The following is a 55,475-nucleotide window of genomic DNA, read 5'->3' on the forward strand; positions in this document are numbered from 1 at the left end:
GTGGGGCGGAGTCAAGATCAATATTCTGGACACCCCCGGATACGCCGATTTCGTCGGGGAGTTGAGGGCCGGTCTGCGGGCAGCGGACGCGGCCCTCTTCGTCGTCTCGGCGGCGGACGGCGTGGACGGCTCGACCCGCATGGTGTGGGAGGAGTGCGCCGCGGTGGGCATGCCGCGGGCGATCGTGGTGACCCACCTGGAATCGGCGCGCGCCGACTTCGAGGGGATGACGGCGGTGTGCGGCGAGGCCTTCGGGGGCGACGACCCGGACGCGGTGCTGCCGCTCTACCTCCCGCTGCACGGCGAGGAGGGCCCGGACGGGCACGCGCCGGTGGCCGGGCTGATCGGCCTGCTCTCGCAGCGTGTCTTCGACTACTCCTCGGGGGAACGGACCGAACAGGCACCGGCCCCCGAGCACCTGCCGCTGATCGAGGAGGCCCGCAACCGGCTCATCGAGGGGATCATCGCCGAGAGCGAGGACGAGACCCTGATGGACCGCTACCTCGGCGGCGAGGAGATCGACGTCAAGACGCTGATCCAGGACCTGGAACGGGCCGTCGCCCGCGGGACGTTCCACCCGGTGCTGGCCGCCGCCCCCGCGGCCGAGGGCAGCCGGCAGGGCATCGGGACGGTGGAGCTCCTGGAGCTGATCACCGGCGGGTTCCCGACGCCGCCGGAGCGCGAGGCTCCCGCGGTCACCACCCCGGACGGCGCGCCCCGGCCCGCCCTGGCCTGCGATCCGGACGGGCCGCTGGCCGCGGAGGTGGTCCGGACCACCTCCGACCCGTACGTGGGCCGGATCAGTCTGGTCCGGGTGTTCTCCGGGACGCTGCGCCCCGACGAGACGGTGCATGTGTCCGGCCACGGCCTGGAGGACCGCGGCCACGAGGACCACGACGTGGACGAGCGCATCGGCGCCCTCTCCGCCCCGTTCGGCAAGCAGCAGCGGGTGCTGCCCCAGGCGATCGCGGGCGACCTGGCCTGTGTGGCGAAACTGAGCCGCGCCGAGACCGGCGACACCCTGTCGGCCAAGGACGATCCGCTGCTGATGGAGCCGTGGGTGATGCCCGACCCGCTGCTGCCGGTGGCGATCGAGGCACACAGCAAGCCGGACGAGGACAAGCTCTCCCAGGGGCTGTCCCGGCTGGTCGCCGAGGACCCGACGATGCGGCTGGAGCAGAATCCCGACACCCACCAGGTGGTGCTGTGGTGTCTGGGCGAGGCCCACGTGGACGTGGCGCTGGAACGGCTGCGCAGCCGGTACGGCGTCCGGGTCGACGCCGTACCGCACCGGGTGTCGCTGCGCGAGACGTTCGGCGAACGGTCCGCGGGGCGCGGCCGGCACGTCAAACAGTCCGGCGGGCACGGGCAGTACGCGATCTGCGAGATCGAGGTGGAGCCGCTGCCGGCGGGCTCCGGCATCGAGTTCGTGGACAAGGTCGTCGGCGGTGCCGTGCCGCGGCAATTCATCCCTTCGGTGGAGAAGGGCATCCGGGCCCAGGCCCTCCGCGGGGTCGCCGCCGGGTACGAACTGGTGGACGTCCGGGTCACCCTGCTGGATGGCAAGGCGCACTCGGTCGACTCCTCCGACGCCGCTTTTCAGACGGCGGGCGCACTCGCGCTGCGCGAGGCGGCGGCCGAGGCCCACATCCATCTGCTGGAGCCGTACGCCGAGGTCAAGGTGCTGGTCGCGGACGACTACGTCGGCCCGGTCATGAGCGACCTCTCGGGCCGCCGGGGCCGGGTGGTCGGCACCGATCAGGCCGGGGCGGGGCGCACCCTCGTCCGGGCGGAGATCCCCGAGATCGAGATCGGCCGGTACGCGGTGGACCTGCGGTCCCTGTCGCACGGCACCGGACGGTTCAGCCGTGCGTACTCGCGGCACGAGCCGATGCCGCCGCAGCTCGCCGCCAAGATCCGCGAACAGGCGGGATCCGGCGCATAGTTGACCTGCCGCCCGCCTCAACTGCCGTGCGGCGGGCGGCTCACCGCGGATACGCTGAGATGCAGTTCAGAAGGTGTGCGGGGCGTTGCTGCCGGGAAGAGCCGCAGCAGCGGATACCGAGCGGTGTTGGGGGCGGTAGTGACAGAGGGCAGTTTCGACTTCAGTCCCGGGGCACAGGTCCCGCTGTCCGGCTCCGACGGGCAGACGGCGGCGACCAGTGCCCTGGCCTCCGCCGCGTACCGGGACAGCCCGGTCGCGGACGTGCTGAAGGCGAACAACGAGTGGCACAAGTCCAAGATCACGGCGCCGAAACTGTCCCTGTTCGAGCCGAACCTCGGTGAGGCCTTCTCCCGTGCCGTCCAGGTGCGGATGCTGGGCGGCGCCCGGCCCGCGCTGATCCAGTCCTTCGGCACCGAACCACAGGCCGTCGTCGAGCACTGCCTGGCCGCCAACCGGATCCGCAAGGAGCGCGACGCCCGGCTGACCGTGGTGATGGCGGTCTTCGGGCTGCTGTTCCTGCCGGGCATGCTGGTGTGGCTCGCCGCGTTCCAGCTGCGCCGGACGCTGGCCGGGGGGCAGAAGTCGGGTGCGGGGGCGCTGGGGAGCGTCGTGCTGGTGGCGGTGGGCGGCCTGGCGGTGATGCTGCTGCTGAAGCCGCCGATGACCGGCGCGCTCTCGCTCTACCTGCGGTTCGTCATGCTCGTCCCGGTGGTCGGCTGGCTGGTGGCCAAGCGGATCTGCGAGAGCACCGCGAAGGACCTCCGGGAGCGCTGGGAGGGGCTGCTGTCGGGCGGCGGCATCGGAGCGAAGATCCCCGAGGCGGTGCCGGGCAACCCGAACGAGACCAGCGCCGAACGGCTCCGGCAGGGCCTGGCCATGCTCAGCGCCGAGCAGCGCAGCAATCTGGTCTTCTACGCCGGCCCCAAGGGGATACTCGGCATGGGCACCCGCTGGGGCAGCTGGCACCTGGCGGAGGAGCTGGTCTCCAGCGACCCCGACAAGGAGATCAATCCGTTCCGCAGCTGGGACGTGATCCGCGCGGTCCACGACCAGCTGCGGCTGCTGGAGCGCGGGCCGCTGCACACCGGCGGCTTCCCGCCCCCCTCGGTGACGCACTGGGTGGTGTCGCCGATCGGGGAGAACGCCGGCGAGGTGTCCCGGCCGAACGGCACGGAGACCGACCACTTCCAGATCAAGAGCGCCGAGATGCAGCGCATCTGCAACGAGCAGCAGTTCGGCAGCGGCAACCGGCACTACCTGGGCGTCCAGTTCGTGCTGTGGGACGGCCAGCTGGTGATCACCCTGCTGGTCACCGTCACCGTGCTGCACCACACGCTGCGGATCGAGGTGACGGGCCACGCGCTGGGGCCGGTGCACCCGCTGTTCACCACCAAGCCCGCGGCGAAGACCAAGGAGGTCTCCAAGAGCGTCAAGTTCTGGGAGACCCGGACGGTGAACCTGCCGCTGGTGGATCCCCGGGAGGTGGTGCGGCTGTCCGCGCGCGCCCCGCTCACCTGGTTCCCGTCGGTCCTCGACTACCTCGGCGGGAAGCTGTCGCTGCCGGAGCCGTTCGGCCTGCGGCACGCCTGGGCGGACCAGCCGTGGCGGCACCGCTTCATGGCCGACGACGCGCTGCGGGCGGCCACCCCGGTGCTGCGGGTGGTGCACTCGGCGGCGATCAAGGTGCTGGCGGAGAACGGCGTGGACACCGAGAACTTCGGCACCCGCTCGACCTTCCTCAGCGGCGCGGTGCAGGGCGCGGAGCCGCGGCAGGCCGACGTCTACAACGCGTAGCCGCCCGGCAGCGGCACGAGACGCACGAGGGCCCGTGGGGAGCGCTCCCGCGGGCCCTTCGGCACGGTTGCGGGCCCGTCCGCCGCGCGGTCGGGCCCGTCGCGCGTTTCAGGAGGCCGGCCAGACCTCCGCCAGCATCCGGCGGGTGTCGGCGAGGAGCTGCGGCAGCACCTTGGTGTGGCCGACGACCGGCATGAAGTTGGTGTCCCCGCCCCAGCGCGGCACCACGTGCTGGTGCAGATGCGCGGCGATCCCGGCGCCGGCGACGGTGCCCTGGTTCATCCCGATGTTGAAGCCGTGGGCCCCGGACGCGGTGCGCAGCGCCCGCATGGCCGCCTTGGTGAACTCGCCCAGCTCGGCGGTCTCCGCGGCGTCGAGGTCGGTGTAGTCGGCGACGTGCCGGAACGGGACGACCATGAGGTGCCCGCCGTTGTACGGGTACAGGTTCAGCACCGCGTAGACGTGCTCGCCCCGGGCGAGGACGAGGCCGTCCTCGTCGGACTTCTCCGGGATGGTGCAGAACGGGCAGCCGTCCCCGGCGCCCGGCCCCGTCGGCTTGTTCTCCCCCTGGATGTAAGCCATCCGGTGGGGCGTCCAGAGGCGCTGGAACGCGTCCTGCGTCCCCACTCCGATCTGCTGTTCCGGCTCACTCGTCATGGTGTGCAGCATATGACTTCGCCCGTTCGCGGCGTGTCGCCGGGGCGGATGCCGCGGCCCGGGCCGGGATGCTGAACCGATGGACGACAACAGCCGGGTGCAGCAGTGGGAGCGGCGCGTGCAGCTCCCGCTGCTCCTGGCATCCCTGCTGTACCTCACGGCGTACTCGGTGCGTGTGCTGGTCCCCGGCCTGTCACCGGGCTGGCACGACTTCTGGCTCTCGGTGACCGTCGGGACGTGGACGGTCTTCGGCATCGACTACTTCGGCCGGCTGGCGCTCAGCCGGCCCCGGGGCGAGTTCGTCCGGCGCCACTGGCTGGATCTGCTGGTGCTGCTGCTGCCACTGCTGCGCCCGCTGCGGATGGTGCACGCCTACGCGGCGGCGCAGTCACGCCGCCGGGAACCGCGCATGAGCCTGGAGGGCCAGGTCATGTCGCTGACGCTGCTGACCGCCCTGCTGCTGGGCTACTCCGCCGCCCTGGCCGTCTATCAGGCGGAGCGCCACGCCCCCGGGGCCACGATCACCACGTTCGGTGACGCGGCGTGGTGGGCGTGCGTGACGCTCTCCACCACCGGTTACGGGGACGTGGTGCCCGTGACGCCGCTCGGCAGGGTCGTGGCAACCGTCCTGATGGCCGTCGGCGTCGGGCTGATCGGCGCGGTGGTCGGGGTGTTCTCCTCCTGGCTGGTGCAGAGCTACCGGCAGCAGGTGGAGGAGACACACCGGCCCCCGGAGAGCCGTACGCCCCCGGAGAGCGGCGGAACGGGTCCGGACTCCGGGGGCGGGCGCGGCTGATCAGACCTGGACGCGGTCCTCGACGGCCTGCAGGATCTCGGCGACGGCCTCGTCGACCGGCACGCCGTTCTTCTGCTCGCCGTTGCGGTAACGGAAGGAGACCGCGCCCTTGGAGACGTCGTCGTCGCCCGCGATCAGCATGAACGGGACCTTCGACTTCTGGGCGTTGCGGATCTTCTTCTGCATCCGGTCGGAGGAGCCGTCCACCTCGATGCGGATGCCCTTGGCCCGGAGCTTGGCGGCGACCTCCTTCAGGTACGGGACGTGGTCGTCGCCGATCGGGATGCCGACGGCCTGGACCGGGGCGAGCCAGGCCGGGAAGGCGCCCGCGTAGTGCTCCAGCAGCACGGCGAAGAACCGCTCGATGGAGCCGAACAGCGCGCGGTGGATCATCACCGGACGCTGCCGGGAGCCGTCGGCGGCGGTGTACTCGAGGTCGAACCGGTCGGGCAGGTTGAAGTCGACCTGGATGGTGGACATCTGCCAGGTGCGCCCGATGGCGTCCTTCGCCTGAACGGAGATCTTCGGGCCGTAGAACGCGGCGCCGCCCGGGTCCATGACCAGGTCCAGGCCCTGCTTCTCGGCGGCCTCGCGGAGCGCCTGGGTGGCCTGCTCCCAGTTCTCGTCCGAGCCGATGAACTTCTCCGGGTCCTTGGTGGACAGCTCCAGGTAGAAGTCCTCCAGGCCGTAGTCGCGCAGCAGGTTCAGCACGAAGGTGAGCAGCGAGTCCAGCTCGTCCGCCATCTGCTCACGGGTGCAGTAGATGTGCGCGTCGTCCTGGGTGAAGCCGCGGGCCCGGGTCAGGCCGTGCACGACGCCCGACTTCTCGTAGCGGTAGACCGTGCCGAACTCGAAGAGCCGCAGCGGAAGTTCACGGTACGAGCGGCCCCGCGCGTCGAAGATCAGGTTGTGCATGGGGCAGTTCATGGGCTTGAGGTAGTAGTCCACGCCCTCGTCGAGCTGCATGGGCGGGTACATGCCGTCGGCGTACCAGTCCAGGTGGCCCGACTTCTCGAACAGCTTCCCCTTGGTGGCGTGCGGGGTGTAGACGAACTCGTAGTCCGCCTCCTCGTGCCGCTTGCGGGAGTAGTCCTCCATGACCCGGCGGATGATGCCGCCCTTGGGGTGGAAGACCGCGAGGCCGGAGCCGATGTCCTCGGGGATGGAGAAGAGGTCCAGCTCGGAGCCGAGCTTGCGGTGGTCGCGCTTCTCGGCTTCGGCGAGGAACTCCAGGTGCGCCTTCAGCTCGTCCTTGGACGGCCAGGCGGTGCCGTAGATCCGCTGGAGCTGCTTGTTCTTCTCGCTGCCGCGCCAGTAGGCGGCGGCGGAGCGCATCAGCTTGAACGCCGGGACGACGCGGGTGGTCGGCAGGTGCGGACCGCGGCAGAGGTCCTTCCAGCACAGGTCGCCGGTCTTCGGGTCGAGGTTGTCGTACATGGTGAGCTCACCGGCGCCGACCTCGGCGGACGCGCCCTCGGCGGCCTCGGCGGCGGAGCCCTTGAGGCCGATCAGCTCCAGCTTGTACGGCTCCTCGGCCAGCTCCTCGCGGGCGGCGTCGTCGGAGACGGCACGCCGCGCGAAGCGCTGCCCGCGCTTGACGATCTCCTGCATCTTCTTCTCGATGCGCTTGAGGTCGTCCGGCTGGAACGGCTGCTCGACGTCGAAGTCGTAGTAGAAGCCGTCCTTGATGGGCGGGCCGATGCCCAGCTTGGCCTCGGGGAAGAGCTCCTGCACGGCCTGCGCCATGACGTGGGCGGTGGAGTGCCGCAGGATGTTCAGGCCGTCCGGGGAGCCGATCAGCACCGGCTCGACCTCGTCGCCCTCGGCGACCTCGTACGCGAGGTCCATGAGCCGGCCGCCCACGCGCGCGGCGACGATGCTGCGGTCGCCGCCCAGGAGTTCCGCCGCCGTGGTGCCCGTGGTCACCACGCGCTCTTCCCGCTCGGAATCGCGTTGGATGATCACACGGACGTCTGACACCGGTCTCTCCTGACTCATGGGGGGCGACAGCGGACGCTGCGCGCCCTGAATCGTACCGAGCCGGACCGGCCGACCGCTAAAGGGTGGCGCACCACCGGGCCGGGCCCCGGCCCGGTGCGCCGGGGACGCGCCGTCGCAGGCCGTAGCGTGGCGGGCATGGCAATCGACTGGAACGAGCAACTGGTCGAGCAGCTCGACCTGCACTGGCGGAACCAGCTGCGCCCGCGCCTGGACGGGCTTTCCGACGACGAGTACTTCTGGGAGCCGGTCCCCGGCTGCTGGAGCCTGCGGCCCCGGGGCGAGAGCACGGCTCCGATCACCGCCGGCGCGGGCGACCTCACGATCGACTACGCCGTCCCCGAGCCCGATCCGCCACGGGTGACGACGGTCGCCTGGCGGCTGGCCCATCTGATCGTCGGGGTGTTCGGGGCGCGGGTCGGCTCGCACTTCGGCGGTCCGCCCGTCGACTACCGGAGCTTCACCTACGCGGGCACGGCCGAGGAGGCCCTGGCGCAGCTCGACACGGCGTACGCGGCGTGGACGGCGGGGGCGCGCGGCCTCGGCGAGGAGGAGCTGGCCCGGCCCTGCGGCCCGGCGGAGGGGCCGTACGCCGAGGTGCCGATGGCCACGCTGGTGCTGCACATCAACCGCGAGGCCATCCATCACGGCGCGGAGATCGCGCTGCTCCGGGACCTCTACCGGCACCGGAAGTCGCAGATCTTCTGAGCGGCACGGCCTCGCCGGGGGCGGAGCTGCCGCGGCGGCTCCCGCCACGGCCGGGCCCGCAACGTCCGCCTCCCCGGCGGGCGCGGCTCGGCGCCTCGGCTGCGGCGGAGGCCCCGGGCTTCCGGGCTCCGGATCCCGCGTACCGACGGCCGCCGGGGCACGGCCGGGGAGCGGGGTTGACTCCCCGGCCGGGCCTCAGCCGCACGGCGGCGGTCCCGGGGCGGACCTGTCGGGCGGCTCCCCGCCCGGGCCCGATTCGTCAGTCGTCGCAGTCGTCAGTCGTCGCCCCCGCAGGCCTCCTCGAAGAAGCCGAGGTTCTCCTGCAGGGACTTCATCAGCCGGTCCCGCTCGGCCTCGTCCACCGGGACCGGCACCACCCCGGAGGCCCCGGTGAGCCGGCGGAAGCCGCCGCGGCTCTCCAGCCGGCCGCTCACCCGGATGGGCAGGCCGATCAGGTGGGCCTGCCCGGCGATCCGGTACGCGTCCTCGTCGAGCGCCACCCGGACCTGGGCCACATCGGCCCCGGCGAGCACCCGCAGCCGTACCGTGCCCGGCCCCGAGGGCGCCGAGCGGCGCATCCGCACCACCGCGCCGGTGACCCGCACCGGGACGGAGGGTTCGTCGCGGGCGTACCGCGCTCCGGCCTCGCGGAGCGCCGGCAGGTCCCCGGGGGAGAACTCCACCGGCTCGGGCCGGCGGGCGAAGCCCTCCGGCACACCGGCCGCGGGTGACCAGTCCAGCGTCACCCGCAGCCCCTCGGAGCCCCGGACGAGAGCCACGACCGACTCGGCCAGCTCGTGGCACATGCCCATCCCGACGGCCGCGTCGAAGGCCTCCATTCCGCCCGTGGCGCGCTGGTAGTCGGTTGCGTCGCGGGCGGCCTGCAGGGCGCGCAGCAGGGTGGTGACGGTGGCCCGCCCGCTGCTCACCGGTACGAACACCGTCAGCCGGCGCCCGTCACCCGGCCCGGCCCCGACCAGCACCGGCTCCAGGGCCGCTTCGGCCTGCACCCGGTGGCGCGCCCCGTGGTAGCCGGCCCGGCCGCGGGCGGCGAGCGCACCGGCGAGGAGCATCGCCCGGGCCCCGGCCCGCAGCCGCTCGTGAGCGGGCCACGGCGCGGCGCCGCCCCCGTCCTCCGGCACCTGGCGCCACCAGCGGATCTCGTCGCTGGGCACGGAGAGGCCGACGAGAACGTCACGGGCGGAGGGGGCGGGGCTGCGGGACAGCGCGGTGAGGGCTTCGGCCAGCAGGTCGGCGCTGTCGGGGAAGGCACGGTGCTCCGGTACCAGCAGGCTGGTGCCGGCACCGGGCCCGGGCGGCGTCCAGCGGCTGTAGCGGCCGGCCGCGCCGCCCCGCCGCCGCCAGCCGTGCCGGGCCAGCAGTGCGGAGAGGACGGCGGGGTCCAGCTGTTCGGGGTCGGGTGAGGCGCCGCGGGGCGGCGGTCCCCCGGCGTCCCGCGGCTGCGGTCGTACGGGCTCGTCGGACGGCCGGTGCATCAAGGTCTCCCTCCCACCCCGACGCGGGTCATGATCTCGCAGAGCGCGCGGTCGTCGAAGATCCGTGCGGTCGGGATCCGGACAGTGGTCCTGCGCCGGCCCGTCACGGGGTGGCCGGCGAGGTTGATCCAGTAGCAGCAGTGCCGCAGTTCGAGGCAGTCGTGGGAGGCGCGCAGCCACTCCTCGGGCCGTCGTGGCGCCAGCATCACGACGAGGATCTTGTGCACCGCCACCGGGGTGCGGGCCAGCTTCACCAGGTGGTCGTTGTCCAGGGTGAAGGAGAAGGCGGGCCCGGCCGGGCGCGGGGCCGTCTGGTAGGTGCACTTGAGCTGCACCTTGATCGTCACTTCGTCGTCGACGGCGTGGCCGGGGGCGCCGTGGCTGACGTGCCAGTCGATCCCGTTGTCCGGGAACGGCTGGGCGAGCGAGCACCCGGCCGCCGCCGCGACCGCGTGGAGGTATCCCACCTGCAGGGTCTCCATGCAGGCGGTCGTGGCGAGTGAGCCGCGCAGCGGTGCGATCCGCTCCGGCAGCGGCCCCGTCCCGTGACCGGCACGGGATATGCCCCCAGGTTCGGGCTGGGCGAGCGCCATGTCCGAAGAGCCTTCCGGGCCTTGCCGGTCCCTTGAGCAGTGGACCGAGCAGTGGACCGATATTTCCGAACGATCCGTCATATGTGTTGTCTCCGCCCGGCGTACGGAACAAACGGCCCGGGTATCACCCGGTCGGGCGGGGACCATTGCTCATCTGCCGGTGCTCATCGGCCGGGTTCGCGAGAGGAGTTGTGACATGCCGTGCTGGTTCGACGGACCACTCGCCGCGTTCGACACCGAGACCACCGGGGTCGACGTCGAGCAGGACCGGATCGTCTCCGCGGCGCTGGTGCTGCAGAGCGCGCCCGGCTCCATGCCGCTGGTGACCCGTTGGCTCGTCAATCCGGGCGTGCCGGTGCCCGAGGGGGCCACCGCGGTGCACGGGCTGACCGACGACCATCTCCAGCGGCACGGCCGGTGGCCGGCGCCGGTGATGGAGGAGGTGGCGCGCGCCCTGGCGACCCAGTGCGCGGCCGGGACACCGCTGGTGGTGATGAACGCCCCCTTCGATCTGACCCTGCTGGACCGGGAGTTGAAGCGGCACCGCGCCTCGTCGCTGGCCGGCTACCTGGGGGGTGCCTCGCTGTGCGTCCTGGACCCGCGGGTGCTCGACAAGCACCTGGACCGCTACCGCAAGGGCCGCCGGACGCTCACCGACCTGTGCGAGCAGTACGGCGTGACCCTGACCGGTGCCCATGACGCGGCGGCCGACGCCGTGGCTGCGCTGGAGGTCGTACGGACGGTGGGGCGCCGCTTCGCCGCACGGCTGGAACGGCTGAGCGCGGCCGAGATGCACGCCCGGCAGGCCGTGTGGCACGCGGCGCAGGCACGGGGTCTGCAGGAGTGGTTCGCGCACAACGGCACACCCGAGGCGGTGGACCCGGCGTGGCCGCTGCGCCCCGCGATGCCCGCCGCCGCCTGAGCCGCCGCGCCCGCCGGGGGCCCGCACTCGACCGTTCGGCCACCCGTCCGGCGTGCGGAGCATGAGCAGCCCATGGTTCGACGGGCCTTCGGCACATCTCCCGTCGAACCGAATCAACCAGACATTTCCGGGCCCCGGGGCCCCGGCCCGGGAACCACGGCAGACGCACGAGCGCGTCAACGGCGAAGGCCGGGCCGCCTGTTGGCGTCCCGGCCTGCTGAGGGTGGGCGATACTGGGTTCGAACCAGTGACCTCTTCGGTGTGAACGAAGCGCTCTCCCACTGAGCTAATCGCCCCTCGTGCCGTGAGCTGCGCTCCGGCACGGCCTGAACAATACAGTGCTCGGGAGAGTTCGTTCAAACGGCATCCGCGGGCAGCGGTGCAGGCCGGGGCGGTCCTCTGCCTCCCGGCGCTCCGGCACGCGCGGGAGTACGAATCGGACGCCCCTCCTCCACTGAATCGGCCGCCGGTGCGGCGCGGTACTCAGCCGGGGTGAGTACGGATACCCATGTCCCGGCCGCGGCCGCGGCACCACACTCGCCTGTCATGGACAACCCGTCACCCGCTGCCGCCCCGGACCCGCAGGGGAGCCCGCCCGCGCCCGTCGGCCCGGCGGAGTCCGAGCGAGCGGGCCTGGAGAACGAACTGCGCCAACTCGACCTCGCCCTGGCCCGGGTGGAGGGGGAACGCTCCCGGCTGCTCGCGCTCCGCGGCCAACTGCTGGAGCGGCTGCACCGGATGGGCCCGGTTCCGGCCTGGGGCGTTCCGGCCGCCGCCCCGGCCCGTACGCGCGGCGAGACGCAGCCGCCCACGGTGCAGAACCTGCTGCTGGGGCTGGGAGGTGTGCTGCTCGCCATCGCGGTGACCGCCTTCACGGTCGTCAGCTGGGGACACTTGGGCATCGGCGGCCGGTCGGCGGTCCTGGCCGCCCTGACACTGGCGGCGCTGGCCGCACCGGCGCTGCTGCTGCGCCGGTCCCTCACCTCGACCGCGGAGTCGGTCGCCTGCCTGGCACTGGTACTGCTGGCCCTGGACGCGTACGCGCTCCACCGGGTGGCGCTGCCGGGAACCGACGGGACCGGCTACACGGCCGTGGTGAGCGGGGTGCTGGCGGCGGGCTGGGCGGCCTACGGCCGGTGGCTCGGCAATCCCGCGCCCGGCCCCGCCACCGGGCTCCGGCTGCCGTCACCGGTCGCGGTCGCGCTGGCCCAGCTGCCGCTGCCGCTGTGGGCGGTGGCGGAGGCCGGTCCGTTCGGCCTCGGTGCCGCCCTGCTGGGCACGGCGGCCCTCGACCTGGTGCTCGCGCGGCGCTTCCACGCCCCCGGGGTGCGGCCGGTGGCGGCCGTGTCCGGCGCGGTGACGGGCGGCGTGGGCGCGCTCCTGGCCGGCGCCCTGTCGGTCACCGCCCCCACGGCCGGTACGGCGGTGCGGGCCGCCGGGCTGCTGCTGGTGGGTGCGGCCCTGGGCCTGGGCGCGGCCTGGCGGCGCCCGTCCTCCGGTGCCGGGTCCCGTGCAGCGGTGTGCCCGGCGGCGGCGGGCGGCCTGTGCACGGTGGTGGCCACCGGCGGGGTGCTGCGGTTCGTGCTGCCGGGGCAGTGGGCGGTCCTGGGCCCTGTGCTCACCGCGGCCCTGCTGCTGCCGGCGGCCCGCGCACTGCTGCGGCAGCGAGCGGTGGCGGTGGGGCTCGCCGGTACCGCCGCCGCGGTGCACGCGGCGGCGGTGCTCTGGACGCTGCCCGTGGTGGCCGCTGTCGCCCTCGGGCCGCTGGGCGGGCTCGACCGGGTGTGGGCGGGCGCGCCGGAGGGGGCCCGGGCGGCGCTCGGCAGCGGATCCCCGTGGGCGGCCACGCTCGCCGTCCCGGCCGTGCTCGCGGCGGTCGCGGCCGTGGCCCTCGGAGTGCGCCGCGCGGTGCCGGCGGAGCCCCGGCGGGCGGCGTTGTCCGGCGCGGCGGTGGCGCTGCTCGGTGCGGCGGGGACGGTCCTGCCGGTCGCCCTCGACCTGCCCTATCCGGTCGCGGTGGCGCTGCTCGTGGCCCAGGCCGCGGTGCTGCTGATCGCCTCGGCGACGCTCGGCTGCGCCACCTCCGCGCCGGCCGCACTGGTCTGCGCGGTCGTCACCGCCCTGATCGCCGTGGGCTGGGGCCTGGCTGACGAGTCGGTGACGCTCGGCCTGCTCGGCGCGCTGCTGGTGGCCCTCACGGCCGCCGCGGCACCGCCGGGGCGGCCGCGGCAGCCGGTGACGGCGACCGCCGCGGTGGTGTGCGCGGCGGGGCTCGCCGTCGCCCTGGGCGCCGCGACGGGGCTGCCGGCCCCTCGGACGGCGTTCGCCGTGCTGGGGGTGGCGGGCGTGGCCGCGTCCGTCGCGGCGCGGCTGCGCGCCCTCCCGGCGGGGCTGCCCGTGGAGTGCGCGGCCTACGGCACCGCGCTCCTGGCCGTCGGTCTCGCGGTGGGTGACGCGCCGGCCCTCGCCTCGGTCCTCGCGCTGGCCGGCCTGCTGGCCGCCGGGACCGCGCTGCGGCCGGACCGCCGCGCCGCCGCCCACGCGGCCGCCGCGCTGCTGGTGTGCGCGACGTGGGTGCGGCTGGCGGCGTACGGCGTCGCGACCCCGGAGGCGTACACGCTCCCGGTCACCGTCCCCGCGCTCGCCCTGGGGCTCCTGCGGCGCCGCCGGGACCCGTCGGTGCCCTCCTGGGCGGCGTACGGCCCCGGGCTGGCGGCGACGCTGCTGCCGAGCCTCGCCGCCGCCTGGAGCGACCCGCACTGGCTGCGTCCGCTGCTGCTGGGGCCGGCCGCGCTGGGCGTCACCCTCGCCGGCGCACGGTGGCGGCTCCGGGCTCCGCTGCTGCTCGGCGGGACGGTGCTGGGCCTGGTCGCGCTGCACGAGCTCGCCCCGTACATCGTCCAGGTGGTCGACGCGCTCCCCCGCTGGCTGCCGCCCGCGGTCGCGGGCCTGCTGCTGCTCGCCGTCGGCGCGACGTACGAGCAGCGGCTGCGGGACGCCCGGCGGGTGCGGGACACCCTGGGGCGGATGCGCTGACCGGGCCGGCCGGGCTGCGCCGTCCGGGTGGAGCCGACGGCCCGCCCGGGGGCGCCCCGGCAGCGAAAAGACCGAGGGTCCGGAGGCTTGAAGCCTCCGGACCCTCGGCCGGTGGTGGGCGATACTGGGTTCGAACCAGTGACCTCTTCGGTGTGAACGAAGCGCTCTCCCGCTGAGCTAATCGCCCGGGCGCAGAGGAAACATTACCGCATGTCAACGGATGCTCCTGACCACCCCGAGGTCAGCCGGCACTCACTGGCCGACCTTCCACGGCATCTCGAAACCGAATTTCGAGACGTAGATCGCCACGCCGGCCGCAATGATCGCCAGACCGATGGCAGTGAGTGCCATATTGCGCCGCCGCACCCGCGGATCGAGCGCCTTGTGCGCCGCCTCGGTCACTTTCCGTTTCGTCCAGCGCAGCACGAGCTGGGCCCAGACGAACTCCGTCGCCCAGATCGCCATGCCGCCGAAGATCACCAGCCAGCCCGGGCCGGGCAGCGGCAGCATGATCACGCCGCCCGCGACCACCGCGAGGCCGACCAGGAAAACACCCACCTGCCAGCTCAGATGCAGCGGCTTGGAGGCCTTGATGAACTGCGGCGCCCGCGAGCCGAGCGCCGGCTCCTCGTGCGCGCCGTCCACCTTCTCGACGTCCCCCTGCGTACCGTCCCCCGCAGCGCCGGCGTCCGCCGGGCCGGCGACCTTCCGTCGCTCGTCACTCTCCGCATTCATGCGGCCCAACTTACCCGACCGGAAAGCGTCACCGGAATGGGCGCTGAGGATGACACGCGACTCCGCCGTACGGGGTACCTGAACGGTCTCAAAACGGTCAGAGGGGTTTACAACGACACCGTAGGTGGCATGTCGATTTCGCCGACGTGCGAATCCCCGAGCGCACACTGAGCGAAAGGCCTTGGCGCTTATGAACACCACGGTCAGCTGCGAGCTGCACCTGCGCCTCGTTGTGTCGAGCGAATCCTCCCTGCCCGTTCCGGCGGGCCTGCGGTATGACACGGCCGATCCCTACGCCGTGCACGCCACCTTCCACACCGGAGCCGAGGAGACCGTCGAGTGGGTGTTCGCCCGCGACCTCCTTGCCGAGGGCCTGCACCGGCCCACCGGTACCGGCGACGTCCGGGTGTGGCCGTCCCGCAGTCACGGCCAGGGCGTGGTGTGCATCGCCCTGAGCTCCCCGGAGGGCGAAGCCTTGCTCGAGGCCCCGGCGCGGGCCCTGGAATCGTTCCTCAAGCGGACGGACGCAGCGGTGCCACCGGGCACCGAACACCGTCACTTCGATCTCGACACCGAGCTCTCCCACATCCTGGCCGAAAGCTGAGCCGGCCTCCGTCCGAAAGGTGACGCAGGGAACCACCACCCGACACGCTCACCGCTCGTAGCCGTCCGACTCGGGGCGACGGCACGGGCCCGGAACACCGCAGGGCGCAGACACCGGCGCCTTCGCCGCGCGGCACACCGCGGCGAAGGCGCCGGTGCGCTGCGGGCGATAGGGTCGGCCGATGTCCGGGGCCGCCGACCCAGCCGCCCGACCACCGGCCAGGGAGCGAACCGTGCTGATCAACCACGACACCCGGTGCGCCCTGGACGCCGTCGTCGACCTGGTGAACACCGCGCCGGAGGACGGCGGGCCCGACACCCTCGCCGACACCGCCGCGCTGCGCCGGTTCGTCGACGAGCACGACATCAGCGACGCGGGCGCCCTCGGGGAAGAGGATCTGGCGGCCGTGCGCGAGGTCCGCGCGCGCCTCGCCGAGGTCTTCGCGGCCACCGACACCCACGGCACGGTGAAGCTGCTGAACGCGATGGTCGCCGCTGCGGGCACCACGCCCCGGCTCACCGACCACGACGGCTACGACTGGCATGTGCACTACTTCGCTCCCGGGGCCTCCCTGGCCGAGCACCTCGCGGCGGACGGCGGCATGGCGCTGGCCTTCCTGGTGGTCGACGGCGAGCGGGAACGGCTGCGGCGCTGCGAGGCGCCGGACTGCCGGCGCGCGTTCGTGGACCTGTCGCGGAACCGGTCCCGCCGCTACTGCGACAGCCGCACCTGCGGCAACCGGCTGCATGTCGCCGCCTACCGGGCGCGGCGCCGGGAGGCCGGGGAATGACCCGGGTCAGTTGAGGTCGTAGAGCGCCCCGAACAGCAGCAGCGTGCCGATCACTGCCAGGAACAGCATCAGGGGCGGCTGGGAGAGGGCGAAGAGGCAGCCGCGTGTCTCGGCGGCGGGGCTCCCGGCGGGCGGGGCCAGCGGGTCGGTGCCCGCGGAGGCGAGGTCGTCGTTCATCTCGCGCAGATGATGGCGCAGCCGCCCGACCCCGTGAGCGCCAACACGCTCGTACGGGTGGGGAGTTCGTCAAATGCCGTGCTTTTTGAGGATGGCTTCGATATCGGCGAAGTCGTCCTCGCCCTTCTTCGGCGCGGCCTTGCCGCCGGAGCGTGCCGCGGGGCGCCCGGAGCCCGGTGACGGGGCGGGTTCGACCGCTCCGGCGGACCGGGGGCGCGCGACGGCGTCGGGCTCCGCGGAACCCTTGCGGCGCCGGCCGACGACGCGGACGGTCACGAAGAGCACGGCCGACAGGGCCAGGACCGCGAAGCCCGCCCACACCTGGGGCTTGAAGACCAGGCCCGCGGCCCAGTCGCCGATGGCGGTGCCGATGTCGGCCAGCAGATCCGCCAGCCCGGCCATGGCCAGGCCCACCGGGATCAGCGCGAAGGCGGCGATCCGCGTCGCGCGGAGGAACCGGCGGCGGTACGCGGTGAGGATCGCGACGGCGAGACCCGCCGCGGACAGCGCCACACACACGGTCGTGGTCAGCATCGCGCGCTCCCGCCGGACGTGACGATCATGTCCACTCCTCCCCGTGGCACGGCACCCCGCCTCCCTCCATCGTGCACCGCCTGCCGAGGCCCGTGCCATGCCCCGGGGCCGGTCTCCGGGAGATCTCAGGGGTGCCGTCCGGCTTCCGGGGGACGCCTGCCCCTCAGGCCGCGGGCCGGGGGCGCCCGGTTCCCGGTCCTGGTGCGGGTGCCGCGCCGGTTCCGGGCCCGTCCCCGCCCTCGCCCGACCCGCGGCGCCCCGAGGGCGCGGCGGCGGGCAGGGCCCGGTGACCCGGGTCCGGGGGGTCCGTCGCGGCTGGGAGACTGGCGTCATGAGCCTCACCACCCCCGCCCGCGCGACCCTCGACATCTGGTGCGAGCTGCAGTGCCCCGACTGCCGCACCGCCCTGGAGGACCTGAGGGCCCTCCGCGCCCGCTACGGCGACGCCCTGGAGGTGCGGCTGCGGCACTTCCCGCTGGAGCGGCACAAGCACGCCTACGCCGCCGCGCAGGCGGCCGAGGAGGCCGCCGACCAGGGCAGCGGCTGGGCGTACATCGAGGCCGTGCTGGAGCGCACGGAGGAGCTGGCGCGGCGGGGCGAGCCGCTGCTCGTCGAGATCGCCGGCGAACTCGGCCTGGACGCCGAGGAGATGGACACCGCCCTGATCGACGGCCGCCACATGCTGATCGTGGACGCCGACCAGGCGGAGGGCAAGGCGATCGGCGTCACCGGCACTCCGACATATGTGATCGACGGTGAGCGGCTGGACGGCGGGAAGAGCCAGGACGGCCTGCGGGAGCGGATCGCGGAGATCGCCGACCGGCTGCTGGCCCGGCAGGGCTGACCGGGCCGGCAGGACTGACCGGGCAGGCCGGGCCACCGGGCCGCCGCGCTGCGCCGACGGCCGGGTTCAGAGCAGCGTCTTGGTCAGGTGATGGCCGGTCGGCGCGTAGCCGAGGGACTCGTAGAGCCGGAGCGCGGGGGTGTTGTCCACGAAGACGTTGAGCCCCAGCCGGGCGGCCCCCGCGGCCCGGCACTCCCGCTCGGCCAGCAGCATCAGGGAACGCCCGTGCCCCTGCCCGCGGTGCTCGGCGGCGACCTCGACGTCGAAGACGAAGGCATCCGTGCCGTCGGGCAGGCGCTCGCCGAGCGAGATCCAGAGGGTGCCCACATCGGTGCCGCGGTGGGACAGGACGCGGACGACCGCGCCGGCGGTGTCCAGGCCGTCCGGGAGCAGGGCGGTCTCGTCCGCCTCGGACTTGGCCCACGCCTGCTCCGCGGGAACGCCCCGCGCGATCCACTCCTCCGCGTAGCCGCGCTTCCCGGCCTCCCGCCAGGCCGGGTACTCCGCGGCGGACATCGGCCGGGCCGCGCTCCCGTCGGGGAGCGACGGCGGCTGCTCGGGCAGCTGCTTCACCATGCCGCGGTTGCGCTCGGTGTAGCCCAGGGCGGCGGCCAGCGCGACGGCGGCTCCGGCGTCGGCGGGAACGCTCACCTCGGCCCGGCGGCAGCCCCAGCCGCGCAGCACCTCCTCGGCGGCGAGCGCGGCGACGGTGGCCCGGCCGCGCCGCCAGTCCGGCTCGTCGACCCGCAGCTCCCGGATCCGTCCGACGGACGGACCGAAGCGCTCGTCGGTGGAGAGGCGGACCGTGCCGACGGGACGCCCGTTGACGCACACCTCGTAGCCGCGGGCCCGCAGGCCGTCCGGACCGTGCTGTTCCGGCCCCGTGGGCCGCAGAGTGGTGGTCATGCGTGGGTTGTACCGGCTCGGCGCCGCGCCGTCATCCGATTTCCCCGAAGCGGCAGGCGGGCGCGGACCGGGACCGGCGCGGGCGGCGCGTCAGCGCGGGTCGAAGTCCGCGGCCGACCGCTCGTCGAAGATCCGCATGGCCTTGGCCGTCACCGGCCCCGGCGCGCCGGGCAGTTCGCGGTCGTCCACCCGGTGCACGGCCTGGACATCGCGGAGCGAGGACGTCAGGAAGACCTCGTCGGCCCGTTCCAGCACGTCCTGCGGCAGGTCCTTCTCGGTGGCGCCCGCCCAGTCCACGACGAGTGCCCGGGTGATGCCCGCGAGCGGGCCGGCGGACAGCGGCGGGGTGTACAGCTCGCCGTCGAGCACGACGAAGACATTGGCGCCGGTGCCCTCGCAGAGCCGGCCCGCCGTGTTGGGCAGCAGCGCCTCGGAGGCGCCGTGCTCCCGGGCGCGGGCCAGGGCCACCACGTTCTCTCCGTACGAGGTGGTCTTCAGGCCGGTCAGCGCGCCGCGCTCGTTGCGGGTCCAGGGCACCGTCACGACCGCGGTGGTGTCGGGCCGGCGGGTCGTCTCCCCCAGCGCGACGACCAGCGTCGGTCCGCCGGTTCCCCGGTCCGAGCCGAGCGGCGACAGCCCGCCGGTGTAGGTGATCCGCAGCCGGCCGAGCGCCATCGGGTTGGCCGCCAGCACCGCCTCGCAGCCCCGGCGCACCTCGTCCCGGTCGGGCTCGGGGAGCCCGAGGCCGTGCGCGGAGCGGGCCAGCCGGTCGAGGTGGCGGGTGAGCGCGAAGGGGCGGCCCTCGACCGCCTTGATCGTCTCGAAGACGCCGTCCCCGACGGTCAGGCCGTGGTCGAAAACGGAGACCCGCGCCGAACCGGCGTCCTGCAGCATTCCGTCGAGCCAGATCTTCACCGTACGATTCCTCCCGTTTCACGGTAAGCCCCCGACGCTACCGCGAGCAGCCGGGCGGCCTTCAGTTCGGTCTCCTCCCACTCTCTCTCCGGGTCGGAGCCCCAGGTGATCCCGGCTCCGGCACCGAACCGCAGCAGTGGGCCGCCGGGGGCCTCGCGGTCCACCCAGAACGTCCGGATGCCCACGGCCAGCTCGGCGGTGCCGCGGTCGGCGTCCACCCAGCCGATGCCGCCGCAGTACGGGCCGCGCGGCACGTTCTCCAGCGCGTCGATGATCCGCAGCGCGCTGCTCTTGGGGGCTCCGGTGACCGAGCCGGGCGGAAAGGCGGCCGCCAGCAGCTCCGGCCAGCCCGCGCCCTCGGCCAGCTCGCCCCGGACGGTGGAGACCAGGTGCACCAGGCCGGGGTGTTCCTCGACGGCGCAGAGTGCCGGGACGGTCACCGTGCCGGTGGCGCAGACGCGGCCGAGGTCGTTGCGGACCAGGTCCACGATCATCACGTTCTCGGCGCGGTCCTTCTCCAGCAGTTCCTCGGCGCTCCGCGCGGTGCCCTTGATGGGCCCGGACTCCACGGTCCGGCCGGAGCGGCGCAGGAACAGCTCGGGCGAGGCGGTGGCGACCTCCACGCCGTGCGCGGGCAGCCGGACCGTGCCCGCGTAGGGCGCCGGGTTGCCCCGGGCCAGCAGCGCGGTCAGCGCGTCGACATCGGCCCCCGCCGGATCGGGCAGCGGCGCGGACAGCACCCGGCAGAGGTTCGCCTGGTAGACCTCGCCGGCCGCTATGCACTCCCGTATCCGGTGGACCCCGGCCCGGTACGCGGCGCGGTCCAGGGAGGACGTCCAGTCGCCGGGCGCCGGACCGCGCCAGGCCCCGGGCACCGCGTCGGGTACCGGTTCACGGCGTACGTCCGCGAACCGGGCGCAGACCAGCCGGCCCTCGAAGTCCGCGGTCACCGCCCAGAAACCGGCCGAGTCCAGGGCTGCGGGGTCGCTGGTGACGTCGCGCAGATCAGTGGCGACGAGAGGGCCGAAGCGAGCCAGAGGTGCGAGGTCGTACACGGCTGCGAGTCTATGGCGGGCGCCCCCGGCGTGCCCCGGGCGCGGTCCGTTGCGCGGTCCGGGTGGAGAGCAGCGCAGCACGCTGGGGAAACGGAATTTGAGCTGGCCCAGGAATCCGCTAGAGTTCAACACGTCGCCGGGACGCGGAAGCGCACCGGGGACAGCACCTCCCGGACTCGTTCCGGGGGAGGCATCTGCGGACGTGGCTCAGTTGGTAGAGCATCACCTTGCCAAGGTGAGGGTCGCGAGTTCGAATCTCGTCGTCCGCTCGATGGGGGTTCTTGGACCCCCACGCTGGTGGAGTGGCCGAGAGGCGAGGCAACGGCCTGCAAAGCCGTCTACACGGGTTCAAATCCCGTCTCCACCTCGGACGATTAGCTCAGCGGGAGAGCGCTTCCCTGACACGGAAGAGGTCACTGGTTCAATCCCAGTATCGTCCACTGGGCCCGTAAGGGCCGCCTGCACCACCCGCGGTATCGTTCGATGCCGCACCCACCCGCGCGATTAGCTCAGCGGGAGAGCGCTTCCCTGACACGGAAGAGGTCACTGGTTCAATCCCAGTATCGCGCACGCAGTACCTGCAGTACCGAGGACGATTAGCTCAGCGGGAGAGCGCTTCCCTGACACGGAAGAGGTCACTGGTTCAATCCCAGTATCGTCCACGCATCACGCACAGAGGCCGAGGGCCGGAGCTTCGAGCTCCGGCCCTCGGCTGTTTTGTCATCCCCGCCGCGCTGCATCCGGGATGCATCGGGCTGTCCCGGGCGCATCCCGGATGCATCGGGCCCGCCGGGACGCAGTGCTCAGGAGGAGAAAAGCATCCGGCCGAAGCTCTTGTGGCCGTGATGACCATGGTGCCCGTGGTGGCCGTGATGCCCGTGGTGCGGAGCGCCCCATGCCGGAGCGGCCGGGGCCGGGTACGCCTGCGGCGGCGCCGGCGGGGGCGGGGCCTGCTGCGCCCACTGCGACTCCAGCCGGGTCAGCGACTCCAGCTCGCCGTAGTCGAGGAATATCCCCCGGCAGCCGCTGCACTGCTCGATCTGGACACCGTTGCGGTTGTACGTGTGCATCGGCGCACGGCACTTGGGACACTGCATCGTCGATCAGCTCCTCGCCACTCCATCGGACGTCGCCGGACGTCTGCCCGGCGACGGCGACTTCACCCTACGGCGCACGGTCGCACTCTCCACCGGGGAGTGCGAGGATCCGGGCGCAGGCGTCGACCAGGGCCTGCTCCACCTCGTCCGGGGCACGGTGCTCCGCGGCTGCCCTGACCAGCGCCAGCGCGGCGGACTGGACGGTCAGCGCGCGGGCGGGCAGGTCGAGTTCCGGCCAGGGATCGCCCTCGGGGCGCACCGCGGGCCCACCACCGGCGCGGTAGGCGGTGAGGAACCGCTGCCAGACGTCGGGGGCGAGCAGTCCGGTGGCGTACCAGGCCGCGGGGCGGGCGAGGTCCCAGGCGGGGTCGCCGAACCCGAGGTCGTCGACGTCGATCAGCAGCCACGGGCCGTCCGGCGCGGGGTGCCTGACGAGCTGCCCGAGGTGCAGATCACCGTGGCAGAGGAGCCCGGTCCGGTGTGGGGCAGCCCGGGGTGGGGCGGCTTCGGCTCGGAGCGGGGCTTCCTGAGGGCGGGGCTGTGGGGCACCGGCTGGGATCCGGGCGTCCTCGGGCCGGGGCTGTGGGGCCTCGGCCCGAAGCGGGGCTGTCCGGGGCCGGGGCGGTTCGGCCTCGCCGCGGGCCCACGGGGGCAGTCCGGACCAGGCCCGCAGCACGGTGGCGGCGGCCGTTCCGGGGGCGTCGGCCGCGCGCAGCCTGCGCAGGGCCCTGGCCACCTTCGCCGGGCCGCGCATCGGCGGTACCGGGCCGGGCAGTTCGGCCACCGGTACGGAGTGCAGCCGCGCGAGGAGGGCCGCGGCGTCCTCCCAGGGCGCTGCGTCCGGGTCGTCCGGCGCCACGGGCGCACCGAGCGGCCACAGGCTGGCCGGGCGGCCGTCCGCGTCCAGCAGCCGGCCGTCGCCGAGGGGCGCCAGGAGGATCCCGGCGAGCAGCGGGTGGCGGGCGACAGCGATCCTGGCGGCGAGGTCATCCCGGTCGCTGTCGGGAGCGTGGGCCTTGGACACCACGGGTCCGACACGGACGACGGTGCCGTCGGGCCGGTCCGCGAGCACGACCGCCCGCCCGTCGGGCGAGACCCTCCGCCCGAGCGCGGCCAGGCGGTCGGTCAGCAGCGTGCCCATGGTGTCCCCACTCCTTGTGGCCGGCGGACCCGTATGCACGGTGCAGATCCCCCAGTGGTCCCGGGGCGCATCGTACGGGCCGGACGCGCGCGCTGGACGGGCTACCGGCGGTCCTGGTCGGTCTCAGCTGCCGGTGGGCGTTCGCCACACGCAGGGGACGCAAAGCGCCCTGCCACCGAATCCCTGCCGACAGTGGGACGCCTCGTCATTCCGCCTTCATCAGGCGTCGAATTCGCCGTCGGCAACCCCCGAGACGATCGCCTGCCGCTCGTGGAAAACGTCAGCGCGGGCCCACTGCTCCGCCATGGCCGACCGCCCTCCCACCGATCGCAGAAGCACTGCCTCATTGAGCACCAAGCGCAACAACGGTGGCGATGTTCGGCGAGTGAGCAGCGTCTGCCGCTCGATCCGCAGGCGGACCATTCGCTCGATCTCTTCGTCAGTGTCCTGCTCGTCCGCATGAGCGCGGATGATCCCGGGCGTACCCGTCGGTTTGGAGCAGGCCAGGCACAAGTTCACTCTCATATGAGGCGAGGCTCGCCGCCGCTTCTTCCAAGCCGATGTACAGGTCGAATCGCTCCGGGATCACATCACCACAGGCGTGCCACCAGCCCTTCGATTTCGTCTCCTTGGCGAGCCCCATCAGCGCCTCGGTGAGGTCCGTCGATGCCCCGTACGCCGCGCACATGGCCTTCACGTCCAGACTTCGCAAGGACGTTTGGCCGGTCTCGATGCGCCACATCTTCGCCTCGGACCACTCGAGTTGACGGGCAGCGGCCCGCACCGTGAGACGGATCTTGGTGCGTAGATCGCGTCAACGCCGGCCCACCCCGGCTCAGCCCACGCCGAGCCGATCGCGCGGACGGCCGATGAACCCGGGGCCCCCACGTTCTCGTCCCGCGGCGGCAGGCCGGACTCCGGCGTCTTGCCCCGCCCCGCACCTGTGACCCGTTTGCGCTGGTCACAGGCCGGACAGCGCGATGCCCGGACGGCTCCCCAGCCGTCCGGGCATTCGTGCCGTCCGTCGCACCCCCGTCCCCACGGGGTTGTGGACCGGATGCCTTACCGGGCCGCTCTCCCGGGAAGACGGAGCGCCGTTCAGCGCCCCAGGGCTCCGGCCACGGACGACGCCTGAGTGACGACGGCCTCCCAGCCGCCGAAGGTCACTGCCAGGAGCATCGCGAGGGGCAGCACCATGGCCGCGGCGACCAGGGGGTGTCGCGTGCCGGACCTGCGGACGCCGATGGTGGCGACTGCCTTGAGCCCCCGCGACCGGCCGATGGTCCGTCCTGCCATGTCCGCCATTGCCCCCGCCTCCTGTGGTCTGTAGGGCGGCGGACGTCTGACCTCGGGGGACGAGTGCTTCGTCCGCCGCTTGTGATCAACGTTAGGGCCGCATCGGCTCGAGGTCGTCATGCCCTCGTACTGATTGCCGGACATCCCGGAGTATGACAGTCAACCCGCCGGGATACTCCGCAGGGTGGAGATCCGCCCTCGCATGCAGGGGTTGTCCCGGCCGGATCCGGCGTGCGTGCGGGTACCGCACCGGGCGTTCGGCGTGCTATCCGCCGGGCGCTCCCCGGCCGGGCACCGGCCCCTCTCCCGACCGTACCGGGACGGCCGCCCGGGCGGGCGAGAGGCGATGCGGGCCCGATGGCGGGCAGCCGTCCGCCTCTGTCGGGATCAGGCGGCCGTTCGGGTAGAGGGCCGGGCCCGGTGTCTCCCGGACGGGTGGACGGGAGGTGACATCGCTCACGCGCCTCCTCCCCCGGCTGCGGCGCGCCCCGGCTGCCGCAGGCGCGTCGGTGGAGCCGTCCGCCACCCCTCCGGCGGCGGACTCGGGCCCCGGGACGCCGCCCGGCATGGGATCTTCACCGTCTCAACTGGCGTGCCACAAAAGGAAGTTGATCTTCCATGCGTTCCTGGCGGGGCCGCGCCGGGCCGTGTCCCGACCGGTCGTTCCGGGTTCCCGTCCGGTACTGACACTCCGTCTGACGACGCCTGCGCGGCCTATGAGCACACCGGGCCGTCAATCCGTAAGCTGTGCCACGTCAGACGGATGGGCAGCGGAGTGGGGCCTCCCCACCGGAGGTAGAGGTGGGGCCTCCCCACCGGAGGTAGGGGTGGGGCCTCCCCACCGGAGGTAGGGGACGGACATGGCGATGATGCGGCTCCGGCGCGAGGACCCGCGTGTCGTCGGCTCGTTCAGGCTGCACCGGCGGCTGGGTGCCGGCGGGATGGGCGTGGTGTACCTCGGCTCCGACCGGCGCGGTCAGCGGGTGGCGCTGAAGGTGATCCGGCCGGACCTGGCGGAGGATCAGGAGTTCCGGTCGCGGTTCGCCCGTGAGGTGTCGGCGGCCCGGCGCATCCGGGGCGGCTGCACCGCCCGGCTCGTGGCGGCCGACCTGGACGCCGACCGGCCCTGGTTCGCGACCCAGTACGTACCGGGCCCGTCGCTGCACGACAAGGTCGGCGAGGACGGTCCGCTCTCCGCCGCCCGGACCGCGTCCATCGGCGCCGCGCTGTCCGAGGGGCTGGTGGCGGTGCACGAGGCGGGAGTTGTCCACCGCGACCTCAAGCCGTCGAACATCCTGCTCTCCCCCAAGGGCCCCCGCATCATCGACTTCGGGATCGCCTGGGCGACCGGAGCCAGCACGCTCACCCATGTGGGCACCGCCGTCGGCTCCCCCGGCTTCCTCGCCCCGGAGCAGGTGCGGGGCGCGGCCGTCACCCCGGCCACCGATGTCTTCGCGCTGGGCGCGACGCTCGCGTACTGCGCGACCGCGGATTCGCCGTTCGGACAGGGCAGTTCGGAAGTGATGCTCTACCGGGTGGTGCACGAGGAGCCGCAGCTGCACGGTGTGCCGGACGCGCTCGCGCCGCTGATCCAGGCGTGCCTGGCGAAGAACCCGGAGGAGCGGCCGACCACGCTGCAGCTGTCGATGCGGCTCAAGGAGATCGCGACGCGCGAGGCCCACGGCCGGGATCCGGACCGGTCGCCGGTGGCCCTCGCCGACGACTACCCGCGGCAGCGCGCGGAGCGGCGCCCGGCGGTCGGGCAGGCCTCCCGTGACCGCTCCACGCGCCCCCTGCCGCCACGGACCGGGCCGAGCTCCGGGCCGCACTCGGGACCGCACTCCGGGCGGCGTACGCCGCCGCCGCGCAACGGGAGGCGCCCCAACGGCCGGAGGCCTGCGCGCCCCACCGGTCCGGGCCGCCGTCCCGGCCCGGACCGGCGGCTGCTGCGGCAGCGGCTCATCGTGTTCGTCACGGTGACCCTGCTGGTGGCGCTGGGCATCGCGGCGGCGCAGGGGTGCCAGGGTCCGGCGCGGAGCCTGGGGCTGATCGACCGGCCGGGGCAGAGCACCCTGCGCTGATCCGGGTGCGGTTGCGCGGCGCCTGCCGCCACGGGCGCCGATGCTGCCGACGCGTGCCGTCGGCCCGGCTCGGCGGTCCCCTCCGGGAGGGCGCCGCCACCGAGGTGACCACGGCGTCCGGCCGACAGGGGACACCGGGGGTGTCCCTGAGCCGTCTCAGTCCCGCGGCCGGCCGGTGGCGACGGCGTAGAACGCGACGGCCGCCGCGGCGCCCACATTGAGCGAGTCGACGCCGTGGGCCATCGGGATCCGGACCCATTCGTCCGCGGCGACCAGCGCCTGGGTGGACAGCCCGTCGCCCTCCGCGCCCAGCATCAGGGCCACCCGGTCCAGCCGGTGCGGAGCGGTCTCGTCGATGGCGGAGGCCTTCGGGTCCGGGGTCAGGGCGAGCAGGGAGTACCCGGCTTCGCGCACCGACTCCAGGCCGCGCGGCCAGTTCTCCAGCCGGGCGTAGGGGACGGAGAAGACGGCGCCCATCGAGACCTTGACCGACCGCCGGTAGAGCGGATCGGCGCAGTCCGGGGAGAGGAGCACCGCGTCCATCCCCAGTGCGGCGGCGCTGCGGAATATGGCCCCGATGTTGGTGTGGTCGTTGACGGATTCCAGCACGACGACCCGGCGGGCCCCGGCCAGCAGTTCGTCGGCGGTGGGCAGCGGCTTGCGCTGCATGGAGGCCAGCGCGCCGCGGTGCACGTGGTAGCCCGTGACCTGTTCGGCGAGTTCGGGGCTGACCGCGTAGACGGGCGCCGGGACCTCGTCGATCACATCCCGCATCACGTCGACCCACTTGGCCGACAGCAGCATGGAGCGCATCTCGTACCCGGCGTGGCGTGCGCGCCGGATCACCTTCTCGCCCTCCGCGATGAACAGGCCTTCCGCGGGCTCCCGCTTCCGCCGGAGTTCGACGTCCGTCAGGCCCGTGTAGTCGCGCAGCCGGGGATCGCCCGGGTCGTCGACCGTGATGAGATCAGCCACAGGGTGATCCTGCCTTGTCCCGACCGCGGTGCCAACGGTGGGGGGTCACCCGCGCCCGGCCGGGCCGACGCCGACGACATCGCCCACGACCACGACGGCCGGCGGCCGGATGCCCTCGGCCCGCACCTTCGCGGCGACGTCGGCCAGGGTGCCGTCCACCCGCCGCTGGGCGGCCGTGGTGCCCTCCTGGATGACGGCGACCGGGGTGTCCGCCGGCCGGCCGTGCTCGACGAGCGCGGCGGCGATGGACTCGATGCGTTCGACGGCCATCAGCAGCACCAGGGTGCCCCGCAGCCGGGCGAGGGCCTGCCAGTCGACGAGCGAGCGCGGGTCGTCCGGGGCGACGTGTCCGCTGGCCACGGTGAACTCGTGGGCCACACCCCGGTGCGTGACCGGGATCCCGGCGGCGGCGGGCACGCTGATGGAGCTGGAGATGCCCGGCACGACGGTGCACGGAATCCCGGCTTCCGCCAACGCCTCGGCCTCCTCCATGCCACGGCCGAAGACGAACGGGTCCCCGCCCTTCAGCCGGACGACGGCCTTCCCGGCCTTGGCGTGCTCGATGAGCGCGTTGTTGATGGCCTCCTGGGCCATGAACCGGCCGTACGGGATCTTCGCCGCGTCGATCACCTCGACGTGCGGCGGGAGTTCGTCGAGCAGGTCCCGCGGGCCCAGCCGGTCGGCGATCACCACGTCCGCCTCGGCGAGCAGCCGCCGTCCGCGCACGGTGATCAGGTCCGGGTCGCCGGGGCCGCCGCCGACGAGGGCGACGCCGGAGCTGTGCGCCCGGTGGTGCGGGGCGGCGAGCGTGCCGTCGCGCAGGCCCTCGACCACGGCGTCGCGCACCGCGGCCGACCGGCGCGGGTCGCGGCCGGTGAGCACCGCGACGGTCACGCCCTCGCTGCGGCCGGTGGCCGGGGTCCACGCCGTGGCGGCCTCGGCGTCGTCGCTGCGGACGCACCAGATGCGGCGGGCCTCCGCCTCGGCGGACGCCGTCGCGTTGGCCTCGGGGTCGTCGGTGGTGATCACCACGTACCAGGCCTCCGCGAGGTCGCCCTCCTGGTAGCGCCGCCGCTCCCAGCGCAGCTCACCGGCCTCGGCCATCGCCTCCACCGACGGGGTGGCGGACGGCGAGACCAGCAGCACGTCCGCTCCCGCGGCGAGCAGTCCCGGCAGCCGCCGCTGGGCCACCTCGCCGGCGCCGAGCACGACGACGCGGCGTCCGGCGAGACGCAGTCCGACTGGGTAGGCGGTGGCGGCGTTCTCGGTCATGGCGGTGGGGCTCCTCATGCGGGGAGAAGGGAGTGGTGCCGCTGCGACCCTGGAGCGGCGGAAAGGGGTGCCCTGCTGCGGACACCCTACGGGGCGACTCCGCCCGCGGCACAGGAGATCATCGCAGGCCCGGGGCCCGCGACGGCGGCGGGGGCGGCCCGGTGGCCGCTCCCCCGCCGCCGGTGCGGCTACGCCTTCTCCGTGACGCCGGCCGCGTCGAAGGTCGCCACCTCGTGCATCGCCCGTGCGGCGCTCTGCACCAGGGGCAGCGCCAGCAGCGCGCCCGTGCCCTCGCCCAGCCGCAGGTCGAGATCGACCAGCGGCCGCAGCCCGAGCTTGTTCAGCGCCGCGACATGGCCCGGCTCGGCGCTCCGGTGGCCGGCGATGCAGGCAGCCAGCACCTCCGGCGCGATCGCCCGGGCCAGCAGGGCCGCGGCCCCGGCGCTGACGCCGTCCAGGATGACGGGCGTACGCAGGGAGGCGGCGCCCAGCAGCAGGCCGACGAGCGCCGCGTGCTCCAGGCCACCGACCGCGGCCAGCACCCCGACCGGGTCGGACGGGTCCGGCTGGTGCAGTTCCAGGGCCCGCCGGACGACCTCGACCTTCCGGGCGTGCGTCTCGTCGTTGATGCCGGTGCCCCGGCCGGTGACCTCACCGGCATCCACACCGGTGTAGACGGAGATGAGCGCGGCGGAGACGGTGGTGTTCGCGATGCCCATCTCGCCGGTCAGCAGAGCCTTGTTGCCGGCCGCGACCAGGTCACGGGCGGTCTCGATGCCGACCTCCATGGCGCGCAGCACGTCCTCGCGGGACAGCGCCGGCCCGGCGGTGAAGTCGTCCGTACCGGCCCGCACCTTGCGCGGCAGCAGCCCCGGGGTCTTCGGCAGCTCGCCGGCGACGCCGACGTCCACCACGCACACCTCGGCCCCCACCTGGTTCGCGAAGGCGTTGCAGACGGCGCCTCCGCCCAGGAAGTTGGCGACCATCTGCGCGGTGACCTCCTGCGGCCACGGGGTGACGCCCTGGGCGTGCACGCCGTGGTCGCCCGCGAAGATCGCCACGGCCGCGGGCTCCGGGATCGGCGGCGGGCACTGCCGGGACAGGCCGCTGAGCTGCGCGGAGATGATCTCCAGCATGCCGAGGGCGCCCGCGGGCTTGGTCATCCGCTTCTGCCGCTCCCACGCCTCGCCCAGGGCCTTGGCGTCCAGCGGGCGGATGCCCTGCAGTGTCTCGGCAAGCAGGTCGTGCGGGTCCTCGCCGGGGAGGGCACGGCGGCCGTACGTCTCCTCGTGGACGACCCAGGACAGCGGGCGGCGCTTGGACCAGCCCGCCTGGAGCAGTTCGGGCTCGTCCGGGAACTCGTCGACGTAGCCGACGCACAGGTAGGCGACGACCTCCAGGTGCTCCGGGAGGCCGAGCGTCCGGACCATCTCCCGCTCGTCGAAGAAGCTCACCCAGCCCACGCCCAGGCCCTCGGCGCGTGCCGCGAGCCAGAGGTTCTCCACGGCCAGCGCGGAGGAGTACGGGGCCATCTGGGGCTGCGTGTGGCGGCCCAGGGTGTGGCGGCCGCCGCGGGTCGGGTCCGCGGTGACGACGATGTTGACCGGGGTCTCGAGGATCGCCTCGATCTTCAGTTCCTTGAACTGCTTCGCCCGCCCCTTGGGAAGGGACTTCGCATAGGCCTCCCGCTGGCGGACGGCCAGTTCGTGCATCGCCTGGCGGGTCTCGGCGGACCGGATGACCACGAAGTCCCAGGGCTGGGAGTGTCCGACGCTGGGCGCGGTGTGCGCGGCTTCGAGGACGCGCAGCAGGACGTCGTGCGGGACCGGGTCGGTGCGGAATCCGTTGCGGATGTCGCGGCGCTCGCGCATGACCCGGAGCACGGCCTCGCGCTCGGCCTCGTCGTATCCGGCCGCGGCGGTTCCGGGCATGACGGGGAGGTCGTCGGCGGCCTCCGGGTCGTCGCCGGGGCCTTCGGTCGCGCTCTCCGCCTCCGGTTCCGCGGCATCCGGCGCCGGTTCCGCGGAGTTCGCATCCGCTGCGCCGGAATCCGCCGCCGGGGCCGCGCCGTTCACGGGTGTTCCGGCGTCGTCGGCAGGTGTTCCGGCGTCGTCGGCCGCTGCGGCGTCGGTCGTGGCCGGGGCGCCGGCGGGCTGGTCGGCGGCCGGTTCGGCTGCCTGGGCCGGGTCCGCCGGGATCTGCTCCGTGGGCTGCTCCTCCTGGGCCGCGGCAGCGTCCGGTGCCTCGTCGGGATCCTGCTCCGCGGCGGCGTCCGGCACCGCCTCGGCGGCGGCCTGCTCGGTCTCGGCCTCGGGGGCGGGGGCCTGCTCGGTCTCGGCCTCGGAGGCAGGGGCCTGCTCGGTCTCGGCCTCGGGGGCAGGAGGCTGCTCAGTCTCGGCGCCCGCTTCGGTCCCGCCGACACCCTCCGGGCCGGCCTCGGCGCCCGGCGCTTCGGTCCCGCCAGCGCCCTCCGCGGCCTCCGGCGAGGTGCCCGCCGTGGCGTCCGCACCGGCCTCGGCCGTCTCCGGCTCCACCGCGGCTGCGGCGTCGGCGCCCGTGGCGGCGTCCGCCTCGGCCCCGGCATCCGCCTCGGGTGCGGGGTCCGCCGTGGGTGCGGGGTCCGTCCCGGGGCCGGACTGCGGCCGGACGAGCGCGTCGGCCAGCACGAATCCCTGTCCGACCGTTCCTTGTCCGGCCGTTCCCTGTCCGGCCGTGGCCAGGGCGTCGGCGGCGGCCTCGGGCGTCGCGTCCACCGGAGCCGGAGCGCCGTCGGGCTGCGCCTCGGCGTCGCCCTCGCCCACCGGTGCCTCCGGGGTCGCTTCGGCGTCCGGGGCCGTCGCCCCGGTGTCACCGCCGGAGGTCTCACCCTCCGGAACGGTCTCCTCCGCGCCGTCGGAGGACACGGCTGCTCCGGCACCGGCCGCCGCGGACTGCGGGTCGTCGGAGACCTCCGGGCCTGCCGGGTCCGCGGACTCCGCGCCGGGCAGCCCCACCTCCGGGGCCTCGGCCGCCGGGCTCTCCGCGGAGGGCTCGGCCGCGCCCGGAGCGGGCTGCTCACCGGACGGCGCGGGGCCCGCGGCGGGCTCGGCGGCGGGAGCCGCCGACGCGTCGGGCGCCGGGACGATACCGGGCGCCGCAAGGGCCTCGGCCGCTGTCGGGAGCTGCGCCCCGGTGCCGGGCTCCCCGGCCGCGGGGGCCGGACCGGCCGCGTCCACCGGGGTCCCGGCGGGCGGGGTGGCCGTGCCCGGCTGCGCCTCCGCCGTCACGGCGGCCTGTGCCGCACCGGCCTGCGGGGAGTCCGCTGCGGGGCCCTCCCACGGCGTGTGCTGCGAGGGGATCTCGCCCAGCTGCGGGCCGGGCAGTGATGCCGCGGGCTGCTCCGCGTAGAGCGGTACGGAGGGAGCGTCCTCGCGCGGGACGTCCAGGTACTCCGGCCCGACCGTGGCGGGCCCGGCCGTACGCGGCGCCGGCGCACCGGCCGGTCCGCGGTCGGCGAGGGAGCGGACGACCCCGCCGGAGGTCTCGGAGACCGGAGGCCCCATGTGGAGCGGCCGCCGGGAGGGCGTGGCCGGCGCCGTCGGGGCGGCGGAGGAGGCGGCGGAAGGGGCGGACTGCGGGGTGGTGGGGTGCGGGATCCGCACCGAGCCGTAGTCGACCGAGCCGGTGTCGCGGCCGCCGGTCTCGTGCGTGCCGGACCGGTCGGGAGCGGCCTCCGAGGGCTGCCCCGGCAGGCCGTGCGCCCCGGGCTGCGGGGGGATTCCGGACGCATGTATCGCGGGGTCGTACCCGCCCTGGTCCGGCATCCCGGCGCCGTGGTGGGGCTGCTGCGGCTGTGCCTGGTGCGGCAGGTGGACCTGCGGCGGCACCGGTCCGCCGAAGGACGGGTCGCCGTGCTGCGCCGGGTCCGCGTAGACCGAGTGCTCGGTCTGCACGGAGTGTTCGGCCTGCATGGAATGCCCGGTCTGCCCGGGATGAGGGGTGTGCGCGCTGTAGTCCGGCGCGCCCGGGTACGGGACCTGCGGCGGCTGGTCGCTCCAGGCGCCCTGCGCCCCGGGCATCAGCAGTTCGTCGTCCGCGCCGGTGCGGCCGGGGTAGGCGTACGCGCCGGAGCCCGGCATGGGGCCCGGCTGTTCCGACGGGCCGGCGCCCGCGGGGGCTGAGGGAGTCGCGTACTGCGGCATCTCCTGCTGTCCGCCTGCGTTCTCCGGCAGTCCCTCGCCCGGGACCTGGCCGGTGTCAGTCATGCGTACCCCTCGCCCATTGGTAGTGATCCTTCCCACCGCTCGTCCGGCGCGCCCGACCACGGCGCGGCGACCGCCCGTAGGGACAACGAGCGTATGCGCAGCGCGGCACGTCGCGCGTCCCCCGATCGTCGTACCCGCTCACCTCAAACCGGGGGTGTTTTCGGGACATTGGCGAACGAAGCACCGAACGCCGTGCGGCAGTACAACGGTCCGCCAGCCTACCTCGCGCGGGCAGGTCCACAGGTCAGGGGGCGGATGCCGGACGACCGGCTCAGAGCCGGGGAATGCGGTGGCCGCACAGCAGGAAGGCGACCGCGCGCTCCCGTTCGGACCACCCCGAGGGGCCCGACGTGTCCAACTCCACAGACTGGATCAGGGCGCATTCCACCGCGTATCCCGCATCGGAGAGCGCGCGGCCGATGGCCTCCGCGGCGTCCCGGGTCGGGGCGTGGGCGACGATCCGTTCCGGCCGCCGCGCGGCGCAGGCCGCGACGACGGGCGCTCCCCCGCCGCCGACCCGGACGACGTCCGGCTCGGGGAGGTCCTCCAGGATCTGCGGTGCCACGCCGTGCACGAGCTCGAGTTGGACGCCGAAGCGGCGGGCCACGGCGGCGGTGCGGCCGCAGGCGTCCGGGTCCCGGTCGACGGCGATGACGGCGGCGCCGAGGCGGGCGGCCTCGACGGCGGCCGCGCCGCTGCCCGACCCGATGTCCCAGACCAGATCGCCGACGCGGGGCCCGAGCCGCGCCAGTTGAGCGGCTCTGAGCTGCGGGGACTCCCCTTCGCCCAGCTCGACGGAGCCGTAGTCGTAGGAGGGCAGGGCCCAGCCGCGCACCGCGGGCGGGGGCACCGGGTCCCGCCCGGCTATCCAGCCGCCGCCCTGGGTGGCCGCGCCGGGCACGAGCCGGGAGCCGCCGATGGAGATGACGACGTTGGGGTCGCGCCAGGTGTGGTCGGGGACCTTGTCGGAGGTGAGGACGGTGACCTGTTCCCGGTCGGTGCCGAGTTCCTCGCAGATGACGAAGGTGCGGTGCACCCGGCCGAGCAGCAGGGCGAGTTCGGCGGGGCCGGCACCGGGTGAGGTGAGGACGGCGACCTTGGTGTGGGCCCGGCAGACGTTGACCGCGCGGCGCAGGTCCCGGCCGTGGGCGACGACCACCTGGGCGTCGTCCCAGGGCATGCCGGCCCGCGCGAAGGCGGCGGCCACGGAGGAGACGGCGGGGACGACCTCGACCTCGAGCCCGTACTCGGGGGCGCGCAGGGTGCGGACGACGCCGAAGAAGCCGGGGTCCCCGTCGGCGAGGACGACCGCGCTGCCCCGGTGGGCGGCGATCCGGCGGGCCGCGAGGCCGACACTGCCCAGCCGGATGCGTTCGGCCGTGGGCGGGACTTCCGGCAGCGCCAAGTGGTGGGCGGCGCCGGCCACCAGCGTGGCCGCGCCGAGCGCGGAGCGGGCAGCGGTGGTCAGCGGCGAGCCGTCCCATCCGATCACCGTGACCCGGTCGGACATCGTCGTCAGTCTCCTGGGAGGTCTCGGGGCGGTGCCCGCGGGGGTGCGAGCGGGGCGCCCGGGGTGTGGGGGTTCGCCCCGGGGCTGCACAGTACCGGGCAGGTCCGGGCCTGTGCGCTGCGGGTCTGCGGCCCGGCGCACGGGGCGGGCCCGCCGGCGGAGCCGCCGTGCGGGTCCGGGCGCTCAGTTCCAGTCGGGGTACGCGGGGTAGCCGCCGGTGTCCGCCAGGGTGCCCGAGAGGTCTTCCAGGTCCTCCGGCAGGAGGCTCCACACGATCAGGTCGGTGCGCATGTCCGTCCAGCTGCCGTCCGTGCCGTTCTCCACCTTGCTGCGGCATATACCCGCATTGCGCAGCACGCCCTCGCTGATGCAGCCGATCTTCTGGGCGACCTGCTGGGAGGCGGTGTTGTCGGCGGCGGTGCGCAGTTCCATCCGCTCGAACTTCTGGTCCCGGAACAGCCAGAGCGCGACGGCCTGCATCGACTCGCAGGCGTAGCCCTCGCCGCGCGCCCAGGGGGCGGTGATGTAGCCGGCCTCGGTGGACAGGCAGTGCCAGTCGGTGTTCCGCAGGTTCACGGTGCCGACGAGCCGCTGGGTGAGGAACTCGGTGACGGCGAAGACGACACCGCGGCCCTCGGTGCGCTGGGCGGGGGCGAGGCGGGTGGCCCAGTCGCGGGCGTCGGCGGCGGTGTACGGCTGGGGAACGGGCGTCCAGGCGGTCACCAGTTCGTCGTTCATCATGTCCGTGAGCGCGGGCACGTCCGCTTCCTCGAACGGGCGCAGCACCAGCCGTTCGGTGCTGATGGTGATGTCCGGGAAGGTGGATGTCATGCGCCGCTCCGTAGCCAGGGACCTGCCAGAAAGCCCAGCATGCAGCATCGGCCTGCGAAAACGCAGCCTGGGGGGTCATCTCGCAGGGTGGGAACGGGAGATGACGGAGCGCCGGGAGTGACCGAAAGCGATGGTTCCGCACCCCGCCCGGGGGTGCGGAACCATCGCCTCACCGTTCGAACGCCCGCCGTGTCCGGGGACCGGGGCGCGGTGTCCGTATCCGGTCCGATGCCCTGGCGTCACCTCGGTGTTCGGCAACGACCGGACGTTCCGGTTCGGCCGGGTGCCGGCCGGCGCCGACCAGCCCGGGGCGCCGGGCCGGGCCTGCGGCTTCCGGTACCGGCGGTCCCCCGGGGCCCGTACGGAGAACCGGCGGGGCCGGGTGCGGAATCCCTCGGGGACGCCGGCACCCGGCCCCGGCGGGGTCCGGTCGGACGGGGAATCAGAACGACGCGGTGACGGAGCCGTCGTACTTGTCCTCGATGAACTTCTTGACCTCGGGGCTGGTGAGGAGCTTGGCGAGCTTCTTCACCCGCGGGTCCTTCTCGTTGCCCTTCTTCACGGCCAGGAAGTTGCCGTAGGGGTTGTTCTTGGGCGACTCCAGGACCAACGCGTCCTTCGCCGGCTTGAGCTTCGCGTCGATGGCGTAGTTGCCGTTGATCACCGAGGCGTCGACATCGTCGAGGGAACGGGGCAGCTGGGCGGCCTCCAGCTCCTTGAACTTCAGCTTCTTGGGGTTCTTCGCGATGTCCTGCGGGGTGGCCTCGTTGCCGGCGCCCTTCTTGAGCTGGATGATGCCGTTGGCGTCCAGCAGCTTCAGCGCGCGGGCCTCGTTGACGGTGTCGTTGGGTATCGCGACGGTGGCGCCGCTCCGCAGGCCGTCGGCCTTCTTCACCTTGTGCGAGTAGAGGCCCAGGGGCTCCAGGTGCACGGTGACGACGGGCACGATGGTGGTGCCCTTCTTCTTGTTGAAGTCGTCGAGGTAGGGCTGGTTCTGGAAGTAGTTGGCGTCGACCGAGCCGTCCTGGGTGGCGGTGTTCGGCGTCACGTAGTCGGTGAAGGGCTGCACCTCGAGTTCGAGGTTCGCCTTCTTCGCCAGGTGGGTCTTCACGTAGTCCAGGATCTCCGCGTGCGGGACCTGGCTCGCGGCGACCTTGAGCGGGGCGTTCGCGTCGGCCTTGGCGGAGCCGGATCCGGTTCCGCAGGCGGAGAGCCCCAGGGTGAGGGCTCCCGCGGCGAGGACGGACGTTGCGATCTTGGCAGTGTTACGCACGAAAAGTGCCTTTCTCCATGGGTGGTACGCCCTGCTGGGGGTGGTGCAGGGAGATCAGGGGTTGATGGTCGTCGCGCCCGGCGCGGGGCGGCTGAGGATCCGCCACCGGGCGGCAGCCGACACGGAACGGCCGCGCTTGGACAGGCGGCGGGCGGCCAGGTCACCGGTCAGCTGGACCGCGGTCACGATCACGACCAGCACGCCGACGGTGATGAGCATCAGGTCCGTCTCGAACCGCTGGTAGCCGTAGCGGATGGCCACGTCGCCCAGGCCGCCGGCGCCGACGGCCCCGGCCATCGCCGAGTAACCGATGAGGGCGATGACGGTGGTGGTGAGCCCGGCGACGACGGAGGGCAGCGACTCCGGCAGCAGGACCTTGCGGACGACGGTCCAGGTGCTGCCGCCCATCGCCTGGACGGCCTCGACCAGCCCGTGGTCGACCTCGCGCACGGAGGTCTCGACGAGCCGCGCGAAGAACGGGATCGCCCCCACGGCGAGGGAGACGATCGCCGCCTCCGGGCCGATGGTGGTGCCGACGATCGAGCGGGTGAAGGGGATCAGCGCGACCATGAGGATGATGAACGGCAGCGAGCGGCCGATGTTCACGACCACGCCGACGACCTTGTTCACCACGATGTTCTGCAGCAGTCCGCCGCGGTCGGTCAGGACCAGCAGCACGCCGAGCGGCAGCCCGCCGACGACCGCGAGCAGGGTGGACCAGCCGACCATGTAGAGGGTGTCCCAACAGGCCTGCGACAGCAGGGGCTGCATCTCCGACCAGGTCACTTGGCGCCCTCCTTGGCGAGCTCGACGGCGGCCTCGGGGCCCGCGACGTCCACTTGCAGTCCGTGTTCGCGCAGGAAGCCGATCGGGACGACGTTCTCCTCGAAGCGCCCGGGCAGTTCGATGCGCATCCGGCCGATCTGCCGGCCGCCGACGGTGTCCATGGCGGCACCGAGGATGGAGATGTCGACGTTGTAGGTGCGCGAGAGCTGGGAGATCACCGGCTGGGTGGCGGCCTCGCCGTGGAAGGTGAGGTCGACGACCGTGCGGTCCGGGCCGGAGGCCTCACCGCCGACGGGGAACAGCTCGTCCGCCAGCTCGGAGCCGGGGGTGGCGAGGATGTCGGAAACGGTGCCGGACTCCACGATCCGGCCGCCCTTCATCAGCGCGGCGGAGTCGCAGACCGACTTGATGACGTCCATCTCGTGCGTGATGAGCAGCACGGTGAGGCCGAGCTGCCGGTTGAGGTCGCGCAGCAGCTGGAGGATGGAGCGGGTGGTCTCGGGGTCGAGCGCCGAGGTGGCCTCGTCGGAGAGCAGCACCTTCGGGTCGCCGGCCAGGGCGCGGGCGATGCCGACGCGCTGCTTCTGGCCGCCGGAGAGCTGCGCCGGGTAGGCCTTGGCCTTCTCGGCGAGGCCGACCAGGTCGAGCAGTTCCAGGGCCTTGCGGACACGCTCCCGCCCGGAGACGCCGAGGATCTCCAGCGGCAGTTCCACGTTGTCCTGCACGGTGCGCGAGGACAGCAGGTTGAAGTGCTGGAAGACCATGCCGATGTGGCTGCGCGCCTGGCGCAGTGCGGCGCCCGCGCGGCGGCCGCCGGGGAGGATCCCGGGGCCGCGGCCGGTGAGTGCGGTGAGGTCCTGGCCGTCCACGGTGACCGTGCCGGAGCTGGGGCGCTCCAGCAGGTTCACGCAGCGGATGAGGGTCGACTTGCCGGCGCCGCTCCGGCCCACGACGCCGTACACCTCGCCCTCGCGGACGTGCAGGTCGACGCCGTCCAGGGCGGTGACCTCACGGCCTCGTGAGCGGTAGACCTTGGTCAGGCCCGTTGTGGTGATCACAGGGGATTTCCATTGCTTCGAGTGCACGGCGGGATCGCCGCCGGGCACGGGGGCATTCGTCTCGGGGCGCGCCACGGTGCGGGGGGTGGTCCGGACGGGCCGGACGGAACGTGACGCGGGAGGACCCGGTCCGCAGCGTCAGTGCGTGCGGAGCAGCGGGGCTTTCTCCTGCCGGATCGGGCAGGGGGAAGCGGTCTCGCTTCGGGGCGCGAGGCTCAGGCGGGGGCCCTCAGCGGTCACACATTCGACACAGGCAACGAGCACCGGGCGTCGTCATCGCCTCGGTCGCAGGGGTGCGGCAGCTCGTCGTGGTCATGCGGGCCAGTAAAGCAGACACGTGTGCGGGCCGATCAAATGCGTCCACATGGCGGACGTATTTGATCACCATTTGAAAAGCCGCAGCTCAGAGGCGTACGGAGAGCTCGATTCCGGAGTCCGCGGGACGTGCGGTCACCGCGGAGAGGTCGGTGACGAGCGTGTCCGCGCGCAGTTCCGCGGGCTCGTGGGTGGTGGCCAGCGCCACGGTGTGCATCCCGGCGGCGCGGCCCGCGGCCAGCCCGGCCGGAGCGTCCTCGAAGACGACGCAGCGCTCCGGCGCGGCACCCAGCTTCCCCGCGGCGAGCAGGAACGGCTCCGGGTCCGGCTTCCCGCGGGTGATGTCGTCGGCGGCGACGAGCAGCGGCGGACGGATCCCGGCCTCGGACAGCCGCGCCTCGGCGAGCCGACGGGTGGCGGAGGTCACGACGGCCCAGCCGCCGTCGGGCAGCGAGGAGAGCAGGTCCCGGGTGCCGGGGAGGATCACGACGCCGCCGCGCGCGTCCTCGACCTCCAGCTGCTCGATCCGGGCCAGGGCCCCGGGGATCCGCTCCGCGGGCAGCAGATCGGCGATGATCTCGGCCGCGGGGCGGCCGTGCAGCGGAATCCGGGCGAACTCCTCGGCGGATATGCCGTGCTCCCCCGCCCAGCGGGTCCAGCACCGCAGCACCGACTCCATCGAGGAGATCAGGGTTCCGTCCATGTCGAACAGCAGCGCGTCAGCGGAGATCTTCATGGGGCGGGAGCCTACGTTCCGGTCCCGGGGGCGCGCGCAGCCGGGCGTTTCGGGCGCATTAGAGTCGTCCCATGCTTGTCAACCGCTTGACCGCGCGCGCCCGGGGGCCGCGCCCCTCCACGGTGAGGTCCCGGTGATCGACGCGCTGACGATCGTGGTCGGTGCGACCGCGCTCGCCCTCGCCGCGTGGTGCGGATTCGCCTTCCACCGTGACCAGCCGACCAAGGACTGGCACTTCATCGGCATGGCCGTGGTGACCCTGCTCGTCGTCGTCCAGCTCGCCGTCGGTCTCGTGCGGTTGGCCGGCGGGGAGAAGCCGCACGAGGGCACGGCCATCTTCGTCGCGTATCTGCTGGGCGCGGCCGCCGCCGTGCCCGCGGCCGGATTCCTCTCGCTGTCCGAACGGACCCGGTGGGGGTCGGCGACCGTGTCGGCCGGTGCCGTGGTCCTGGCCGTGCTCGAGGTGCGGCTGTTCGACATCTGGGGAGGCTCCGGTGCCTGAGTCCGCCGCATCACACGAGTCCACCGCCGCACCGGAGTCCACCACCGCACGCGAGTCCGCCGCTTCCCGGGAACCCGCCGCTTCCCGGGAGCCCACTGCGGCGCCGGAGTCCGCGACCGCGCCGGAGTCCGTCGCCGGCCCCCGCGGCCCGGCGGACAGCACGCCGGAGCCGGCCTCCGGTGCCCGCGCCGGGCGCCTCGGTGAGGGACCCGGCCGGCTGCTGGTGCTGCTCTACGGCGTCTTCACGGTGGGAGCCACGTCCCGTTCCGTGGTCCAGATGCTCATGAAGTTCGACGAGGCGCCGCTGGCGTACGTGCTCTCGGCCGTCGCCGCGCTCGTCTACGCGTTCATCCTGATCTCACTGGTCCGGGGCGGTGAGCGGGCCCGCCGGCTGGCGATGGTGTGCTGTGCCGCCGAGCTGATCGGCGTCCTCACCGTGGGCACCTGGACCCTGGCCGAGCCGTCCGCCTTCCCGGACGCCACCGTCTGGTCCGACTACGGCATGGGCTATCTCTTCCTGCCGCTCGTGCTGCCGGTGACCGGACTGCTCTGGCTGCGCCGGGCCCGCCGGGCGTGACCGCCCGACGGGCCCGGGCCGCAGGAACGCTCAGGCGCTGGCGACGAAGTCCGGCACCACGTCCTTCTCCGGGGTGACCGTCTTCTCCAGGGTGACCATGCTCAGCTTCCGGGAGATCTGCTCGGTGGAGACGGGCGCGTAGCCGCAGCGGCGGTAGAGCCGCAGATTCCCCTCGCTGCGGTGGCCGGTGAGGAGCCGGTACCGCTTGGCCTCCAGCTCCCCGGACAGCCGCTGCTCGATCGCCCGGAGCAGCCGCCCGCCCAGACCGTGGCGCTGCATCCGCGGATGCACGATCAGATGGGCGATGCCCGCCGTGCCGTCCCCGTCGACGGTGCCGCGCACCGAGCCGACGACCTCCTCGCCGAGCCGGGCCACGAGCACGCAGCCCCGGCCCAGTTCGGCGCGCAGGGCGTCCAGGGACTGGGTCAGGGGTTCGAGGGTGTAATCGCCGTAGAGTGCCGCCTCGCTCTGGTAGCAGAGGTACTGGAGCTTGAGAATCTGCTCGGCGTCGTGCTCGGTCGCCGCAGAGATGGTCACGCTCATGCCCATGTGCGCATGCCTCCCCTAGTCGGTCCGTCCGGGCGCGATGAGGGTGGTTGGCCGCGCCCGGGCCGTGGGCCCTTCCGTGGAGCCGCCGTGGGGTGCACGCCGCCTCCGTGGCGCCGGTCGGCTAACGCTCCTTTCCCCGAAGTTCGGGAGCCGCAACCTCCGCCAGGAGCATTCTGCGCAAACATCCAAGGCAACGGGAACGCGCCGGCCCCAAACTCCCTTGTGAGATACCCAACTCACCTGCGACTTCGCGGTACGTGGGGTCTTTCGGCGACAACATCGCAGTCAGCAACCCTGGGCAGCGCCCGGGCAGCCGGGCCACGGCCGTCCGCACCGCCCGGCATGTCTCGGCCACCAGCACCCGGTCCTCGACCCCGGGGGACGGGTCCGCCGCCCGGTCCACGGCGGGCCCGCCGGTGCCGGCGGGCCGGTGTCCGGCGGGGGCGGCCGGCCCGTACGGCACCTCGTACAGCGCCCCTCGCCGGGCGCGCCGCACCTCGGTGCGCACGGCGGCCCGCAGCCAGGCCGCCGGAGCGGCGGGCGGACCGGCCTCGCGGCTGCGCTCCAGCAGCCGCAGCCAGACGCTCTGTTCGAGATCCGCCGGCTCGACTCCGGTGCCGTACGCCTCGGCCGCGGCCTCGGCGGCGAGCAGCGGGCGCAGGGCGGTGAGCAGATCGCTGGATGTCATACCGGGCGGGACATCCGGGGCGTGCGCGCCGGTTTCACCGCGCGGCCCGGCTCACCCGTCCGTGTCAGGGCCGGCGTCGTACGCGGGGGCTTCCGGGCACGGTCGCGTTCCGGCGGGGGCGGGCCGTTCCGGGAGAAGCCGGAGGAGGCACACCGCCACCGGGCACCCGGGACCGTGCGGTCCGCGGGCGCCCGGTGGCGGTGGTGTCCGGCGTCGAGCGATGGGTGTCCGGCGTCGGCCGGTGACGTCCGGCGCGGGCGGGTGACACCCGGCAGCGTGCCGGGAGCCGGGAGCCGGGGGCGCCGCCGGCCCGGTGTCCGACAGCGCCCCGCGGTGCCCTGCCCTGCCCTTAGGCGTGCCCCTCCGCCGGTACCGCCCTCGGGTCAGTTCTTGCCGAGGAAGGCCTCCCGGGCGAGCAGCGCCGTGTCGCAGTTGTCGGAGAAGATGCCGTCGATACCGGTCTCGAAGTACCGCTTGAACGCCCCGAACGCGTCACCGTAGGCGTTCGGGTCCGTGCCGCGCCGGAAGTCGGCGGGCAGGAAGCTGTTCTCGTTGCGCATGGTGTACGGGTGCAGCAGCAGCCCGGCCGCGTGCGCGTCCTTGACCAGCGTCGTCTCCGTGCCGAGGTTGCCCTTGGCGTCCTGAGGAATGATCAGGTTCAGCCAGGGGCCGATGCCGTCGGTGAAGCCGGCCATCCACTTCAGGCCCTCGGGCTTGACCAGGTCGGCGACGGTGCGGGGGTCGCCCGCCTCGACGAAGTCGTACGGCCGGGTGTCCGCGGCGTCCAGCAGCACGATGCTCGGGGTGGACACCAGCTTGCGCAGCCGCTGGATGCTGCTCGGCTCGAAGGACTGCAGGAAGGTCGGCGAGTCCTTGCGGTGCCGCCCGTGCGCCCGGAGCAGCTTGGCGAGCCGCTCCTCCAGGCCGAGGCCCAGCTTCCGGAAGTAGGTGGGGTGCTTGGTCTCGACGTAGAGCCACACCGGCCGGCCGCGGCGCCGCCCCTGCTCGTCGGCCCAGCGGAGGACCTCCTGGAAGGTCGGCACGGCCCAGCGCCCGTCGTAGAGGGTGTTGTGCTGGCGCGTCTTGGGGATGCGCTCCTTGGCGCGCAGGGTCTTCAGCTCGGCGAGGGTGAAGTCCTCGGTGAACCACCCGGTGAGGCTCTTGCCGTCGACCTTCTTGGTCGTCTTGCGCGAGGCGAACTCGGGGTGGTCGGCGACATCCGTGGTGGCGGTGATGTCGTTCTCGTGCCGGCAGACGAGGTGCCCGTCCTTGGTGGGCACCAGGTCCTGCTCGATGATGTCCGCCCCCAGGTCCAGCGCGAGCTGGTACGAGCCGAGGGTGTGCTCCGGACGGTAGCCGCTGGCGCCCCGGTGGCCGATGACCGTGGGCACCGGGAGACCGCGGACGCCGCGGTCCGACGTCCGTCCGTCGGCCGCGGCGGTCCCGGCTCCGCCGAGAACGGCCGCTCCCGCGCCGAGGGCCGCGACCCCCAGGAGGGCGCGGCGCCCCGGCTGCATCTCCTGCTGCATGAGCACTCCTCGATGTGATCGGCTGCGATCAAGTCCTTACGAAAAAACTTCGGATGATCGTATGCGGCACCGCACTTCGCAGGGGAGTCACCCCGCAGAACGCAGGAGTAACAGACGTCAACAACACGTATCAGTCGGGTGAACCCGACGTGCGATCGTGGTTGACCCGCGAGTATCGTCCTCACCTGCGCACTCGTACGGTGGACTGGTTCCCCGTGGGTGCACCAGCCGACCACCACGACCGGAGGGCCCGTTGTCCCGCATCATGCTCAAGGCGTTTCTCGGATTGCTCATGCGCGTCCTGTTCCGCCCGAAGGTCGAGGGCATGGAGCACATCCCGGAGTCGGGTCCGGTGATCCTCGCCGGCAACCACGTCACCTTCATCGACTCCATGTTCCTGGCCCTCACCGTGAAGCGGCAGGTCTTCTTCATCGGCAAGGACGAGTACGTCACGGGCAAGGGCATCAAGGGCCGGCTGATGGCGTGGTTCTTCACCACCTCCGGCATGATCCCGGTCGACCGGGACGGCGGGCACGGCGGTGTCGCGGCACTGATGACCGGCCGCCGGGTGCTGGAGGAGGGCAAGGTCTTCGGCATCTACCCGGAGGGCACCCGCTCCCCCGACGGCCGCCTGTACCGCGGCCGGACGGGCGTCTCCCGGCTGGCGCTGATGACCGGTGCCCCGGTGGTCCCGTTCGCGATGATCGGCATGGACAAGGTGCAGCCCGGCGGCAAGGGCCTGCCCCGGATCAGCCCGGTGACCGTCCGCTTCGGCGAGCCGCTGGACTTCTCCCGCTACGACGGCATGGACCGCGACCGCTATGTGCTGCGGGCGGTGACCGACGAGGTGATGAGCGAGGTCATGCGGCTGTCGGGCCAGGAGTACGTGGACATCTACGCCACCAAGGCGAAGGCGGCGTAGCTTCCGCGCGGCGGCCGGAGCGCCGACGGCCCGTCAGGGCCCGCCCCGTGCTCCCCGCCACGGTCCTGCTGATACCTCACGAGGCCCCCGCCCGAGGCGGGGGCCTCGTCGTATACCGGCCCGCTCGTGTACCCGCCCGCTCGTGTACCGGCCCGCTCGTGTACCGGCCCTCGTCGCACACCGGACCGGGCCCGCACCTCGCCGCCCGGCGCACCGGGGGAACGCGGTGTCCCGCAGACGGCCGGGCCCCTGGCCGGTCGCTACTCCTCGGCGCCCTTGCGGGTGCCGGCGATGCGCTGCGCGTAGTGCTGCACGATCTGGGTCTCCGCGTCCTGCAGATACGCGGCCAGCAGCTGCTCCGCCTTGACCGGGTTGCCGGTGCGGAGGGCACCGAGGATCTGCCGGTTGCGTGCCAGGTACGGCTCGTGGAAGCTGCGCTGGTTGTCCATCATGTGGAAGACCAGGCGCAGTTCGGCCAGGATGCCCTGCATCAGCTCGTCGGTGCGCGGGCTGTTGGCGAGGGCCACCAGGTCGCGGTGGAAGTGGATGTTGGCGGTGCCCAGGTCGAGCCAGGAACCCGCCTCGGCGGCGCGCTCCCCCTCGTGGACGGCGGCCTCGGCCGGCTTGAGCTGGTACGGCGGGGCGCCCAGGTTCCGGATCACCGCGCACTCCACGAGCGTGCGCACCCGGAAGATGTCGACGACTTCCTTGACCGCCGGGATCCGGACGAAGACACCCCGGTTGAGTTCATGGGTGAGCAGCCGCTCGTGGGTGAGCAGCCGGAACGCCTCGCGGAGGGTGTTGCGGGAGATGCCGAGGGCTCCGCCGATGGCCTCCTCGGAGAGCTTGCTGCCCGGTGGCAGAAAACCTTCGGCGATCCGCGTCCGCAGGATGTCCGCCACGCGTTCGGCGGTGCTGGTGCGGCCCAGCAGGGCACGGTCACCGGCGAGCGCCGCCGGATCGACCTCGGTTCCCACGGTCTGTTCCTCTCGGAGAGGGCCCATTCGTCACCGGTGCGGTCCATACCGCTCCGCTGCGCATTCTAGGTGGCCCGAGTGAGAACAAGGCAACAGACTTCTTGTCGGATCGTTCAACGATAACTAGCATGAGAAGCGGCTGCCGGCCCCGGCGGCATCCCCACGTCGCGCCCGGCCCGGGCCGGTGCCCCGCGAGCCGGTGCGGCCCGGCGGACGGGCCGGACCGGGCCCACCTCGGACCGCACCGCTGGCCGGCGGCGGTACCCCGGGCAGCAGCCGTGTCCTTCCGAGAGGACGTGCCCTTCCGAGAGGAGAGGAACGCGATGACCGCCACCGCCGCCCCCGGAGCACTCACGCCGGAACGGGCCCGCGCCCTCTTCCGGGACGGCACGGCCGCGCCCACCACGGGCTGGTCGGCCGGGTACACGCAGGTCAACCTGGTCTCCCTCCCCCAGGACTGGGCGTACGAGTTCCTGCTGTTCTGCCAGCGCAACCCCACCGCCTGCCCGGTCCTCGACGTCACGGACCCGGGAGGCCACTCCACGCCGCTCGCGCCCGGGGCCGACCTCCGCACCGATCTGCCGCGCTACCGCGTCTGGGAGCACGGCGAACTCGTCGACGAGCCGGACCGGGTCGTGGGCCGGTGGCGGCCGGACCTGGTCACCTTCCTCATCGGGTGCAGCTTCACCTTCGAGTCGGCGCTGGCCGAGGCAGGGGTGCCGCTACGCCATGTGGAGCAGGGGCGGAACGTCCCGATGTTCCGGACCACGGTGGAGTGCCGTCCGGCGGGGCGGCTGCGCGGGCCGATGGTGGTCAGCATGCGGCCGGTGCCCGCGGACCTGGTGGACACCGCGGTCCGCGCGACCGCGCTGATGCCGGGGGTGCACGGCGCCCCGGTGCACACCGGCGACCCGGCGGCCCTGGGCATCGACGCCCTGGACCGGCCGCACTTCGGCGACCCGGTCGCCCCCGCGCCGGGCGACGTCCCGGTCTTCTGGGGCTGCGGGGTCACTCCGCAGGCCGTACTGATGGCCTCCCGCCCGCCGTTCGCCATCACCCACGCACCCGGGTACATGTTCATCACCGACGCACGGGACACGGACTACCGCATAGCGTGACCGGTCGTGAGGACCGGTCCGAGACCATCGGGAGAACGAAAAGCGATGCCAGGCACAGTCGTCGACCTCAATGCCGACCTGGGTGAGAACTTCGGACGGTGGACCCTCACCGACGACGCGGCCCTGTTGTCGATCGTCAGCAGCGCCAATGTCGCCACCGGATTCCACGCGGGCGACCCCAGCACCATCCGACGGGTCTGCGATCTCGCCGCGGAGCGCGGCGTACGCATCGGGGCCCAGGTCTCCTACCGGGACCTGGCCGGGTTCGGACGGCGGGCGATGGACGTGCCGCCGGACGAACTCGCCGACGAGATCACCTACCAGATCGGCGCCCTCCAGGTGTTCGCCCGGGCCGCCGGTGCGGACGTCGCCTACGTCAAGCCGCACGGCGCGCTGTACAACCGGGTCGTCACCGACCGGGAGCAGGCAGCCGCGGTCGTCGCGGGGATGCGGCACGCCGATCCGACGCTGCCGGTGCTGGGCCTTCCCGGCTCCGCCCTGCACGCCGCCGCGGAGGAGGCGGGCCTGCGGACCTTCGCCGAGGCGTTCGTCGACCGGGCCTACACCGCCGAGGGCACCCTGGTGCACCGGCGGCAGCCGGGGGCCGTCGTCACCGATCCGGACCGGATCACCGCGACGGCTCTCTCCCTGGCCCTCGACGGGAGGACGAGCACCCTCGACGGGGCCCATGTCGCGGTCCGGGCCCGGTCCCTGTGCCTGCACGGGGACACGCCCGGAGCCGTCGCCCTCGCCCGCCGGGTGCGGCAGGCGCTGGAGGAGGCCCAGGTCAGGGTGGAGGCCTTCGTATGAGGGTGATCCCGATCGGGGAGGACTCGCTGCTGGTCGACCTCGACGGCGCGGAACAGGCGCAGGCGCTGTACGCGGAGCTCCGGCGGCGCGGCGCGGAGGGAGAGCTGACCGGCGTCCGGGAGATCGTGCCCGCCGCGCAGACGGTGCTGCTCCGCGGCGTCGACGCCCCGGACGGGCTCGCGGCCGAGCTCCCGAGGTGGCACGTACCGCCGCTGACCCTGGACGACGGCCCGCTGGTGGAGATCCCCGTGCGCTACGACGGCGCGGACCTCGCCATCGTCGCCGCGCTGTGGGGGGTGGCGCCGGAGGAGGTGCCGGAGGTGCACGCGCGCCATGAACACCGGGTCGCCTTCTGCGGGTTCGCGCCGGGCTTCGGCTACATGACCGGGCTGCCCGAGGAGTACCACGTACCCCGGCGGGACACCCCGCGCACCTCCGTCCCCGCCGGGTCCGTCGCCCTCGCCGGGCCGTACACCAGCGTCTATCCCAGCTCCTCCCCCGGCGGCTGGCAGTTGATCGGCACCACCCGGCTCCGGCTGTGGGACGTGAACCGTGATCCGGCGGCGCTGCTGACACCCGGTACCCGGGTACGGTTCGTCCCGGAGGACCCGGCCCGGCCGGGTGCGGGGTCGGCGGCTGCGCGGCAGCCCGCGCGGAATGCGGGGCCGTCATGACGGGGGCCGGACTCGAAGTCCTCCGGGCGGGTGCCCTCACCACCGTCCAGGACCTGGGGCGCTTCGGCCACGCGGCCCTCGGGGTCCCGCGGTCCGGCGCCCTGGACCAGCCCGCGCACCGGCTCGCCAACCGGCTGGTCGGCAACGCCGCCGGGGCGGCGACCCTGGAGACGACCATGACCGGGGTCGCCCTGCGCACCAGCCGTCCCGTCATGGCCGCCGTGACCGGGGCTCCGGCCCCGGTACGGGTCGACGGCCGGCCGGTGCCCTGGGCGGCTCCGGTGCGGCTGCCCGCCGGAGCGGTGCTGGAGGTCGGCGCCGCGTCGGCGGGACTGCGCAGCTATGTGGCGGTCAGCGGCGGCATCGCGGTGGAACCGGTGCTGGGCAGCAGGTCCACCGATCTGCTCTCCGGTGTCGGTCCGCAGCCGCTCGCGGACGGGGACACCCTGCCCCTGGGCGGGCCGTTCGGGCATCCCGCCCCCGCCGACATCGCCCTGTGGCAGGCGCCGCCGCGGGAACTGGTGCTGCCGGTCCTGCCGGGGCCGCGCGACGACTGGTTCACCCCGGCCGCGTGGCGCACCTTCACCTCGGCGCGCTTCGCCGTCTCCTCGCGCAGCAACCGGATCGGGCTGCGCACCGAGGGGCCCGCGCTGGAAAGGGCGCGGCCCGGCGAACTCCCCAGCGAGGGCATGGTGCTGGGGGCCGTACAGGTGCCGCCCGACGGCAAGCCCGTGGTCTTTCTGGCCGATTGCCCGACGACCGGCGGCTATCCGGTCATCGGGGTGGTTCCCGAGGCGCATCTCGCCGCGGCAGCCCAGGCCGTACCGGGGCTGCCGGTGCGCTTCGTGACGGCGGCACGGCGCCCGCTGTCGGCCGCGGCCCGTCCGGCGCCCGCGGCAGCGGGGCGGGGCTGAGGGTCTGGGCCGACGGGACCGAAACGAGGCGAACAGACATCATGAGGCCCGGTGGGCCGCGGCGGGGACCGCGGCCCACCGGGCCGTCGGCCTTCTCCGGTGCCGCACCGGCTCCCCGGCTCGGCACGGGATTTCGGCTCACGCCGTCACGGGCCGTGGCACACGCGTCGCGGGCCTTCCGTGACGGAAGGCCCGCGACGTGCCGGCGGGGGAGGCGCCGGCCTTGGTGAGGAGTCCGAGCGGCCGCTCCGGCTCCTATGCCTCGAGTTCCTGGCCCCGGGTCTCGGGGAGGCCCAACAGGGCCACCAGCGCGATCACATAGCCGATCGCTCCGTAGACCAGGGCACTGCCCACCCCCGCGCTGCCCGCGGAGAATCCGACGGCCGTGGGGAAGAACGCGCCGACCGCGCGGCCCACGTTGTAGGTGAAGCTCTGCCCGGTGCCGCGGACCGTGCCGGGGTACAGCTCGGCGAGGAAGGAGCCGAAACCGGAGAAGATGGCCGACGAGCAGAAGCCGAGCGGGAACCCGAGGAACAGCAGCAGGGTGTTGGAGCCCGCGGGGATGTTGATGTAGGCCATCAGCAGACCCGCGCTGAGGACCGCGAAGAGCGCGAAGGACTTCTTGCGCCCCAGGAAGTCGGTGACGTACCCGCCGGTCAGATAGCCGCAGAACGCGCCGGTGATGAGCAGGAAGAGATAGCCGCCGGTGCCGACGACGGTGAGGCCCCGCTCGGCCTTGAGGTAGGTCGGCAGCCAGGTGGCGATGGTGTAGTACCCGCCCTGGACGCCGGTGGCGAGGAGCGACGCGAAGAACGTCTTGCGGGCCAGGTCGCCCTGGAAGATCGCCGACAGCGGGAGCCGGGTCTCCTCCTTGGCCAGGCGCTCGGCCACCGCGGGGGCGTCCTTGACGTTGCGGCGCAGGTAGAGCAGCAGCAGGGCCGGCAGCGCACCGGTGAAGAACATGACCCGCCAGGCGAGATCGGGCGCGACGGTGTCCATCACCACCGTCGACACGACGACGGCGAGACCCCAGCCGACCGCCCAGGAGCTCTGGATGAAGGCCAGTACCCTGCCCCGGTAGCGCGCTCGGGCGTACTCGGCCACCAGGACCGCGCCGGCCGCCCACTCACCGCCGAAGCCGAGGCCCTGGAAGGCCCGGCAGGCCAGCAGCATCGGGTAGTTGACCGCGAAGCCGCACAGCACGGTGAAGACCGCGTAGGTGCCCACCGTGATCATCAGCGTCCGGACCCGGCCGACCCGGTCGATCAGGACCCCGGCGAGGATGCCGCCGAACGCGGACACCAGCAGGGTGACCGTGGTCAGCAGGCCCGTCTGCGCCTGGGTGAGGCCGAAGTAGGCCGCGATGGCGACCATGCTCAGCGGCAGCACCTGGAAGTCGTAGGAGTCCAGGGCGAATCCGCCGAAGGCCCCCTTGAAGGCGCGTCGGCCCTGGGGCGTGAAGGACCGGTACCACCCGAGGCGGCCGGTCACCTCGTCGGCGACGGGCGGGGAGCTGGTGGGTGTGGCTGTCACAGGGCACCTCACAGGGGAAGGACGGCAGTCCAGGACGGATGCCGCGCCGCGCCGGCGAACGGACGGAGCGGACGCCGTGGCCCCGGCGACGCGAGGCACCGACGGCGGGCCGTCGACATGCATCCTGGCATGAGAGACAACGTAGGTATCGTTGAACGATCCCTCAAGAGTTCGGGAGAGATTTCCTCAGCATCGGTTGTGTCACGACCGCCGCGGCGGCCCGGAGCGGGGACCACCCACCCCTGGGCCGACGCGACGCCGGCCACGGCCGGCAGGGCCTCCGACCTGGGGCGTTACGGGTGCTGTACCAGGGCGGGCGGCACGGCGGGCCACCACACATGCGCAGGCAGGGGCGACGCCTGGAGGGTCATCGGGCACCCTGGGCGGGAGGCAAACGGCCCCGGCCGCCCCTCGACGCATCGAGGGGCGGCCGGGGCCGCACTCCCGTCGTGCGGGGCCCGCGCTCCGGCGCGGACCGCCGGAGGGGACCGCCGGAGTGCCGCGAGCCGGCGGCCGTCGGGCAGGCGCTGGTCCGGTGGCGGCGGACCGGGCCGTCAGCCCTCGGCTCCGGCGGCCGGGGCCGCTTCCGGCTCACGGCCGTCGCCCTCGGGCTCGTCCCGCTCGCCGTCCTCCAGCTTCTGGCCCCGCAGCAGGAACCAGGCCGCCGCGGCAGTCGCCAGGAGCACGAGGGCGCCGAGGCCGGCGGCGATCCGCAGCCCGTCGACGAAGGCCTCCTGCGCCGACGACAGCAGCGCACTCCGCACCCCGCCCGGCAGCCCCGCGGCCACCTCCACGGCACCGCCCAGCGACTCGTGGGCCGTGGCCGACACGGTGTCCGGCACGCCCGCCGGGGTGGTGAAACCGCGGTAGACACCGGTGACCACCGAGCCGAGGAGCGCGATCCCCAGCGCCGCGCCGAGTTCGTACGCCGTCTCGGAGACGGCCGATGCCGCGCCCGCCTGCTCCTTGGGGACGCTGGAGAGAATCACGTCCGCGGTGACGGTGAAGGAGAAGCCCGCACCGATGCCCACCACCAGCAGCGCCGCGCCGAGCATCGGGTAGCCCGCCCGCACGTCCAGCAGGGTCAGCACGGCGAGCGCGATGCCCACCGCGGCGAGCCCGCCCGCGACGACCATCCGCACCGAGAAGCGCCGGGCGAAGGTTCCGGCGACGAGCCCCGCGGACACCGCACCCACCGCGGCGGGCAGTTCGGCGAGCCCGGCCTCCAACGGCCCCCGCATCTGCACGAGCTGGAAGAACTGCGAGAGGAAGAAGACCAGTCCGGAGAGACCCAGGACGGTGAGCAGATCCGCCAGCACCGCGCCGGAGAAGCCCCGGTTCCGGAAGAGCCGCATGTCCAGCAGCGGCGCCCGGAGGGTGAGCTGGCGCCGGGCGAACACCACCAGGGCCAGGACTCCGACGAGCCCCGCGGCCACACCGTCCCAGCGGAGCCCGTGGGCCGCCAGCTCCTTGACGCAGTACACGACGCCGACCATGCCGACGAGGGACAGCGCGACACTGAGCAGGTCCCAGGGGCCGGGGGCGGGGTTCCGCGACTCGGGCAGCAGCTTGGCGCCGACGAGCACCAGGACGGCCATCACCGGAAGGTTGATCAGGAAGACCGACCCCCACCAGAAGTGCTCCAGCAGGAATCCGCCGACCACCGGCCCGACGGCCGCGCCCGCGGACGCCATGGCGCCCCAGATGCCGACGGCGAGGCTGCGCTCCCGGGGGTCCGGGAAGAGGTTGCGGATCAGCGCCAGGGTCGCCGGCATCAGCGTCGCGCCGGCGACGCCCATGAGCCCCCGGGCCACGATCATCATCTCGGGCGAGGTGGCGTACGCGGCCAGCGCCGAGAGCCCGCCGAACGCCACCGCACCGCTCAGCAGCAGCTTCTTGCGCCCGACCCGGTCGCCGAGGCTGCCCATGGAGACCAGGAGTCCGGCGATGACGAAGGAGTAGACGTCCCCGATCCACAGCAACTGGGTGCCGGACGGGCGAAGATCCTCGCTGAGGAACGGCGTGGCCAGACCCAGGACGGTCGCGTCGACCGCCACCAGCAGCACGGCAAGCACCAGGACGGCGAGCGCGATCCAGCGTCCGGGCGCTCCGCCGGATATCGCACCTCCCCCTCGCTTCCGGCCGGTCGTACCCGAGGCCGACAGACGCTCGGCGGTCTCGCTGCTCACTGCTCCACTCTCCGAATCATTCCGCCGAGCAGCAGCTCGGCGACCAGGTAACCGGCGTCCTTGGACGCCACTCTGCCCTCCTGGACGGTCCAGGCCGAGGCGGCGATCAGGGCGTAGAGCGCCTCGGTCAGCCAGGCGGGGGTCAGGTCGATACGGAACAGGCCCTGCTCCTGCCCGCGCCGGAAGAGGGCGCCGACCCGCTCGTCGATCCGGTTCCAGCCCTCGTCCATGAGTTCGGGCTCGAACAGCTGGTTCTCGCTGTAGAGGAAGGCCAGGAATCCGGAGACCGGAACGGCCTCCGCGACGAGCCGGCGCACCGCCTCGACCGGGTCCCCCTCGTCGATCCGGGCCGCCGTCACACAGGCCTCCACCTGCCGCACGCCGAGCCCGCCGAGCGCCTTCACCAGGGCGTCCCGCCCGGCGAAGTGCCGGTGGAGGGTCGCCCGGCTGATGCCGGCGGCCTTGGCGATCTCGTCCATGGAGGCGGTCGCCTTGCGGCTGAGGAGGGCGGCAGCGTCCCGCAGCACCCGTTCACGATCGACTGACATGAGACAACTCTAACCCGTATGAGACATCATTGTCTCACGCGATACGCAGACGACTCCCATGAGGCGGCAGCGTGTAATGACCAACAGGCGGAGAGCTACCGGCGGGACACACTGAGGCCGCAGCCCTCGATGCCGGGCTGCAGGCAGCCTCCTGGATGGCGAGCGGAGGCGCCCGCAGACCCTCAGCCCGCTCGGCGATCGGGCACGAACCGCGGAACCCCTCCGAGCGCCGGACCGCGGGCTTCCGCCCTCAGCCGAGGACGTCGAGCGCAGCAGCAGTGCGTCCGGCCGGTGCGCCCTCGCGGACGAGGCGGCCGGCGCCGGGGGTCAGGTCCACGGCAGCCGGGACCGGTGCCGCCAGTACGCGGCGGGCTCCTCGGCGATCCCGGCGAGCGAGGCGATGTCGCCGTCCTCCAGCCGGAGTTCGGCGGCGGCGAGGTTGGACGCGAGCTGGCCGGGGGCGGCCGCGCCGGACAGGACGGTTCCGGCCCACGGCTCGTGCAGCACTGCCGCCAGCGCCACCGTGTCGCACCCGACGCCCTGCCGCTCGGCGATGCGGGCCACCTCGGGCGGCGCCACCTCGGGTGCGGCCAGCCGGCCGTTGGCCATGGACTCCTTGACGATGACGTGGAGGCCCGCGTCCCGCGCCTCGGCGAGCGCCGCACCGGCCGAGCTCTCCAGCACGTTGTAGGTGGACTGCACGCTGCGGAAGAGCCGTTCGCCGTCCACCATCACCTCCAGGGCCGCACGGATCGCGTCGGCCTGGGCGGGCCCGCTGGTGGAGAGGCCGACCGTGACACCCTCCGCCGCCAGGCCGGCGAGGCGCTCGTGGAGTCCGCGGTCGGTCAGGGCCGGGCTCTCCGGGGTGACGGAGTGGATCTGGTACACGTCGAGCCGGTCGCCCAGGACCGCCCGGGTCTCGGCGTACTGGCGGTCGAACGCCGCCGCACTGTGGTCCTTGACCTCGTGCACCTCGGCGTCGGTGCGCCAGTCGGCGGTGTAGGTGTAGCCCCACTTGCTGCCGACCACCACGTCCCGGACGTCGGGGCGGCGGCGCAGCCAGTCGGCTAGGAACTCCTCGGACCGGCCGTAGGAGCGCGCCGCGTCGAGATAGCGCACGCCGCGGGCGTATGCGGCGTCCAGCAGGGCGTGGGTGTGCTCGCGCAGCGCGTCGACCGTGCGTTCCGCCGGAAGGTCGCGGTGGCGCCCGAGGTTGATGTACCCGGGCCGGCCCACGGCGGCGAGGCCGAGTCCGATACGGGCCGTCGGCGCGGTCTCGTCCGCACCTCCGGCACGGCGGGCGAATGCCATTCCGGCTCCCTGACGTGCTGTCCGACGGTGGGTTCGCCCGTCACCGTAGCCGATGACGGCGCCCTGCCCCGCAGGTGGCGGGCGGTTCCGCGGGCTGCGGCAGAAACGGGCAACCGAGTCGTGCGGGCCCGAGCGGCGCCGGACTTCCCCGGGTGCGTGATGTCCCGGAAGGTCACACTGCACCCCGGAGCGCTCCCATTAATCATGTGTGGTAAGCGTTCGCCCCATGAGACGCTGGCGGCCGGTTCACCGCGGAACGGCGTGGAGCGTCCACCGGAGCCGGTGGCACGGTGCCGACGGCCACTCGGCTCCCGTGGCTCGGGAGTTCGGAGCTCGACGTCGATGAACCCCCGTGTCGACGAGGGCGACGTCCGGCAGGAGAAAGGGCTTTCCGTTGCCATTCCGATGCACGCGCCATTGCCGGACCGAATTCGATCGCGCGACACACCGATTTCCCGAAGTACTGCGCACCACCGCCGGAAAGGCTCTCGGTCATTTCGATTCACGCCGTGCGCAGGGCCGTCACGCGACATGTCCGGGACCCTCGGGTGAGAAATGGAGAAGCCTCCCGGAGGCCCTCGGTCCCGGGCCGTCCAGGAGGCTTCCTTTCCCCCTCGCCAAGTGGCTTGTCGCGAAAAGCCGCCCGCCCCGTCGGTGAGCCGGCAGCCCTGCGGCGCCTCACGTCGTCAGTACCGGCCCGGCGAGCAGCCGACCGCCCTGCAGAGCCATGGCCTGCACCGATGCCCCGGCGAGCGCGGCGAACGACGCGTGGTGGTCATCGCCCGCCGCCGCGGCCGCCGGCAACAGCGCACGTGCCGCCGCACCCCCGGTCAGTCCGCCGCCCAGCAGCCGCGCAACGGCCGTACGACCGAAAAGCCTTTCCATGACTCCCCCTTCGACAATTCCCTGAACAGTGGCCGTGTATCCCGTCCTCATTGCTGTCTCCCCCCCATACATGACGGCTCCGGCGACGGACGCACTTCTCCCTCGTCCGCACCGGGCACGGGCCTTGATATTCCGCCCGTGGCGCTGCCGTGCTCAACTGGTATTCACTCTAAGGGGAGGCACTGACAATGAGCCCCCCAATTCCGCGCGGAGCGGGCTCGGAGGGCTGTACATGCGGGCGGCCGGGCGGGGACATGCCCGGAATGGGAAGGGGGCGCGAGCAGCGCCGCTGCGGTCCGCCCGGAGCATTCGGCGGCCCGGACGGAGGCGGGCCGCCCACGCCGAGCAGGCCTCTGACCAGGCAATTCCGCGCGGAGCAACGGTCCATGGGGGTACGGCGGCCCCCGGCCCCCCGCCTCGGAGCGAAGCCCTCCGGGGCAGGGCCCGGAAGTGCCGTACGGACGCGCGTAACAGAACAGGAACAGAAGAGAACGGACAGGCGGGAACACGAGGAGCCGGCCCGGCGGGAGACGTACGGGAGGGTGCCGCGCAGCGGTGTGCGGTCCCGGCCGGTGGACGGAACGGGCCCCGTTCCGGGCGGTCGTATCGCTCGGAACGGGGCCCTGCGG

General features: G+C 73.5%; 50 protein-coding genes and 7 tRNA genes (1 of these 57 cut by a window edge). 22 read left to right on the plus strand and 35 right to left on the minus strand.

What is annotated here, in order from left to right; all coding sequences use genetic code 11:
* Both ACFYYR_RS08005 and ACFYYR_RS08010 read left to right on the plus strand, forming a co-directional pair.
* Positions 1 to 1,945, plus strand: partial view of an elongation factor G-like protein EF-G2 gene (locus ACFYYR_RS08005; protein ID WP_388848289.1) — the 3' portion only. The gene continues 254 nt to the left of window position 1, outside the view; the window shows 1,945 of its 2,199 coding nt (coding positions 255-2,199); its start codon lies off the left edge, out of view; its stop codon occupies positions 1,943 to 1,945.
* A gap of 138 nt (positions 1,946 to 2,083) precedes the next feature.
* A complete protein-coding gene (locus tag ACFYYR_RS08010; RefSeq protein ID WP_388848292.1) occupies positions 2,084 to 3,739 on the plus strand; it encodes a hypothetical protein in 1,656 nt (551 codons plus the stop codon).
* Positions 3,740 to 3,847: 108 nt separating this feature from the next.
* On the opposite strand, the gene ACFYYR_RS08015 is transcribed toward ACFYYR_RS08010, so the two are convergent.
* On the minus strand, positions 3,848 to 4,408 hold the full coding sequence (locus ACFYYR_RS08015) for an HIT family protein (protein WP_388848295.1): 561 nt from the start codon (positions 4,406 to 4,408) through the stop codon (positions 3,848 to 3,850).
* Between the two features lie 67 nt (positions 4,409 to 4,475).
* On the opposite strand from ACFYYR_RS08015, the gene ACFYYR_RS08020 reads away from it, so the two are divergent.
* Complete coding sequence (locus tag ACFYYR_RS08020; protein ID WP_388848298.1) at positions 4,476 to 5,192, plus strand: potassium channel family protein; 717 nt, start codon at positions 4,476 to 4,478, stop codon at positions 5,190 to 5,192.
* Here ACFYYR_RS08020 and thrS read toward each other — a convergent pair whose 3' ends face one another.
* Positions 5,193 to 7,172, minus strand: a complete 1,980-nt coding sequence (gene thrS / locus ACFYYR_RS08025; RefSeq protein WP_388848301.1) for a threonine--tRNA ligase — start codon at positions 7,170 to 7,172, stop codon at positions 5,193 to 5,195.
* A gap of 156 nt (positions 7,173 to 7,328) precedes the next feature.
* Here thrS and ACFYYR_RS08030 point away from each other — a divergent pair, with 156 nt between their 5' ends.
* Positions 7,329 to 7,898, plus strand: a complete 570-nt coding sequence (locus ACFYYR_RS08030) for a DinB family protein (RefSeq protein WP_388848304.1) — start codon at positions 7,329 to 7,331, stop codon at positions 7,896 to 7,898.
* A 275-nt stretch (positions 7,899 to 8,173) separates the two neighbouring features.
* Here the strand turns inward: ACFYYR_RS08030 and ACFYYR_RS08035 are convergent, their stop codons facing one another.
* Both ACFYYR_RS08035 and ACFYYR_RS08040 read right to left on the minus strand, forming a co-directional pair.
* Positions 8,174 to 9,394, minus strand: coding sequence for a hypothetical protein (locus tag ACFYYR_RS08035; protein WP_388848307.1), 1,221 nt, complete (start codon positions 9,392 to 9,394; stop codon positions 8,174 to 8,176).
* The gene (locus ACFYYR_RS08040; protein WP_351509257.1) at positions 9,394 to 9,987 is read right to left on the minus strand and encodes a DUF4365 domain-containing protein; all 594 of its coding nucleotides are present in this window, start codon (positions 9,985 to 9,987) and stop codon (positions 9,394 to 9,396) included. The genes ACFYYR_RS08035 and ACFYYR_RS08040 overlap by 1 nt, the downstream gene beginning before the upstream one ends.
* Before the next feature lie 196 nt (positions 9,988 to 10,183).
* Here ACFYYR_RS08040 and ACFYYR_RS08045 point away from each other — a divergent pair, with 196 nt between their 5' ends.
* Positions 10,184 to 10,909 carry a 3'-5' exonuclease gene (locus ACFYYR_RS08045; protein WP_388848310.1) on the plus strand — a complete coding sequence of 242 codons (726 nt, stop codon included), beginning with the start codon at positions 10,184 to 10,186 and terminating at the stop codon, positions 10,907 to 10,909.
* Between the two features lie 224 nt (positions 10,910 to 11,133).
* Here ACFYYR_RS08045 and ACFYYR_RS08050 read toward each other — a convergent pair.
* Positions 11,134 to 11,205 (minus strand) — tRNA-Val (locus ACFYYR_RS08050).
* Positions 11,206 to 11,455: 250 nt separating this feature from the next.
* On the opposite strand from ACFYYR_RS08050, the gene ACFYYR_RS08055 reads away from it, so the two are divergent.
* Entirely contained in the window at positions 11,456 to 13,945 is a 2,490-nt protein-coding gene (locus tag ACFYYR_RS08055; RefSeq protein WP_388848313.1) for an SCO7613 C-terminal domain-containing membrane protein, read from the plus strand.
* Between the two features lie 112 nt (positions 13,946 to 14,057).
* Here ACFYYR_RS08055 and ACFYYR_RS08060 read toward each other — a convergent pair.
* Positions 14,058 to 14,132, minus strand: a tRNA-Val gene (locus ACFYYR_RS08060).
* 65 nt (positions 14,133 to 14,197) lie between these two features.
* On the minus strand, positions 14,198 to 14,680 hold the full coding sequence (locus ACFYYR_RS08065) for a TIGR02611 family protein (protein ID WP_388848316.1): 483 nt from the start codon (positions 14,678 to 14,680) through the stop codon (positions 14,198 to 14,200).
* 190 nt (positions 14,681 to 14,870) lie between these two features.
* On the opposite strand from ACFYYR_RS08065, the gene ACFYYR_RS08070 reads away from it, so the two are divergent.
* The gene (locus ACFYYR_RS08070; RefSeq protein WP_003959770.1) at positions 14,871 to 15,284 is read left to right on the plus strand and encodes an SsgA family sporulation/cell division regulator; all 414 of its coding nucleotides are present in this window, start codon (positions 14,871 to 14,873) and stop codon (positions 15,282 to 15,284) included.
* Positions 15,285 to 15,516: 232 nt separating this feature from the next.
* Complete coding sequence (locus ACFYYR_RS08075; RefSeq protein WP_388848319.1) at positions 15,517 to 16,074, plus strand: CGNR zinc finger domain-containing protein; 558 nt, start codon at positions 15,517 to 15,519, stop codon at positions 16,072 to 16,074.
* A 6-nt stretch (positions 16,075 to 16,080) separates the two neighbouring features.
* On the opposite strand, the gene ACFYYR_RS08080 is transcribed toward ACFYYR_RS08075, so the two are convergent.
* Together ACFYYR_RS08080 and ACFYYR_RS08085 are read right to left on the minus strand one after the other, a co-directional pair.
* Complete coding sequence (locus tag ACFYYR_RS08080; protein ID WP_388848322.1) at positions 16,081 to 16,251, minus strand: hypothetical protein; 171 nt, start codon at positions 16,249 to 16,251, stop codon at positions 16,081 to 16,083.
* A gap of 69 nt (positions 16,252 to 16,320) precedes the next feature.
* A complete protein-coding gene (locus ACFYYR_RS08085) occupies positions 16,321 to 16,785 on the minus strand; it encodes a hypothetical protein (RefSeq protein ID WP_388848325.1) in 465 nt (154 codons plus the stop codon).
* Between the two features lie 331 nt (positions 16,786 to 17,116).
* Between ACFYYR_RS08085 and ACFYYR_RS08090 the strand changes: the two genes are divergently transcribed.
* Positions 17,117 to 17,629: a DsbA family protein gene (locus tag ACFYYR_RS08090; RefSeq protein ID WP_388848328.1), complete on the plus strand. Its 513-nt coding sequence runs from the start codon at positions 17,117 to 17,119 to the stop codon at positions 17,627 to 17,629.
* A 66-nt stretch (positions 17,630 to 17,695) separates the two neighbouring features.
* Here the strand turns inward: ACFYYR_RS08090 and ACFYYR_RS08095 are convergent, their stop codons facing one another.
* From ACFYYR_RS08095 to ACFYYR_RS08105, 3 genes are all read right to left on the minus strand, one after another.
* On the minus strand, positions 17,696 to 18,535 hold the full coding sequence (locus tag ACFYYR_RS08095) for a GNAT family N-acetyltransferase (protein WP_388848331.1): 840 nt from the start codon (positions 18,533 to 18,535) through the stop codon (positions 17,696 to 17,698).
* 90 nt (positions 18,536 to 18,625) lie between these two features.
* The gene (locus ACFYYR_RS08100) at positions 18,626 to 19,450 is read right to left on the minus strand and encodes an aminotransferase class IV (RefSeq protein ID WP_388848334.1); all 825 of its coding nucleotides are present in this window, start codon (positions 19,448 to 19,450) and stop codon (positions 18,626 to 18,628) included.
* Positions 19,447 to 20,505, minus strand: coding sequence for a chorismate-binding protein (locus ACFYYR_RS08105; RefSeq protein WP_388848337.1), 1,059 nt, complete (start codon positions 20,503 to 20,505; stop codon positions 19,447 to 19,449). Before ACFYYR_RS08105 ends, ACFYYR_RS08100 begins: the two co-directional genes overlap by 4 nt.
* 196 nt (positions 20,506 to 20,701) lie before the next feature.
* Between ACFYYR_RS08105 and ACFYYR_RS08110 the strand changes: the two genes are divergently transcribed.
* From ACFYYR_RS08110 to ACFYYR_RS08130, 5 genes are all read left to right on the plus strand, one after another.
* Positions 20,702 to 20,774: transfer RNA gene (locus tag ACFYYR_RS08110), tRNA-Gly, on the plus strand.
* A gap of 27 nt (positions 20,775 to 20,801) precedes the next feature.
* A tRNA-Cys gene (locus ACFYYR_RS08115) sits at positions 20,802 to 20,872 on the plus strand.
* Position 20,873: 1 nt separating this feature from the next.
* A tRNA-Val gene (locus ACFYYR_RS08120) sits at positions 20,874 to 20,945 on the plus strand.
* Between the two features lie 58 nt (positions 20,946 to 21,003).
* A tRNA-Val gene (locus ACFYYR_RS08125) sits at positions 21,004 to 21,075 on the plus strand.
* Positions 21,076 to 21,095: 20 nt separating this feature from the next.
* Positions 21,096 to 21,167 (plus strand) — tRNA-Val (locus ACFYYR_RS08130).
* Positions 21,168 to 21,308: 141 nt separating this feature from the next.
* On the opposite strand, the gene ACFYYR_RS08135 is transcribed toward ACFYYR_RS08130, so the two are convergent.
* The 5 genes from ACFYYR_RS08135 to ACFYYR_RS08155 all read right to left on the minus strand — a co-directional run bounded on the left by ACFYYR_RS08135 (position 21,309) and on the right by ACFYYR_RS08155 (position 24,048).
* Positions 21,309 to 21,602: a zf-TFIIB domain-containing protein gene (locus ACFYYR_RS08135; protein WP_351509277.1), complete on the minus strand. Its 294-nt coding sequence runs from the start codon at positions 21,600 to 21,602 to the stop codon at positions 21,309 to 21,311.
* Positions 21,603 to 21,669: 67 nt separating this feature from the next.
* The gene (locus ACFYYR_RS08140; protein WP_388848340.1) at positions 21,670 to 22,743 is read right to left on the minus strand and encodes a phosphotransferase family protein; all 1,074 of its coding nucleotides are present in this window, start codon (positions 22,741 to 22,743) and stop codon (positions 21,670 to 21,672) included.
* A gap of 219 nt (positions 22,744 to 22,962) precedes the next feature.
* Positions 22,963 to 23,268: a Scr1 family TA system antitoxin-like transcriptional regulator gene (locus ACFYYR_RS08145; protein ID WP_388848343.1), complete on the minus strand. Its 306-nt coding sequence runs from the start codon at positions 23,266 to 23,268 to the stop codon at positions 22,963 to 22,965.
* Positions 23,183 to 23,527, minus strand: coding sequence for a Scr1 family TA system antitoxin-like transcriptional regulator (locus tag ACFYYR_RS08150; RefSeq protein WP_388848346.1), 345 nt, complete (start codon positions 23,525 to 23,527; stop codon positions 23,183 to 23,185). The genes ACFYYR_RS08145 and ACFYYR_RS08150 overlap by 86 nt, the downstream gene beginning before the upstream one ends.
* A gap of 314 nt (positions 23,528 to 23,841) precedes the next feature.
* Positions 23,842 to 24,048: a hypothetical protein gene (locus tag ACFYYR_RS08155; RefSeq protein WP_388848349.1), complete on the minus strand. Its 207-nt coding sequence runs from the start codon at positions 24,046 to 24,048 to the stop codon at positions 23,842 to 23,844.
* 851 nt (positions 24,049 to 24,899) lie between these two features.
* Here ACFYYR_RS08155 and ACFYYR_RS08160 point away from each other — a divergent pair.
* A complete protein-coding gene (locus tag ACFYYR_RS08160; protein ID WP_388848352.1) occupies positions 24,900 to 26,120 on the plus strand; it encodes a serine/threonine-protein kinase in 1,221 nt (406 codons plus the stop codon).
* A gap of 156 nt (positions 26,121 to 26,276) precedes the next feature.
* Here the strand turns inward: ACFYYR_RS08160 and ACFYYR_RS08165 are convergent, their stop codons facing one another.
* The 9 genes from ACFYYR_RS08165 to ACFYYR_RS08205 form a co-directional block, all read right to left on the minus strand.
* Positions 26,277 to 27,095, minus strand: coding sequence for a TrmH family RNA methyltransferase (locus tag ACFYYR_RS08165; RefSeq protein WP_388848355.1), 819 nt, complete (start codon positions 27,093 to 27,095; stop codon positions 26,277 to 26,279).
* A gap of 45 nt (positions 27,096 to 27,140) precedes the next feature.
* The gene (cobA, locus tag ACFYYR_RS08170) at positions 27,141 to 28,367 is read right to left on the minus strand and encodes a uroporphyrinogen-III C-methyltransferase (RefSeq protein ID WP_388848358.1); all 1,227 of its coding nucleotides are present in this window, start codon (positions 28,365 to 28,367) and stop codon (positions 27,141 to 27,143) included.
* A 188-nt stretch (positions 28,368 to 28,555) separates the two neighbouring features.
* Positions 28,556 to 32,611, minus strand: a complete 4,056-nt coding sequence (cobT, locus tag ACFYYR_RS08175) for a nicotinate-nucleotide--dimethylbenzimidazole phosphoribosyltransferase (protein ID WP_388848361.1) — start codon at positions 32,609 to 32,611, stop codon at positions 28,556 to 28,558.
* A 271-nt stretch (positions 32,612 to 32,882) separates the two neighbouring features.
* On the minus strand, positions 32,883 to 34,121 hold the full coding sequence (gene cbiE / locus ACFYYR_RS08180; protein WP_388848364.1) for a precorrin-6y C5,15-methyltransferase (decarboxylating) subunit CbiE: 1,239 nt from the start codon (positions 34,119 to 34,121) through the stop codon (positions 32,883 to 32,885).
* A gap of 183 nt (positions 34,122 to 34,304) precedes the next feature.
* Positions 34,305 to 34,952 carry a GNAT family N-acetyltransferase gene (locus ACFYYR_RS08185; RefSeq protein WP_388848367.1) on the minus strand — a complete coding sequence of 216 codons (648 nt, stop codon included), beginning with the start codon at positions 34,950 to 34,952 and terminating at the stop codon, positions 34,305 to 34,307.
* Between the two features lie 442 nt (positions 34,953 to 35,394).
* Positions 35,395 to 36,225, minus strand: coding sequence for a MetQ/NlpA family ABC transporter substrate-binding protein (locus tag ACFYYR_RS08190; protein ID WP_388848369.1), 831 nt, complete (start codon positions 36,223 to 36,225; stop codon positions 35,395 to 35,397).
* A 54-nt stretch (positions 36,226 to 36,279) separates the two neighbouring features.
* Entirely contained in the window at positions 36,280 to 37,011 is a 732-nt protein-coding gene (locus ACFYYR_RS08195) for a methionine ABC transporter permease (RefSeq protein WP_388848372.1), read from the minus strand.
* Positions 37,008 to 38,069 (minus strand): methionine ABC transporter ATP-binding protein, encoded by a 1,062-nt coding sequence (locus ACFYYR_RS08200; protein ID WP_388848375.1) that lies wholly within the window; start codon positions 38,067 to 38,069, stop codon positions 37,008 to 37,010. The genes ACFYYR_RS08195 and ACFYYR_RS08200 overlap by 4 nt, the downstream gene beginning before the upstream one ends.
* Positions 38,070 to 38,472: 403 nt before the next feature.
* Positions 38,473 to 39,120, minus strand: coding sequence for an HAD-IA family hydrolase (locus tag ACFYYR_RS08205; RefSeq protein WP_388848378.1), 648 nt, complete (start codon positions 39,118 to 39,120; stop codon positions 38,473 to 38,475).
* Positions 39,121 to 39,253: 133 nt separating this feature from the next.
* Between ACFYYR_RS08205 and ACFYYR_RS08210 the strand changes: the two genes are divergently transcribed.
* Entirely contained in the window at positions 39,254 to 39,622 is a 369-nt protein-coding gene (locus tag ACFYYR_RS08210; RefSeq protein WP_388848381.1) for a hypothetical protein, read from the plus strand.
* A 217-nt stretch (positions 39,623 to 39,839) separates the two neighbouring features.
* Complete coding sequence (locus ACFYYR_RS08215) at positions 39,840 to 40,199, plus strand: hypothetical protein (protein ID WP_388849246.1); 360 nt, start codon at positions 39,840 to 39,842, stop codon at positions 40,197 to 40,199.
* 30 nt (positions 40,200 to 40,229) lie between these two features.
* On the opposite strand, the gene ACFYYR_RS08220 is transcribed toward ACFYYR_RS08215, so the two are convergent.
* The 3 genes from ACFYYR_RS08220 to ACFYYR_RS08230 form a co-directional block, all read right to left on the minus strand.
* A complete protein-coding gene (locus tag ACFYYR_RS08220; protein WP_388848384.1) occupies positions 40,230 to 40,748 on the minus strand; it encodes a GNAT family N-acetyltransferase in 519 nt (172 codons plus the stop codon).
* A gap of 121 nt (positions 40,749 to 40,869) precedes the next feature.
* Complete coding sequence (locus ACFYYR_RS08225) at positions 40,870 to 41,436, minus strand: sigma-70 family RNA polymerase sigma factor (protein WP_388848387.1); 567 nt, start codon at positions 41,434 to 41,436, stop codon at positions 40,870 to 40,872.
* Positions 41,437 to 41,819: 383 nt separating this feature from the next.
* Positions 41,820 to 42,965 (minus strand): glycerophosphodiester phosphodiesterase, encoded by a 1,146-nt coding sequence (locus ACFYYR_RS08230; protein WP_388848390.1) that lies wholly within the window; start codon positions 42,963 to 42,965, stop codon positions 41,820 to 41,822.
* A gap of 253 nt (positions 42,966 to 43,218) precedes the next feature.
* Between ACFYYR_RS08230 and ACFYYR_RS08235 the strand changes: the two genes are divergently transcribed.
* The gene (locus ACFYYR_RS08235; RefSeq protein ID WP_388848393.1) at positions 43,219 to 43,887 is read left to right on the plus strand and encodes a lysophospholipid acyltransferase family protein; all 669 of its coding nucleotides are present in this window, start codon (positions 43,219 to 43,221) and stop codon (positions 43,885 to 43,887) included.
* Positions 43,888 to 44,147: 260 nt separating this feature from the next.
* Here the strand turns inward: ACFYYR_RS08235 and ACFYYR_RS08240 are convergent, their stop codons facing one another.
* Entirely contained in the window at positions 44,148 to 44,864 is a 717-nt protein-coding gene (locus ACFYYR_RS08240; RefSeq protein ID WP_388848396.1) for a GntR family transcriptional regulator, read from the minus strand.
* A gap of 323 nt (positions 44,865 to 45,187) precedes the next feature.
* Between ACFYYR_RS08240 and ACFYYR_RS08245 the strand changes: the two genes are divergently transcribed.
* From ACFYYR_RS08245 to ACFYYR_RS08260, 4 genes are read left to right on the plus strand one after another with little or no spacing between them, the layout of a single operon-like run.
* The gene (locus ACFYYR_RS08245) at positions 45,188 to 45,982 is read left to right on the plus strand and encodes a putative hydro-lyase (protein ID WP_388848399.1); all 795 of its coding nucleotides are present in this window, start codon (positions 45,188 to 45,190) and stop codon (positions 45,980 to 45,982) included.
* A 45-nt stretch (positions 45,983 to 46,027) separates the two neighbouring features.
* Positions 46,028 to 46,792 (plus strand): LamB/YcsF family protein, encoded by a 765-nt coding sequence (locus tag ACFYYR_RS08250; RefSeq protein ID WP_388848402.1) that lies wholly within the window; start codon positions 46,028 to 46,030, stop codon positions 46,790 to 46,792.
* Positions 46,789 to 47,466, plus strand: a complete 678-nt coding sequence (locus tag ACFYYR_RS08255; protein WP_388848405.1) for an allophanate hydrolase subunit 1 — start codon at positions 46,789 to 46,791, stop codon at positions 47,464 to 47,466. Before ACFYYR_RS08250 ends, ACFYYR_RS08255 begins: the two co-directional genes overlap by 4 nt.
* Positions 47,463 to 48,380: a biotin-dependent carboxyltransferase family protein gene (locus ACFYYR_RS08260; protein ID WP_388848408.1), complete on the plus strand. Its 918-nt coding sequence runs from the start codon at positions 47,463 to 47,465 to the stop codon at positions 48,378 to 48,380. Before ACFYYR_RS08255 ends, ACFYYR_RS08260 begins: the two co-directional genes overlap by 4 nt.
* 255 nt (positions 48,381 to 48,635) lie before the next feature.
* On the opposite strand, the gene ACFYYR_RS08265 is transcribed toward ACFYYR_RS08260, so the two are convergent.
* From ACFYYR_RS08265 to ACFYYR_RS08285, 5 genes are all read right to left on the minus strand, one after another.
* On the minus strand, positions 48,636 to 49,913 hold the full coding sequence (locus tag ACFYYR_RS08265; protein WP_388848411.1) for an MFS transporter: 1,278 nt from the start codon (positions 49,911 to 49,913) through the stop codon (positions 48,636 to 48,638).
* A 554-nt stretch (positions 49,914 to 50,467) separates the two neighbouring features.
* Entirely contained in the window at positions 50,468 to 52,033 is a 1,566-nt protein-coding gene (locus tag ACFYYR_RS08270) for an MFS transporter (RefSeq protein ID WP_388849249.1), read from the minus strand.
* A 65-nt stretch (positions 52,034 to 52,098) separates the two neighbouring features.
* Complete coding sequence (locus ACFYYR_RS08275; RefSeq protein ID WP_351509330.1) at positions 52,099 to 52,650, minus strand: TetR/AcrR family transcriptional regulator; 552 nt, start codon at positions 52,648 to 52,650, stop codon at positions 52,099 to 52,101.
* A 327-nt stretch (positions 52,651 to 52,977) separates the two neighbouring features.
* Positions 52,978 to 53,961, minus strand: a complete 984-nt coding sequence (locus tag ACFYYR_RS08280) for an aldo/keto reductase (RefSeq protein WP_388848415.1) — start codon at positions 53,959 to 53,961, stop codon at positions 52,978 to 52,980.
* Positions 53,962 to 54,639: 678 nt separating this feature from the next.
* Positions 54,640 to 54,846, minus strand: coding sequence for a hypothetical protein (locus ACFYYR_RS08285; protein ID WP_388848418.1), 207 nt, complete (start codon positions 54,844 to 54,846; stop codon positions 54,640 to 54,642).
* Positions 54,847 to 55,475: the final 629 nt, after the last annotated feature.

Source organism: Streptomyces sp. NPDC001922, from assembly GCF_042891165.1.
Classification (GTDB): Bacteria; Actinomycetota; Actinomycetes; order Streptomycetales; family Streptomycetaceae; genus Streptomyces.

Coding starts and splice junctions, on each gene's coding strand:
- ACFYYR_RS08035 (WP_388848307.1), bottom strand. CDS start 9,394: ATGCACCGGCCGTCCGACGAGCCCGTACGACCGCAGCCGCGGGACGCC.
- ACFYYR_RS08280 (WP_388848415.1), bottom strand. CDS start 53,961: ATGGCATTCGCCCGCCGTGCCGGAGGTGCGGACGAGACCGCGCCGACG.
- ACFYYR_RS08030 (WP_388848304.1), top strand. CDS start 7,329: ATGGCAATCGACTGGAACGAGCAACTGGTCGAGCAGCTCGACCTGCAC.
- ACFYYR_RS08040 (WP_351509257.1), bottom strand. CDS start 9,987: ATGGCGCTCGCCCAGCCCGAACCTGGGGGCATATCCCGTGCCGGTCAC.
- ACFYYR_RS08080 (WP_388848322.1), bottom strand. CDS start 16,251: ATGAACGACGACCTCGCCTCCGCGGGCACCGACCCGCTGGCCCCGCCC.
- ACFYYR_RS08145 (WP_388848343.1), bottom strand. CDS start 23,268: ATGAGAGTGAACTTGTGCCTGGCCTGCTCCAAACCGACGGGTACGCCC.
- ACFYYR_RS08225 (WP_388848387.1), bottom strand. CDS start 41,436: ATGACATCCAGCGATCTGCTCACCGCCCTGCGCCCGCTGCTCGCCGCC.
- ACFYYR_RS08135 (WP_351509277.1), bottom strand. CDS start 21,602: ATGCAGTGTCCCAAGTGCCGTGCGCCGATGCACACGTACAACCGCAAC.
- ACFYYR_RS08245 (WP_388848399.1), top strand. CDS start 45,188: ATGACCGCCACCGCCGCCCCCGGAGCACTCACGCCGGAACGGGCCCGC.
- ACFYYR_RS08095 (WP_388848331.1), bottom strand. CDS start 18,535: ATGACCACCACTCTGCGGCCCACGGGGCCGGAACAGCACGGTCCGGAC.
- ACFYYR_RS08055 (WP_388848313.1), top strand. CDS start 11,456: ATGGACAACCCGTCACCCGCTGCCGCCCCGGACCCGCAGGGGAGCCCG.
- ACFYYR_RS08070 (WP_003959770.1), top strand. CDS start 14,871: ATGAACACCACGGTCAGCTGCGAGCTGCACCTGCGCCTCGTTGTGTCG.
- ACFYYR_RS08160 (WP_388848352.1), top strand. CDS start 24,900: ATGGCGATGATGCGGCTCCGGCGCGAGGACCCGCGTGTCGTCGGCTCG.
- ACFYYR_RS08250 (WP_388848402.1), top strand. CDS start 46,028: ATGCCAGGCACAGTCGTCGACCTCAATGCCGACCTGGGTGAGAACTTC.
- ACFYYR_RS08185 (WP_388848367.1), bottom strand. CDS start 34,952: ATGACATCCACCTTCCCGGACATCACCATCAGCACCGAACGGCTGGTG.
- ACFYYR_RS08220 (WP_388848384.1), bottom strand. CDS start 40,748: ATGGGCATGAGCGTGACCATCTCTGCGGCGACCGAGCACGACGCCGAG.
- ACFYYR_RS08205 (WP_388848378.1), bottom strand. CDS start 39,120: ATGAAGATCTCCGCTGACGCGCTGCTGTTCGACATGGACGGAACCCTG.
- ACFYYR_RS08255 (WP_388848405.1), top strand. CDS start 46,789: ATGAGGGTGATCCCGATCGGGGAGGACTCGCTGCTGGTCGACCTCGAC.
- ACFYYR_RS08285 (WP_388848418.1), bottom strand. CDS start 54,846: ATGGAAAGGCTTTTCGGTCGTACGGCCGTTGCGCGGCTGCTGGGCGGC.
- ACFYYR_RS08275 (WP_351509330.1), bottom strand. CDS start 52,650: ATGTCAGTCGATCGTGAACGGGTGCTGCGGGACGCTGCCGCCCTCCTC.
- cobT (WP_388848361.1), bottom strand. CDS start 32,611: ATGACTGACACCGGCCAGGTCCCGGGCGAGGGACTGCCGGAGAACGCA.
- ACFYYR_RS08020 (WP_388848298.1), top strand. CDS start 4,476: ATGGACGACAACAGCCGGGTGCAGCAGTGGGAGCGGCGCGTGCAGCTC.
- ACFYYR_RS08230 (WP_388848390.1), bottom strand. CDS start 42,965: ATGCAGCAGGAGATGCAGCCGGGGCGCCGCGCCCTCCTGGGGGTCGCG.
- ACFYYR_RS08140 (WP_388848340.1), bottom strand. CDS start 22,743: ATGGGCACGCTGCTGACCGACCGCCTGGCCGCGCTCGGGCGGAGGGTC.
- ACFYYR_RS08065 (WP_388848316.1), bottom strand. CDS start 14,680: ATGAATGCGGAGAGTGACGAGCGACGGAAGGTCGCCGGCCCGGCGGAC.
- cbiE (WP_388848364.1), bottom strand. CDS start 34,121: ATGTCCGACCGGGTCACGGTGATCGGATGGGACGGCTCGCCGCTGACC.
- ACFYYR_RS08045 (WP_388848310.1), top strand. CDS start 10,184: ATGCCGTGCTGGTTCGACGGACCACTCGCCGCGTTCGACACCGAGACC.
- ACFYYR_RS08155 (WP_388848349.1), bottom strand. CDS start 24,048: ATGGCGGACATGGCAGGACGGACCATCGGCCGGTCGCGGGGGCTCAAG.
- cobA (WP_388848358.1), bottom strand. CDS start 28,367: ATGACCGAGAACGCCGCCACCGCCTACCCAGTCGGACTGCGTCTCGCC.
- ACFYYR_RS08015 (WP_388848295.1), bottom strand. CDS start 4,408: ATGCTGCACACCATGACGAGTGAGCCGGAACAGCAGATCGGAGTGGGG.
- ACFYYR_RS08090 (WP_388848328.1), top strand. CDS start 17,117: ATGAGCCTCACCACCCCCGCCCGCGCGACCCTCGACATCTGGTGCGAG.
- ACFYYR_RS08085 (WP_388848325.1), bottom strand. CDS start 16,785: ATGCTGACCACGACCGTGTGTGTGGCGCTGTCCGCGGCGGGTCTCGCC.
- ACFYYR_RS08260 (WP_388848408.1), top strand. CDS start 47,463: ATGACGGGGGCCGGACTCGAAGTCCTCCGGGCGGGTGCCCTCACCACC.